The following is a 57,145-nucleotide window of genomic DNA, read 5'->3' on the forward strand; positions in this document are numbered from 1 at the left end:
GAAGCCGAGACTTCAGCTACACTGACCAAAGCAGCATAGCTAACCCCCGATGTGTCCACTTTCCGGGGGTCGGGCCCGTGCGCATCCATCTCTGCCTGTAGACCAGCGTTGATCGACACCTGTAGCAAGCCTTTGACCAGCTCGCTTGCATCATCAGCAGAAGCCGACAGCTCGCTGATCAAGCTGGCGAGCTTAAGGATTTTCCATCAGCTTCTCGCTGATCTCGTTGACCCTCGCCGGGTCATGGCTTTTCTTTGGTGACACCGTAGTCATTATCGGTGAAACTCCTTCTAGATCAGAGCCTCACACACAAACTTCCTGACCCCTCGCAGTTCACCAACGATGAATCCGCGCTGAAAACGCTGTGGTTGATGATCTGCAACATTGAAGACAAACGAGCCGCCAAAAGAGCAAAGCAAGGCGAACGAGTCTCCGCGACAGCCGGCAGACTCATGGAAGGAGCCCGAGTTTCCGGCTGGAAACAAGCCATCAACCAAATGGCCGTAGCCTACCCCGACCGCTTCGACAAATACCTATAAACCTAGCCCCACACACAAACAACTTGACACGCTCGATTGCGCTGCCACAAGCCAAGCTCAATACCAATGCGGTACACAACGCTGGTTCCTACATTAAGCCGCGTTGAAATATCTGACGGCTTCACACCCTGCTTCCATAGCGCTTCAATGCTTTCTGCAACCGAAGCAGAAGTCGACTTCTGAACACGCACAGGAAGTTGATACTCACGAGCCAGCCGATACGCAACACTCAAGCTAAGCCCCAGTTCCAACGCCGCACTACGAACACTACGACCGCCTGAAACCAAGCAACACAGCTGCTCCACCACATCCGGCGAAGGATCCCAACGACTCGACACCACAAACACCACCAATCAAGGTCAGGTGTTTCCACGATCCTTAGAATCCGGGCTTAACCCAAAAAATAAAACCCCCCTCACCAGCGTTTTTGCTGATAGAGGGGGACGTGGAAAAGCTTCCCCACCAGGACTCGAACCTAGTTAACACCCCAGCTAAACAGGACTTTTAGCTCCAATTGACGACATATTGACGACATCCGAAAACCCTTCATCCAACTTCGCAGCCACAGAATCCAACCCATCATCAAACAACTCCGCATACACCCGCAAAGTCACCGACGCATCAGCATGTCCCAACTGGCGAGACACTGCCAACACGTTCGCCCCCGCATTCACCAGCAACCCTGCAGCCACATGCCTAAGCCCATGCGGAGTCACACGCACCAACGACGGGTCCTTCACCATCGCTCGCTTCAATGCCCCGTCAAACCACGTATTATGCCCCGGTGTGCGTAACCACCCACCACGCTGGGCTGTCCACAACAACTCTTCCGAATCCAAACCAACACATCTATCAGCCAACATTCTCATCACATGCGACGCCACCGCCACCGTTCGTCGCTCGTGTGTCTTAGGCGTGCCCACCCGAATGCCGTTGCCCACCTTTGCAGCGTTGCGCACCACATGGATCCGATTCCGCTCGGGGCTCAAATCGCAAGGGCGAAGTGCGATAGCCTCACCCCACCGCAAACCCGACGTCCCCAAAAGTAAAATAAGATCTTCACGGTCGCCACACTCCGCAGCGAACAACCGCAACTGCTCTAACGTCCAATAGACCTTCACCGTCGGCACCTTTCGTGGCAGTTTCACGCCACGCGCCGGATTTTCACGAATACGCCTATCCGCTACTGCAACATCCAGCACCTGCGCCAAAACATTATGCGCGTGCCGCACCCACGACGGTGAATACTCCAACCCCGATACCCACCGCTGAACCTCGGAGGGCTTAATCGACGCCACCGCCGCTAGTCCCCACTCTGGCTTTACACATCCGCGCCACACTTGTTGATACAGTTCCCGCGTTGACGGCTTAACATGCGACAATGTGCTCAACCATGTGTTTCCAAGCTCAGTGACTGTTACGCGGCCTGAATTAGGGTTTATCCAGTCTTGTTCACGAATCGACACTGCATTTTTATCCGACCATGCTTGGGCTTCGTTCTTTGTGCGGAATCCACGCTTTGTGCGTGATTTGCCATCGGGGGAGCGGTATTGGACGCGCCAGGCTTTTCCCTTGTTGGTTTTGTAGGATTTGATAGAAGACATTGTGTTGGGGTGGGGATAGAAAAATGCTCTGGGCGTTGTAGTAACGCTCAGAGCACTGGTGGAGTTTGTTTTTAGTTAAGCGAGCTTGCCCGCGATGATGATGATTTTTTCGACAACCTTTAGTGCGTCTTGAATCTTGTCAAAGTCGATGTTCTTGATGAACTTGTCGACCTTCGCGTTGAAGTCTTCAGTCTTGCTGGAAAGTGCGTCGAGCTTGGCGTCGAATTCTTTCTTGTGCGCTTCGTGCTTTGCTTCGCGGTCTTGCTTGTTTTCTTGGTGCTTGCTGGAGAGTTCCTCGAGCTTGTTGTGGATGTCGTCCTTGTTGAGTTTGGAGGAATTGGTCTCCTGCTCTGGGGTCGTCTCTTGCTCTGGGGTGGTTTCGGTGGTGGCGATGGCGTCTGCTGGGACGGTTTCGGAGGTGATGGTGTTGTCTGCCATTGCTGGTGCGATGGCGGTGGTAGTGGTGATTGCGAGGGTGGTTAGGCCGATGGTTGCCTTACGTAGCATGGCGTCTCCTTGGGTGAATTCTTGAGGGATTTCTTTACGGGCAAAACGGTATATTAGTCCGCATTAAAGAAAAAGTCAGGTTTTTGTGTTGGAATGCACAGGGTTTGTGATGGCTTTGATTGTCCATGGTGTTAGCGGGGTGCCATTGACTGGGGTGGATGGTGTTAGTGCTCTTGCTCGACGAAGAGAAAGCTCGGGCCCCTAGTGTAGGTTTTCTAGGCGCAACTCTTACTGAGCTCTTATGTTTCTAGCGATGATGTTTGCTTTGCGGGGGGAGGGGTAACAAGGGGGTGGAGACGTCGAATCGTTACTCTTGGGAATGTCTTGGTGTGTCCCTTTGTCTGTGTAGTGTTTGCGGCTTTTTGGTTTTGCTGGTTAAAGTATTGGTGTCAGTCACGGCTTATTAGTTCTGGCTGGCAGAGGGTGCGACTCCTCCCTCTTAGCCTTTTCCATGGTGATTTCATTTATGTGGAAAGGTGTTTCGTGTGACGGTCGCTAGGCGGTATAGGCCCCTTTCATACTCCTGGTTTATACCCCTAGCGGCCTTTTCGGTGTCTGAATTGGGCCCCTAGATGTATGTGGCGTGGAAACTTTTACTTTTTGGGATGGGGGCAATTTCGGGGGTGAATGCGGCGGGTAAAAATATCCTATTGTGGCGCACATCGCTTCTTAACTAAGAAAACGCTGAAAATTCACAGATCAAACAATATTTATATGATAAGTATTATAAGAAAGCTTCTCACCGGTGGACAATGATAGGAAAGTGCCTATCCTGGGCAGTGAGGGAGAATGAAAACCATCCCCAACATTCGCTCTCTCAGAAAGGCACACAATGCTCATCCCTAAACCAGCAAAATTCGCCACACCCATCGCGGTTACATTAGCCCTCATTGCAGGGGGTATCGCAGCACCAGCACAAGCCCAAACAACATCCGCTAACCTCAGCAGCGACATCGAAACCACTAACGGCCTTTCCTCCCAGGCCTCCAGCAAAGCCAGCAGCAAAGAACCAAATGCCGTACGAGCAGAATCCATTTACATCTACACCAACGGTGTACGCATAGTCAACGGCCGTAAACCAGTACGCAGAAGCCCAGCCCTAAACCACCTCTCCCAAGACTGGGCAAACCACCTAGCCCAAGAGGGCGAACTACAACACCGCCCCAATCACTGGGAATACTACCCCTCTAGCATTCCGGCAGGCGGAGAAAACGTACTTCAAGCATGGGACGACTATTCCAACGCTCGGCTAGTTAAAATGTGGGCCGATTCGCCAGGGCACCGGAAAAACCTTCTCGACCCCGACGCAAAATCTGTAGGCATTGGAGTTGCTAAAGATAAGGACGGAAAACTTTTCGCAGTCCAAAACTTCGGACGATAAACCAAAATCAGGCTTCAGGCTTCGAAGCCGATAAAGGCGTCACCAACAACCGCGTCACATTTGCAGTAAAAGGTGACGCCTCTTTTTCTTTGTAGACATTAAGCAAAAGCTTGTACTAAACTCAGGTTCACTCGGTTTTGCTCGTTGAATCCGGGTGCCGGCAGTTCATTTTTGTGGAGTCTCCTTTGAGGGAATGAACGAAGAATGAATGATGTGGACTGCTGGTCTTTTGGAAGGTCACTAGGCTTTTTCGGGCGGCGTTTGTAGGGAACGCTGTAACCTGGTGGCCTTTCTTTTATGGCGTGAGGTGAATGCCACAGTCTCAGGCGTAGAATTATTAGATTCTTAATATTAGGGTAGGTCTTGTCAGCCAGTTGATTTGTTCTGGTTGACTTCCAGGGTTACTCATTCCCTGGTCTCCCATCGCATTTCGCCTGTGTTGTATGTGATGGGTTCTCTGGGAGAAGGCCACCAAGCTCTTATTTCATCCTTGTAGTTATGTGCCTGGTGGCCTTTTCTTCTGATTATGTGGCCTCCGTTCGTTAGGGGACCATCCTCGGGTTATTGCGCGAGGCATTCCTTGGCGGCGTTGGTGCCGTCGTACGGTCCGCCTGGGGTCTCGGGCCAGTTGAATAGCTCGGCGGTTCCAGGGTTGGCGGAAGTGATGGGGCCACTGCCGTCTTTAGGAGTGGTGAAGTCTGCGGCAAACGGTTCATCTTCACCTTCCCAGGTGATGTTCGCAGCAATGAAGTTATTGTCCTCGCCCTGGACCATGACAGCCTTGTCCACGGTGGCGTGAGCACCGTCGTCCCACTTGTCGCCACCTATGATTCGCTGCATCGTCTCATCTGGCACCGGCTGGCATTCCCAGTCTTGGCCGGCGACGTTTACAGTTTTGCTTTCTTCTTGTTGCGTATCAGCGTTGCTGCATCCTGTGAAGATGAGTGTGGAGAGTACGAGGAGGGGGAGTAGCTTTTTCATGCTGCTGTCCTTTCGTAGAGGGAATTTTTAAGGCTTTAAAACTTGATGCGTGGTTCTGCACCGGACTCAAGGGCGCGGACTCGGTTGTGCATGATGAATGCGTCTATCAGCCACCAGATTCCGAAACCTCCTGCGGTGAACAATTGGATTATGCCGATTCCGATGTTGCCGAGGTAGAAACGATGTCCGCCGAAAAGGCCTAGGAAAAGCCACAGGAACCACAGCAACGGCAGGCTGATATGAGCCGCTGGGAGGTATTGCGGCGCATAACCGCCATCGGCGTGGTAGCGGCCTTGCTGCAAATCCTGGGGGTAAGGGGAGGGCTGGGCATGCGACTCCTGCCAACCGCCGTATGGACTGGTGTGTCTTTGCTCGAGCTTTCTCTGGGCGCGGTATTCCTCAACTTCACGGCGGGTAGCTTCTGCCCGCTGCTCTACTTCCTGCTCGGTCATTCCGTGGGCTTCCACCCAGCGTGGGTCCCAGTATTCCTCAATGTAGTTGCTGAAACTCGTCCACGCTTTTCGATTTGCGGAAGTGAGCTCTACACCATCATTTTCGAGTTCGGTCTCTGCTTCCGCCATGGCGGGCATATCCAAGCGCACCGAGGCGTAGAAGTCTTTCTCCCAATCGCGGCTAGTCCATACGCGTCCGGGTACTTCGATGGTGCCGCCGGCGTCGTGGACAGCACAGGCAAGCTGCCACCAATAGTCCATGTCCTCCTCTGGCAGCCAGCCCAAAGTATTGATTGATTCGCGGACGATGATCGCTTTGTCCATGCCGTAGTAATCAGTAACTGGCAGTAGCTCAAGGTCGAGTTCAATCTCTTCCCCTGGGGCCGCTGAATTGTCTTCGGCCAGTTCACGAAGGTTGGAAAAGAATAAGCCTTCGCGGTCGACTTCTTGGGTGTAATCTTCGCCAAGAATTTTTAGGAGGGTCATTAGGCTACTTGTCTTTCGTGTAGGGTTTGCCAGGTTTTTAGGACTTTGACTGTGACGCCTAGTTCGTGGGCTAGGACGTTGGGGTGTGGTCCGTAGATTGCCTCTGTGGTGGCGTAGTCGGTGGAGTTGATGAGGAGTCGGGCGGCGAACCTGTCGGCGCGTATTTCGTGGGCGCCGTGGTGGCCGGGAGGGTCACCGTAGTGTGCGTGGCCTAGCTCGTGGGCCAAGGAACACAGTGTGGTGGCATCGTCCATGCCTAGGCGGAGGGTGATGATGTTGCATCTGGGTATCCATGCTGCTTTCGGCCCGCCACGGTGCCACCTCACCCGATACCCGCGCCGCTGCGCCACATCAATGAGGGCATCAGTGTTAATCAATCAAATCTTCACCTCGTTTCTCTCGTTCTTCTTGCTCGTTGGGTGACGAGTCGGCTGCGTACTCGTCGGGGGAGTAGTCAAACTCGCGGACAATGCCGTCATCGTCATCTGGTAGTGAAGCAGACGAGTCCGACACGGGGGCACCCGCACGACGAGCGGCCAGGTCATCGCGATAACCACGGGGGTCGGATACCTCCTTCCAGAGTCGTCCTTTCTCCTCGTGCCCAAGGGAGTCCTGTGCTAACTGGTAAATCAGCTGTTGGGGTGAGGCCGTGGCTAGAAGGGTGCCGTCACTGTCTAGGAAGTCAAAGATTTCCTGCCCTTCCAGTTTCCCTAATTCATTTAGGGCAGTTACCGGGTTGAGGTGTAGGGCGCGTGCCAGCTGAATTATCTCATCGCTGGTTAATCCTTCGTCGAGTCGAGAACGTGCAGTATTGCGGGATACCTCTAGGTGCTTTGCGATTTCCACGACGGTGATTTTGCGGTCTGCCATTGAGCTAAACCAGTCTTTTTCTTTATCCATACCAAACACAGTAGTGCACAAATATGTGTGCAGCAAATGGCCCATATGCTGGGCAATTTAAATTATGTGCACAAGACCTTGCATGACAAGTTTGTAATTCTCCCAAAAGCGCACTAAGCTCTGTGCATGTACTCGAGAGGAGGAGAAAAGTGCCCAAGGTTTTAATCAGTTTGGATGAAGTAGACCGAGTCCGACGAATCAACCACATCACCTCAAACGCCGAACTTGCAGACAAAATCGGCGTTCACCGCAACACGCTTCGCAAATACCTAAAAAGCAGGGAGTTGGACAACGAAGTTATCAACGGTCTAGTCCGACTCGGTGCAAAAGCCTCGAAGATTCTAGTCGTTGTTGACGGAGCTGAACTCGCAGCAGCGGCCTAAAAGAAAAAGGCCCGGTGCCAGAACACCGAGCCAAGACGATCACTCAATAAGGAGTTTAACACAATGGACAATCAACTGGTTCATGCCAACAATGACGGAACCCTAACTACCACTTCGGAGATTATTGCCGGCGGTGTCGGTATTCAGCATAAGAACGTTCTGGAAACGATTCGTAAGAACCAAGCAGACTTCGAGGAGTTTGGAAGGGTCGCGTTTGAAACGCGGACCCGTCAAACCGCAGGCGGAGCACAAAAGACCAACATCGCGGTTCTGAATCGTGAGCAGGCAATGTTCGCCATGACCCTGTTCCGCAATACGCCGGTGGTGGTTGACTTCAAGAAGAATCTCATTAAGGCCTTCGTAGCTATGGAAAACCAACTGGTGCAGGCTGAGCACCAGTTGAATGCTTTGATGCGTGAGTCGCAGATGCGGATGGAGTTGTGTCAGGCGGCGAAGGGTCTTATCCACCCGGACCATTTGGAGGCGAAGGCGCGGATTGTTTTGGCGCGTGGTTTGGGTGAGGTGCCGGAGTTGGACCCGGAGACTCGGCCCTTGTACACGGCGGATTTTTTGAAGTCGAAGAACCTGTCCAACAAGAAGATGAAGTCGGTGGCCCCGATGTTCGGTAAGCGCATGAAGGCACTGTACACGCTGGAAAAGGGACGCGAACCGGAAAAGTATGACCTTACCCTGCCTAACGGTCAGGTGCGCCAGGTTAACGGCTATACCGAAGCCGACCGGGAGCTGATGCAGCAGGTGTGGGATGAGTACTACGCCTAGCGCATATGTAAAAGCCACGTGTGTGGGCGGTATTGGTCGAATGCGTTTAGAGGAGTGTTGTTGATGTTTACCAGTCTATGGTCTTGGCTGCGGGGCCGTGGGGCCAGCCGGGGAAGTTCTGTTGGTCGGTTGGGGAATTATGAATTGCCTTCCACTTTCCGAGTGGCGAGTGCCGGCGCCGATGGAGGTGTTCGAATGGACGCCATCGCCATTGTTGAGCCTCTTGAGCCAGGTTCATCCGGAGTGCTTGATACCGAATCTTGTTTTTCAGAATGGCAGGATGTGGAGTCTGCCATGCGACATGTAGGTGTACTTTATCCAGGTCGCTACACGGTATTTTTAGAACCTTCGGGCCGAATTTTTCTCCAGGCTGAAGCTGAGTCTCGGGGTAGAGGTCCCAGTGTTCGCCATTGTCCCAGAGGAGGGACATCTTGACTCCGTAGAGGGGTTGGAAGCCCTGGTAGTGGAGTTGTATTTCGATTTCGTCAATGGGCTCTTTCATTCCTGAGGCGATGGTGGGGGTTCCGTAGTTGCTGAAGCCCATTGCTATTTGGTGTGCGCCGTCGTATTGGCGGGCGTGTTGGAATTGTTTGATTCCTAGTAGTAGTGCGGCAAGTCCGGTTATTGCGCTTATGGGTGCGGTTATTGCCATGAGTTTATTTTAGCCCGTCTAGCAGGCGGGGGAGTGCAAGCCTCCCCGCGGGCACGGGGACCAGCATGTCCCAAATTTTCGTCAAAGTGACTTAACCCCCAAGGGTTAGGCCTGGGCGGAAAACGTTGTATAGAGAACTGAAAAGTGGATTGTCCTGATAGAAGATACCGGGCCAAGAACCACGTGACGTGTCCGTGAAGCATTGGCCAAGCCGACAGGCAGGAACCCCGCCGTAAGCGGGAGGGAACCACCAAGGACGTAAAACACTAGGCCGTGGATGAGCTACTCCCCGGGTGCAAGTCCTGGGCGCGGCACTGGCCTCACACACCGTGAGGCGGATAGTTGATTGTGGAGGGGAGGTGTTTCGGTATGGTTGCTCCGATTATTATTTCGGCGTGTGCCTTGATTTCTGCGGGGTGCGCTATCTATGTCAACCACATCAACCGGCACTAGCGATTACTGCTTTTTGTTGCTGTTTACTGTCGCTGTCTGTCCAGCGTAGGATGTATTTTCCCTGGAAGCCAAGGAGTACTTCGATGACGTCTCCGTGGTCGAGGGCGGCGGCGGTTTCAGCGCTCATGGTGGCTGCTTGGTCGTCTCTGGTTGGGTTGATGCTGACGTTGGTGATGGTTTCGCCGGTTTCGTTGGCGATGGCGTAGTTCTTTTTGCTCTCGTGGTGGAGGGTGACGTTTCGTCGGTTGGCTGCGGCGAGTTTCTGCGTATAGGCGGAGATTGTTGCTTGTGCTTCGGCGATTTTTCGTTGTTCTTCTGCGGCTTGTTCGGCGCTGCGGGCGGCTCGGTCGGAGCTTTCTGCGGCTTCGGCTTGTGCAGTCTTTGCTGATTTGCGTGATTTTGATGCGTCTATTGCTTGCCAGAGTGCGATGCCGGCGGAGACTGCGGCGATGAGTGTGGAGATTATTTCGAGCGCGTTCATGCTTTCACATTTTATCTGGCCTCTTCAGGTGGCCTGAAGGGGCGTGCTAGCGCAGAGTAGTAACTATTCACATTTTTCTTGTACCTACTACAGGGGCTAAAGAAATTTGTGCTTACAAAAGACCACTGGGGTGCAACTCCCCGGCTGCGCACTAGGGGTTGTCAACGGCGGATTGGACACTGACCGCTTCAAGGGCAGTATCCCAGGATTTGGCGGTTTCAGCACTTGCCGCTGCTGCGCTCTGCTGCACCTGCATCCCCGTTTATTTTTCGGAAGTTTTCATGGTGAAGGCCCCTGCGTGAACTGAGAAGTGCAGGGGCCTTACCCGTGATTCAACCTCTTTTTTCAGAAAGGGCGTTATGGATTGTATCAGTAAATGGTTTACCGCGAAGGAGTCTGCTGAGTATATGGGTATGCATCTGGAGACGGTGTATCGATTTTTGCAGCGTAAGGAATTGCGTTCGGTGAAGACTGGGCGCACGTACCGCGTCAAGCCTGAGTGGTGCGATGCTTTTTTGATGGGGGAGAACCAATGGGCTTTATAAAACGCATGTTCCAACGAACTAATCGAACTTTTGTAATGATTTGGAGGTAGATGATGCGTCAGATTACGGCTTCTGAGGCGAAGGCTTATATGAGGGATGTTGAGGCTCGGTTGAAGACGATTTACAACCTTGCTCATCTTCCTGAGAAGACTCGTCGTCAAATTCTCACGCTTGCTAGTGGTGCCAATAGTGTGACCGGCCAGATTTCTGCTTATGAGAGGAGGTTTTGTCATGTGCGTAAGTAATCGCTCGGAGCGCCGCGAGCCGACGTATAAGGAGTTGGCGTATTGGCAGGATGTTGCCGCTAAGCGGGTGCGCCTGTGTTGGGCTACTGGCGTGTTTGGCGGCATGGTTGGATTTGTTTTCCATTGGGTTATTTCGGTGCCGCCAGTATGGATGTAGGAATTACGTTAGAACAGGCATACCAGAAGTTTCACCCTGTCCTCTATAAGGGGGAGTGGGTGGTGAACCTTGGGGATGCGCCGCGTAGGTATCAGACGTTGAGGGCAGCGAGGGAGTATATCAAGCGCTGCTATGAGCAGCGGGACCGCCGCCTTTACGCGAACTGCCTACTTGAGGGTGAGGACATTCCTGGTATGGGGGTTGGGTTCCGGTTCTGTGAGCGCCATGCGAGGAATGCGAAGAAAATTCTGCGTGAGTCGAATAAGGGCACCACGAGTTTTAAGAGGAAGAACTAAATTGAGGACATTCAAACCAGAGAATAATGATGAATGGTTCGAGTTCCGCCGCCAGCACCTCACCTCAACGGAGCTAAGGGACCTGCATTTAAGCAGGACTGCTAGACAGTGGCAGGAACTGCGCGAGCAGAAAGAAACAGGGAAGCGGTGGGGCGGTAATGACTACACGGTTTGGGGCACTGCCCGCGAACCCGTGCTGGCGCCGCTTGTGGCGGAGGTTGATTCGCGTCTTGTGTACAACGCGGACCCGCAAACCATCATCATCAACAAAGATGATGAGCGCCTGTGTGGCACCCCAGACCTTTTCAGTGAGGACGGGGAGGTCATTGGTGAGATTAAAACCGCTAAACACCAATTCACTGGTGGGTATTGGCATGATTGGTGCCCCGACGGGTACTACCTGCAGGTGCAGGCAAACATGTGGCATGCGGGCGCCGAGGCGTGCGTGCTGCTGGTGGAGTACTACCAGGAGCAGGACGGGGAGTTCACCCCGGACGGGTACGAGTATCAGGTAATCCACTATGACCCCAAGGTGGTGGAGGACATGCAACGCACCGCCGCGCAATGGTTCGCCTGGCTGGAAGGCACCACCCCGGATTGGATGGGTGAGGTCACCAGCCTAGAAGACGCCGACGAGGTAGAAGACCTCGTAGCGCAACTAGCAGACGCGGAAGAAAAATCCGCCAGCTGGTCTGACCTAGCCAAGACCTACAAGAAAGACCTTTTGAAACTACTCGGTGATTCCTACGCGGGTACGCACGCCGGCTACAAGGTGAGTGTTTCCACCACCAAGGATTCTAAGACTTTCGACAGTAAGGCGTTTAAGACCGTCCACCCAGACCTCTACGCCGAGTTCAACACCAAAACCCGCCGAGGCTCCACACGCCTCCGCCTAACAAAGGTCGTGAACTAATGAGCATCTACACCACAGAACCAAGCAAGGGAGCAAAGAACCGCGCCCTAAACAGAGCACAATGCGAAGCCTTCGACTGGATGCGCGACCACGGAGACACGTTCCCAGAAATGCGTGACCTCTACCAGCAAATCCACGACCAAGCAGACAAGGAGCGCCAGAAACTATGACTCCTATTCCGAGTGATATGCCGCGGCGACGACTCGAAGTCGCGCGCACCGTGACAGAAGCAAACTATGCGGCGCTGACTGCTTTTGCCGACCAGGCGCATTACCTCATGGAGTGCTTCACCGCCCGCGGCCATGATGAGGAAACCGCCCTCGCACTCACAGAAATCACCCTCGACCGATTCGACGATGAAAGGAACATCTAAATGAGTAATGAAATCGCTAAGTTCAACGAGCAGGAAATGACACTCATTGAGCAGCTAGGGTACAAGCAAATTCCAGCCAATCACCTGAAAATGTTCTTCGCCCGCGCCGAAGCGTTGGGCCTGAACCCTCAAGACCCGTCGCAAATCGCGCTCATTGAGCGCAAGACGAAGAACGGTAAGACCTACACCCTCCAAGTCGGTATCGGCGGAGCACGTCGAACAGCTCGACGTATCGCTAAGCAGGAGGGCGGCACCTACCGCGAAGGCGACTGGCTGTATAAGGGAATCGACCATTCCACAGGGCAGGAGACAGAATGGCGCGACACGTGGAACGTGGCCCGCATGGGGTATCCGGAGTTCGCCAAGGTCATTGTGTACCGAGACGGTGAACCATTCCCGCATGTCGTTACTTGGGATGAGTCCAAGCAAACTTGGGGCCGAGAAGGAAACCTAACGCCAATGTGGGATGCGAAGCCAACCTTCATGCTGGGAAAGAACGCAGCCGCTGGCGCCTTCCGAAAGGCGTTCCCCGATGAACTAGGGGATGTGTACTTCGATTCCGAGAGCTTTGTGGATACGTCGGAACCCATTCGGCAAAAGGCTACTCGTCAGGATGTGGCGCAGCAGGCCCTGTCGGCACCGGCGCCGAAGAAGAAGCAAGAACCGGAACCGGAAGATGACCAGTTCGTGCGGGATGTAAAAGCCGCCCTCGCAGAGCTGACTAGTGCTGAGGCAGTCACCGACTTCATGAACGAAATCCGCGAAGAAAGTGATGTGCCCCAAAAAGTAATCAACCTTGGCCGCGACCGCTGGAACGAACTGCAGGAGAACAAATAAATGATTGACCTCATTACACTCACCGGCGGACTCCCACGCGACGCAGAACTACGATTCACCCCGCAGGGCGCCGCGGTGGCTAACTTCACCCTCGCTAGCTCAGACAATAGGTTTGACCAGGAGCAGAACCAGTGGGTAAAGACTCGCAACATGTACCTAGATGTAACCATCTGGAACGAGCAAGGCAATAAGCAGAATCCCACCCCGTGGGCTGAGATGGCCGCTGATTTGAAAAAGGGTGACCAGGTAGCCGTCACAGGCAAGCTCGTAACCCGCTCGTGGGAAACCAAGGACGGTGAAAAGCGCAGCAAGATAGAGTTCAACGCGATGCGCTACTACACGCTCCCCGCCGCGCCGCAGCAGCAGCCCAGCCAGGCGCAGCAGTCGTGGGATAACGCCGCGCAGAATGGACAAACCGCTGCTAGCGGGGCGTGGTCGACCCCGCCGGCACAATCGGGACAGCAGAATCAGGAGCCACCATTTTAAATGGGGAATGTAAAGATTCAAGCCGCCGAACTTCCCGAATACAAGGGCAAAAGGGTGGTTCTTTTCCCCTCTACCTTTGACCCAGAGAAGATTGCCGACCGCATCACCTACGCCGCCGAATACGACGGCACAGTTCACGGGGTCACCAGAGACGGACGCTTCACTCTCAAAGCAACCTCCACCGTCCTCGTCGACCCCACCACATAACCCCGTTTTGTTCAGGACCTCAATAGTCCACAGGCGGGGTCTATTTCTAACCCCAACGGACTTTATCCATGACTGACCCTGACCACCGTGCCCGCCAGGACATGCGCGCCTACTTGGAATCCCAAGACGTGTACTGCGCTAGGCCGGACTTCCTCGATGCATTAATCCAGTTATTCCAATCCATAGAAAAGGAGGTACAAGACGATGACTTGGTTCAAGGTTGACGATGGCTTCTACGACCATCCGAAGTTTCTTGACGTGCCTAACGCTGCTATCGGTTTGTGGACTAAATCGGGCGCATGGTGCGGCAAACATCTAACCGACGGAGTCATCCCGGCAAGCCAAGTCAAACGATTTAAAGGCACGAAATCTCAAATAAATGCGCTCGTTTCTGCGGGCATTTGGGTTGAAGGTAGGTCCGAAAACGGTGCGAAAGTGTTCCGCTTTCACGACTGGAATGGGTGGCAACCCAGTCGCGAACAGAAGCTAAAAGAGCGCGAAGAAGCCGCCGAAAGGCAACGCAAATCGCGCTACCGAAAACGCCAAGAGCAGGGAGAACGCGAAAATGTCACGCGTGACTCACATGTGACAGGTCAACGTGACATCGCTGTGAGTCACAGAACGGTGTCACACCGCCCCGACCCGACCCGACCCGGCCCGACCACAGAACCTAAAGGTTCTGTAGTAGAGACCACCACCGCAAAAGCGGATGGTGGCCCCAGCCCAGACACAACCACCAAACCCAAAAAGAATCACCCCCTCCCCAGAGGCTGGGAACCAAAACCGGAGACCGTCAACAAAATCCGCACAGAACGACCAGACCTCGACCTCGCCACCGAACACGAGAACTTCTGCGACTACTGGCACTCCATCACTGGAGCCAAGGCACGGAAAGCCGACTGGGACGCAACATGGCGAGTCTGGATGCGCCGACAAAAACAAAACACCACCGGCCAGCCTCAAAAATCCAAATCCCAGCGCTACATCGAACTAGGCGAACGCATGGCACGCGAACTCGAAGCCCAAGAAGCACAAAAACCACAACCCACCGGAACGAAACAACTCGAACCGCCCTTCTAGGAGACACCCATGCCACAAGCCGAAAACATGCGACTCGCATCCCAAATCATCGCCTACGGCTCCGCAGCAGCCCCCAACAAATTCCCCAAAGACGACCCCATCGTCCTCAACGTCTGGGCAGACGTCCTAGAAACCATCAACGTCCCCGAAGACGTATGGCCCGAAGCCATCCGTTACTGGGCGGCCACCACCCAAACCGACACCATGGCCGGCCCCTGGGACATCATCCACGCGGCAAAGCAGGTCATCAAGCAGTGGGAACGCGACGAATCAAAGAAATACATCCTCGAAGCCCACAGGTGGAAACACCGCGTAGCCCGCGCCAAACGCAACTACGGCGACCAGTTCACCCTCGACAAAGTCATCCCACCGCCACACTGGTCCGGCATTGATGAAACCCAAGACCCCGAAGGCCACGACGTGGTGGAAATAGCCCGCGCAGGGTGGCGTAAAGCGCAAGAACAGGCTCCGGAAGTGGAGATGCAGCCGGGGGAGTTCTTTGCTCGTTTGAAGCGCAGCATCAACAAAAACCGCCTACCCGCACCAGGCGAAAACACACAACCACCCCAAAACACCCCCTAGAAGCCCCACAGCGCGGCAAGCAGGACACCCGCGGGCAATCAGTCCAGAAACTCAAACCAACGCTTTAGAAAGGACACAAATGGCACGAAACAGAAACAGCGCCAAACAAGCAGGCGCCAGATTCGAACGCCAAATCGCCGACTACCTACGAGACAACCTCGACGACCGCATAGACAGAAAAGTCAAAACCGGGGCAGCCGACAAAGGCGACATTGCCAACGTCCGCGACTCACACAACCGCCGAATCGTCATCGAAACAAAGGATTATGGCGGCAAACTCAACCTCCCCCAATGGACCAAAGAAGCCCACACCGAAGCCGAAAATGATGACGCTCACGTAGGGCTGGTAATCGCCAAGCGAAGAGGAACAACCGACCCCGGAAAACAATGGGTCGCCATGGACTTAAACGACCTAATCCGACTACTCACCCCACCCCAAGGAGACACCCAATGATTTACCCCTGGCCCTTTGATGACACCAATGAACCCAACCCAGACGAACTGGAAGAACAAGAAGACGACTCCTGGAAAGACCGCGCCTACGACCTCTGGGCAGACAAATAAACACCAACAAGGAGAAAGCAATGACCAACCCTTTCGACTGCATCGCTAACGACACCGCCCGCTATTTCACTCACCAGGGCATCAACTGCATGACACAGATGGGGCCGTTCACTATCAACGGCTACATCGAACTGCCAGAAAACCACCCGTGGCTTGATTTTCCCGACATGATCGAGGTGCACCCGGACATCGAAGTGCACGGCGGAATCACCTACCACGAGGGCCGCGTAATCGGCTTCGACACCAATCATCTCGGAGACGGTCACCACCCCGAAGCTCCACTTGCCAATATGGGAGCGCCTGTCTTTCGCGGGGGAAACCTCCACACCTGGACATGGGCAGAAGTCGAAGAAGAAACCCGCAAACTAGCAGACCAAGCAAAGGACACACACCATGACTAACCCAACACGAGCACAAATACTCAACGCGTACGAAGCGCTAGAGGAACTAAAGAACGTAGCGCTGAGCGCAGCCGACTTCACCAGCGACACAGTGCTTTACACGCGATGGAAGAAACAGATCCTTGCAGCCCTCCCACCCAAGCCACACCCCACCATGGCCGAAGTCGAATGGGACGACGACAAGCACTACCTCGCAGAAGCAGAACACCCTGCCTGGGGAAAGGCAGTCATGCTTTCTCCAAATGGCGGCTACATTAGGTGCATACGGCCCTCAAATGCAGGGGTCACCATCACGGGACTACTTAGGAAACTCCTCACCCCGACTGGTAAGCGCTACACACTCACAGAGGTGCAGGAATGAGCATTAATCACGACCACCTTCACCGCATCGTCACGGAAATGGAGCAGGGCGTAGCCGCCACAACCAAATACACCTGGCTAGACCTCGCACAAGAAATCCTACGGATGCGTGGGGAGCTAACGAGCCTCCAAGAAGAAGCACGCTCCGCCGCAAAAATCCACACACCCGGCCCAAACGTACAGCGGGTATTCAACGCCCTAGACACCACCATCCACCAAATCCTAGGAGACCACGATGAGTAACCAACACCAGGTCGCTCGATTAATTCACGAATGGCAGCAGCGACACAAAAACCGATTTGACCTCGATCCGGAGTGGTATGCGCAAAGCATAGCAATCGAACTGGACAACGAAGGACTACTAGCACCAGACCTGCCCCAACTGTTCTTTGAGGACGGCCACTGCCCCCAATGGGAAATCCCCATCAACGACCAGGGCGGCGGTGTAGCCACAGTTCGCTGTCTAATCGGCGAGGTGTTCATCGAACGACACGGCCACGGGTTCATCACCAGCCCCGCCGAAGCCAAACAACTCGCAGCAGCCCTACTCGCAGCCGCAAACCACCAGGAGGAAGCATGACCCCAGAAGAAGCCCGCATGTGACTCGGAGACGGGCACAAACCCCAACCCCCGAAGTCTCCACCCAAGGAGCCAACCAACAAAAAGGCCCCAGCGAACCATTCCCCATCTGGACCCTCTCAGACGACGCACACTTCACCGAACTACTCAACGAATACTGCACAGACGCCGCCAGATACATCCCCCCTCACCGGCGACATCTACACCCACGGATTCCAACGCAACGGCACACGCATGTGCCACTGGATAGCCTGGAACGCCGGCCCCATAAGCCAACTCGACGTAGCCCCCCTCATGCTCGACGAACTCAAACACCAAATACGAGAACTCGACCACAAACTACGCCGCACACGACCACCAGAACCAATAGGAGAGCCGCAAGAAGTGTGGCTCACCGCAAAAACTCTCACCTACAAGTTGAGACAACAGGGGTACCAGATCACACCCGAACTACTTAGGAAATGGGCAGAAAGAGAAAAAATTCGAAAAGGACAATCAACCAAAGGCACTAACCGGTATTTGCTAAATGACGTGCAGAGATTGCTTTACAAAAAGGCGGGAACGAAGCAATATCGAGAAACGCAACCATGACCCGCTGGTGCTCAATGTCCGTGCCGCATACTATATTCAGACATACTTGAAGCAGAGGAGGTCCTAAAATATGTCACTTACAATCAGGCGTCATACACCGGAAGATTTATACCGCCGCCACGACGAGCTTTCGAAACAGCTTACTAGTGCATATTCCTCAGTTGAAGGCGCTCCGATCAGCCTCCGGGATCTTCGTGACTTGGCTTCAATGGGTTGCCTTTCGACGGAAGAACGTGAGCTTTATGACGAACTTCGTCGCGTAGAAATGATGCTCGACATTGACGAGTAGCTCAGTCACGCAACGGGAATTCAGCGACAAATCAGCACAAGATTTCGCTTCCGAGGTGCTTGCAATATTGATGGCAGCACTGCCGCTGCGGGAATCACAACTCAAGAAACGTCTTGACGTAAATGACCAGTCTGGTGTTTACGTCATTTCGTTTCAGGCACCGCTGCATTACGGTCGGGGGACCTCAAGCATTGAAGAATGCGAATGTATCAGTCCCTGTGATCTGTATGCCCTAGCTGTTACTTATAAGCTGCAAAGTGACCGAAGTGGACAGTACCTGACCGTTAGACACAGTGATTACTCAATCCGTGTCCATACACAATCTGCAATCAAATTTGAATACGAGCGAGACAAGGAGCGGGTTCCAGCTGCCCATATTCATTTTTCGGGCATTGGAGGTCTTCTTAGCCCAGCCCTAATGAAAAATGGAAGGACTAGTAAAACCGATAAAAGGAAAGATGGAGACATAAGTCCGCTCCATGTACCGGTAGGAGGCCATCGATTCCGGCCATCTCTCGAAGAATTTCTGTATTTCGTAATTCAGGAATGCGGGTTTCGAGGAAAAAACGGTTGGGAGGTAGCGCTGAAACATTCTCGAGAAAAGTGGTTTGACATCCAACTCCAGGCATCTGTTCGAGATAACCCCGCCGTCGCGATGGATGCTTTAAAACGCTTAGGATTCAAAGTGACCCCACCAGAAACTGGGTGCCCTCCTTCACGGCGGCATGACAGCTGGTAACTGTCACGCACTGCGCTATAATCGACGCGACGACAACTTATACCCTCAACACACGTCGGAGTATTTGTTGACTTAAGGATTAAGAGCTCCTGCCTCGTGGTGCGTTACGAGCAGGTGACCGAGACAGACTCATAGCTCGCTTCAACTTCTTCAGGGCCTGGTGGGCTAAGCAGATCTTCAAATCTAAAATGCGATGAATGAGCAAGGCATGATTCTAGCCCAAAAATAAAAGGCCTTGGAAGACACCAAGGCCAACAAACAAACGCACAAAACGCTTAGTATCAGTATCTAACCCGAACCCATTATGCTGCTCCGCATACTGAGCAATATTTCCAGGGAAGATAGCGGTATAAAAAGCCGCCAACGCAACACCAAATAAAAACAACCCTCAAATGAGCATGAAAACCCTAACCATCCCCCTCAACACGCCCCACCTAGACGCACTCCGCGACGAAATCAACAACGGCGCACTAATCCTGCTAAGTACTCTCGCAATAACAGCACTACTAGCAGCAATCACACGACAGGTTTACTTTTTCACTCGGTATCGAGACCCAGCAGTGCGCCGCCTAGCAAAACACAAAGCAACAGTTGAATTCAAAGCAAACGTGAAAATTAAAGAAATCAGCCCACAAGGCTGGATGAAAATAGCACCAGGCGACAGAGAATGGTGGAAGCTACTAACCCGAACCAAACAACTCGACAACATCCTCAAAATCCCAACCAGAATCAAAATCGCAGACCAACGCGTACAAATATCAAAGAAACTCCCAAACTCAGCAGCAATCCCCGGAAAAATCACCTACGACCAAAACAAAGACATCCTCACAATTGGACGCAACACCCAAACAGGAGAGAAAACCCACCTACAACTCAGAAAAGCCTCCAACATCCTGGTCGCCGGCCTACCAGGAAACGGAAAAACCGCCCTCCTCAAAGGCATCATGAACGCCGTAAGACCAGACGCACATGTAACCTACTTCCACGGCGCAATTGAAACCGAACAAGCTATCACCGATGCCTTAGAGGCACTCGAAAACTTAAAACAACAACGCCTAAAAGACGGCATCGACTACTGGAACGGAAAAACCAAACACCGACGACTAGAAATCTTCATCCTCGACGAAAGCCAACAATACTTTAAAGCAAAAAACACAAAAAACACGGCAACCCCACCCCCAGATGCAAAAGCCACAAAAACCGCAAACATCATGAAAAACTGCCACCAAGCAGGAATCATTGTCACAATTGCCACCGCCGACATCACACCAACCGCCATACCCGCCCCGATACGAAACCAAACCAACACCAAAATATGCACCAACGTGCACACCATAGACCAAGCCCAACTCATACTCGGACGAAAACCAACAAAAACCGACCCCAAAACCATAAAACTTCCTCCCGGAAGAATGATAATCAGTGATAGCAACCAAAACTGGGAACAATTCGACATCTACAATTCAGAAAAACCTTTAGAATAGACAACCACGGAAGATAACGAGGCAACTCACTCAAACCTCTAAACCACCCCTAGAGATGACGATAAACCACTCGAATTCGAAGATTCTATTCTCTGTTCAAACAACTGGACGCTAAAGCGGCCTCCAGGAGTACTTCATACGTATTCCCAATCGAAATCAAGTTCGTTATAGCGACTGTAAAGTCGGCGAGAAGACGTCAACACACTGGGAACAGGCCACTCTCGAGACCCGTACGTACCCTAAACGCCTTGGTCGCCCGTGGGTTGGGGAGTTGTGGGGGCGGGGGTTGCCCCTGGGTGGGGGTATGGGTAAACCCCCGAGATGTGTTCTCGGGGGTTGTTTGGCTTGTGTTTTAGAAGCCGGTGATGTTGCGGTTGAACTCGTTGAGTGCGTCTGGGATGAGGTATGGCAGCTTGCGGAAGAATAGGCTTGCCTGTTCGAGGGCGTCCCAGCCGTTGGAGATGGCTGCGTGTGCTGCTTCTTGTGCGTTGGTTACGAGGTCTGCAATCATTTGTTTTCCTTTCGTGTGTGGAAATGGTTGCGTACTGGTTTTGTACGCGGATTCTACCGTAGTTGATGTGTGGGGTGGTGCAAGGTTAGTGGGGGTGGTTGTGGGGTTTGGTTAGTTGGTGAGTCCTGGGTGTGGTTGTTGTGGGAGGTGGAGGAGCTTTTTCTTTTTTGCCTTTCCGGTGCGGGTTTCTTGGGTGGTTTTGTTGGTGTGGCATTGGTGGCAAAGTACGCGGAGGTTTTCTAGGTTGTGTGTTCCGCCTTGGCTTATTGGGGTGATGTGGTCTACTTCGTGTCCTGGTTTGCCGCATTGTTGGCAGGTGTGGTTGTCGCGGTTGCGGACATATTGGCGTAAGTGGTGTGGGGTTCCTGGGTGGTGTGGGTTTTTGTTGCTCATGGTGGTTTAGAGGTCGGGTTTGATTGCTGTTGGTGCTGGGTGGTGGGGGATTTCTTCTGGGTGTGCTTGTCGCCATTCGGTGATGTGGCTGAGTGCGGAGTTGTACTTGTGGCTGAGTGTGTTGACGCGGCCGCGGAGCGTGTCCACTTGGTCTTGGAGGTTGTTGACTCGGTCGGTGAGTTGATGGGTTTCTTGCTGGATAGTGTCGACGAACGCTTTCCATTCGGGGTAGCGGGTTTGTTCGTGGGTTTGTCGTTCTTTTGAATGTGCGTTGATGGTGGCGGTTATCCAGGAGGCTATGCCGGTGATGGTGCTGGTAGTGCCTGTGGCGATGATGGTTGTTAGTGGTGTCATGGTATGCCTCCTTTGCGTGTTGTTGGGTTATTGGGGCGGTTGTTGTGGGTTGGGTGCGGGGTGTCCTGGCGTTGCTCCTTGTGGAGTGGTGGGCGTAAGACGTGGTGGCGCAGGGGTGTGCGGGGTTGGTTGCGTCTCCTGTGGTGGTTGGGCTGGGATGGGTCGATAGTCAGAGTGTTCGCCGGTGGTGATTGCTGCGAGGGCGCTGGCAATGGTGGCGGTGATACCACTGGTGTTTTGTAGCCAGGTATCAACTTGGTCGGGGCTGGCAATACCGAATGCGGTGACGGTTAGGGCGATGAGGCCGGTGACGGTGTAGATGGTTTGTCGGAGGTACCAGGGGGAGTGGGTGATGCCGCGGTCGAGTTGGAATTGTTGTGGGTGGATGATGTTTTGTGCGTGCTTTGGCATAGTTGTTTCTCCTTTCTGGTGTGTGCGGGGTTTCTGGTGTGTATGGGGGTTATTGGTTGAGTAGGTGTTTGAGGTCGTCGTGGGTGCCGCGGTAGGCGTTGATGTCTACGACGCCGGGGTAGGCGGCTGCGTGTCCGTTGGAGCCGTATTGGAGGATGTCGGGGGTGTGGTCGCCGAGTGGGTAGTTCCAGCGTGGGCTGTCGTCGCCTGGGTAGAGTTGTGCGGCGGTGCCGTGACTGTTTTGCGTTCCGTAGTTGGAGACCCAGAGGGCGCCGAGGCCGTCCATGGAGGGTTCGCCGCCTATCATTTTCTCCCAGTACCAGGCGCCGGAGTAGATGCCGGGGACGGTGTAGCCGCGGCATTCGAGTTCGTGTTTTGCTGCCCAGACGTCGTTTCCGGAGAGGAGGGCGTTGCCTGAAGGGTCGATGGATTCGACGTCTATCCAGATGGGGAGGTCTTTGCGGCCTTGTAATTGTTGGTCGATGGTGTCGACTTGTTGGGTGATGGTGGTGCCTTCGGAGGGGGCGCGGAGGTACCAGTATCCGCTGGTAATGAGCCCTGCGGTTTCTGCGTCCTTCAGGTGGGAGTGAAAGATGGGGTCTTTGTAAGTTCCGTCGCAGATGCGGATGATGGCGAAGTCGTAGCCCTCTTGTTGTGCGGTGTGTAGGTTGAGTCCGTTGTTGTGTTCAGACACGTCGAGTCCGTACAGTGGCATGATTATTTTCCCCCTTGTTTTGTGGTTTTAGTTGTTGAGCCAGCTGTGTAGGGCTGGTGTGAGCGCTTCGATGGTGTTTCGGCCGGTGGTGTAGTCATCTGGGCCGAAGAAGAGCGCGTGTAGTTGGTTGGTGGCGTTGAGTATGGGTTGGTTGACGACCCATGCGCCTGGTGGTGTGTCGCGGTTTAGGCATACTCCCATGTTTTATCCCCCGTTGTGTGTGGAACTGGTGTTCCTATGTGGTGATTTTACCCTATGAGGGTTTTGAGTCGTTTCGTTGTGGCGGAGATGTGTTTTTGATTTTCGTTGAGTTGTTGGAGGGCGGATTGGCGGGGTTGTGCTTCGCCGACAGCTAGTTCGGTTTTGGGTGGTGTGCCGGGTGTGTGGCTGATGGTGGCTTCATCAATCCAGGTGGAGAGGTTCATGTTTCGCCATTGGATGCCGATTTGGTCGCCGACGTTTACTTCGTAGCCAAGCTGGTAGGGGCAATTATCGGTGAGCTTGAATGAGGCTGAGAGGTTGCCCTTGCCTTTGGCGAGTGCTTCGTAGGCTTGTTGTTGTCCTTCGATGGTGAATCCTTCTCCGGAGGCGACGAGTTCGCGGCGTCGGTAGGGGCCGAGGTGTCGTGCTCTGCGGGTGGCTTGGTGGTGAGTGAAGGCGAGTAGTTTGTCTTCGGTGAGTTTGCCGGTGGCTTTTTCGAGTTTGTTTTGTAGGTCGTCGAGTTGTTTGTCGTTTCCGGGCCAGGCGTTTTTGGCGCCAGCGATGGCTCCGCCGACGAAAGTGGCGGTTGCTCGTTTCAACAGTTGGTTGATGGCGTTGGGGGATTTTCCACCGACGGTGACGTCTGCGTACTTGGAGCGTGTGATGGTGACGTCGCTGGTGGCGTAGTCGATGTGGGTGGGACGGAGCATAACCCAGGGTTTGTAGCCGTCTGGGTTGGTGCGGTCGCCGAGGCCGACAGTGGAGACGTTGTCTTCGGGGTCCCAGCGGCGGCTGATGTTTTTAACGCCTTCTCTGATGTGTCCGGCGACGGAGGAATCATTGGTGAGGGGGACGATGTCGATGATGAAGGTGGGCTTCCACAGTCGGGTGTGGGTGGGGAATGGTTGCTTGTCCCATGGCATCCAGAGTGTAATGGTCAGGCGGAGTCCTGCGGCGTCGAGTGTTTCCTTGGTCAGGTCGGCAAGCGAGTCGAAGCGGGCGGCAAGCACAGTCCAGGGGGTGGTGGTGGATTTGTGGAGTGGATTGACCATAATCGGCCAGTCAGCGTAATCACGCCAAGCAATAGGCGACCATGGGTCAGCGTCGGGCAGTAGGTCGAATTGGTAGAGGCGGCGCAGGTTCATCAAGACGAAAGTCTTAATGACACGTAAAGAGTCGCCGGCGCGTACGTCCATGTATTTGGGTTGGATGGCTTTGATGGTCAGTGGGTTGGATTCCATGACGAGGTAGTTGGCCAGGTCGTGGATGGAGGTGCCGGTGATTTCAACGGTGGGGTCGTGTTGTTGTGCGTGGTCGATGATGGTGTCGACGAAGTAGGTGTAGCGAGTGTGGCCGTATTCGACGACGAGGAATTGTTGGATGTCGGTGAGTTTGCGCAGGGTGGAGTTGGGGTCGCCGTCGAAGGCTAGTGGTGGGATGAGCAGGTCGACGACGGGGTGGTTGGCGGGTACTTCGAGGGTGAAGGTGCCGGCGTCGTTGACTTTGTCGTTGGCTTTGAACTCGGTGTAGCCGGTGATGATGGCTTGTGGGGTGAGGTATTTGTCAGTCAAATAGACGAACGGCGTGTGGTCGTCCTGATGCCGTTGCCCAAGTGCGGCCATTTGAATTGTTTGATGTTCCTGCATTGCTGATTATTCCTCCTGTTTGTGCCCATGGTTGTAGGTATTCGTTGCGCCAGTGGATGTGGCATTTGTGGCAGTCGATGGCGGTGGCGTCGCCGGGCATGATGGGGCGTGTCCAGGCGATGCCGCGGAGTGTGGCCCAGGCGTTGTGGTTGGGGTAGCCGTGTGTGTCGGTGACGAGTCCGCCGGTGTCGGGGTTGGTGTGGTAGATGAGGCCGGTTGTGCCGAGTGCTGGTGGGAGGATGATAGGGCCGTTTTTGTCTTCGGTGACGCGGGCGGTGAGGCCTTTCCAGTGGATGGTGGGCCAGAGGGGGAGTTGTCCGGTGTTTTCGATGGTGGTGATTCCGGTGGAGGTGTGTTCGGGGCCAAAATAGCGGCCGTCTTGGGCGGTGAGGTGTATTTCGAGGGTTGTGGTGTCTTTGGGGGCGGTTTCTTCGGGAAGTCCGATGGGGGACTCGAGGTGGACGAAGAGTTGGAGTTCGGGCTGGCGGGGTTGGTGGAAGGTGAGGATGGAGGGTTTGTAGAAGTCGATGCCGTCGAGGAAGCGGCGGATATTGGTTTCAGTGGTCAGGCTGGTGGTGTGGGTGATGCTGACTGTTAGGGTTGGGGTGATGGGCTCTGGGGTGGCCGTATCGTAGGTGTGGGTGGGGAAGTGCTGGGTGGTTGGTACTGGGTGGTCAGATAGTTTCCCGTCGGTGCCGGAGATTTTATGTAGGGTGACGCCTTCGTCGCCTTCCTGGGCGCCGGCGAGGTGCCAGGTGTGGCCTTTGTAGTCGGTTAGTTGGATGTCCACTGTGCTTTCCTCCTGCTAGACGACCATTGGGGTGGTGAAGGTGTTGATTTTGACTCCGCGTTCGAGTGCTTCGATTCGACGTTGATAATCGTCGAGGGCTTGGTTGACGCCGCGGCGGACGTCGTCGGAGGAGACTTCCATATTGTCGCCATTCATGTTGAGGTGAACCTCGACTGGTGGGAGGGCGTTTTTGCCGGGGTCGTCGGAGGTACCGGCGACAGCGACTTTGACACGGCCTTGATTGTCAAGAATGTCTGGGGCGTTGACCCCGTCAATGCCCCAGGGGGAGCCGAGGTCGTCGGTGATGTCGGCGAGTACGTCGCCGAGGAATTGTGAGCCCCATTCGATGGGGGCGCCGACGCGTTCTTCTTGACCGTTAAGCCATGCTTCGACGCCTTCTGAGAAGGTCTTAGCGGTGGCGTCCAAGTGCTTGGCGGCATAGGTAATGCCTTCAGCGAAATTGGTCATCTGTTGGGAGTTAAGTACCCACTCTGATTGGCCGGACGTGTTAACAGCAACAGAGTTATTGGGGAGTACACCACCGGAGTCGCGCAAGAATGCAGGTAGTACACCACCGTTTTTGTAGCCTCCGGCGCGGTCGTAGGCCGCGGAGAGAGAACCGTAGGTAGCCATGGCGTAGTTCATGGAGGAGCGGATGTTGGCCTCTGGGTCCCAAATGTCGTCGAAGCCGGGGTCTTTGTAGGCCTGGAATGTGGGGTCGATGGTTTGCATGAGGCCTTTGGATGGGGTGCCGGCGACGGCGTTGGAGTCCCAGTCGTTGATGGCGTGGGGGTTGCCGCCGGATTCTTGTTGCATGCGGCGTAGGACGGTGTCGACTAGGGATGTTGGTTGGCCTTTTTCTTTCAACAGGCGGGTGACAAGCCCGCGATACTTGTTGACGTCGCCGCCGACGCTTAAATGCTCCTTGACCTTTTTGGCCACGGCTTTGACTTTGTCTTTGAGCCAGTTCCATGCGTTTTCGGCGCCTTTGGTGAGGTAGGCGGGTGCGACGGATTTGGCTAGGTCGGTGCCGCTGCTGATGCCGAGATTTTCTTTAACAGCGTTGATTTTGTCGTCGAAGAGTTTCTTTGCTGCGTTGGCGAAGTCACCACCGAGCTCGATGGCTTTGTTGATGACGTCGTCAGTGACGTTCCATGCTTTGCCTGCTGTGGATTTGATGGTGCCGAGGACGCCGCCGTCGGCGAAGGAGCCGGAAAGTCCGGTGCCTTTTCCTGCTCGTGCTGTAGCGTTCATACGTGCGACAGCTGCTGGGCCGCCGACTGCTCTGGTCCATTCGGGCCGCATGATGGCCTCACCACCGGATAGGTTGAGCGTTCCGCCGGTAGGCGAGAAGAAGGTGTGTATGTCGCGGCCTGGGGTGTAACCGGGCATGACGCCACCGGTGGCGAAGCTGACCTCGGGAAGCTTGTCTACACCAGTTACCTTGGATACAGCGTTCCATGCGGGGCGAATGCCGTTGTTGTAGGCGACGTTGGCAATTTTGCCGGCAATTGACTTAATAGTTTCCCAGACACTGTTCCATGCGGATTTGATTCCATCAGCGGCTTTTTCAAACCATTGCTTTACTTGGTCGACCCCTTGCTTCATGCGGTCAAAAGCAGGACGAACGTGTGCATCGACAATGCCTTTGATGAAGTCTGACATGTGTTGCCAGGCAGGAAGAAGGACGTTGTCAATAATGGCCTTGATACCGTTGACAACCATGTTCCACACGGCTTTAATCCCGTTAAATACTGGCTGAATAGCGTTATTCCAGATAGCAGACAGGAATTGGCTCATCGCGTCCCACGCTGGGATAAGTACCGTATCGATGAGGGCCTTGATGCTATTTACAACAGCTTCCCAGAGCTGCTTTATCAGGTTGAGGATTGGTTGGATAGCTGCTTCCCACAAGGTTTGTAGGGCTTGTGCGACAGCGTCCCATGCGGGTTTGAGTATGTTTTCCCACAGGGCTTGAATGCCGGTTACGAGTAGCTCCCAGCCCAACTTAATGACGTTAAATCCAGCCATGAGAAGTGCTTTGAGAATATTGAATTGAATAACAATAGGCGTGATAAGCGCGGTGACGATGTAAGGAGCTACCTGTTGAATCACACCCCACGCTTTCGAAAACCACTCACCAATAGACGAAAAGACAGGCTGAATCCACTCCCAGAAGCCGCGGAGCGCGTCACCAATTTTCGACAGGATTTGATGTCCGACCTCGGTCTTTGTCAAAAAGAGTGTAATACCTGCAACGACGGCGGCAATAGCCGTGACAATAAGGCCGATTGGGTTCGTGTCAAAAATAGCCGCCAACAGTGCAGGCAAAGTACGTAGCCCAGTGAAGATGATGCGCCCGACCTTAAAGATTCCGCCCAAAGCCTTACGGAACCCCATAAACCCCTTAATCGCAGGGCCCAACTTTGGCCCGAATGATGCGATAATGTCGCCGCCTGCCTTAAACGCCTTAAACCCACGAGTGATCGGCGCAATGACTTTAGCCCACGTCATAAACCCACCAGCAGCCGCAGCAGCCAATCCTGGGTGCTTGGCCATCTGGTCGGTGAGCATCTCAACGGCCGGGACAACCACGGTAGAAATCAGCGGCGCGAGAGCATTTAACAGGTCGACAATAGCAGGCAGACTACCGACAGCAATAGAGCCCATGGCTGTGACAATGGAAGGCAGAATAGGCGCGATGGCGCTGAGAAGCTGGGCTACTGAACTGCCTAGTTGTTCAACTGCAGGCCATGCTTGGACTGCTAAATTCCCCATCGACGTGAACGAATTCATCACCGAATTAAAATCAATGTTCGAAATCGCGTCGAACATTTTCGGAATAACGTCATCCGCCAAGTGGTCAAAAATCGGGGCAATCTTGTCTGAGAGCTGCCCAGCGAAATCACCAATCTGTGGAGTAATTCTTTCGAATCCATCCGATAGTGCGTTAAAGACGGGAATCATTCCATCGTAGAAAGGCTGGATGAACGCTGCGGTCACGTGGGATGCGAACGCGGCCATGGTGTCAAAGGAGCCTTTGAATGTTTCGCGTTGCTTTTGGGCGGCGCCATCGAACATGTCGTTCATGGCGTTAGAAAAGTCCTCGAATGAGACCTTGCCCGAGCTAATCATGTCGGTGACTTCTTCTTTAGTCACGCCCATCTGGTCGGCGAGTTTTTGCTGCAGGCCGATTCCTCGGTCCATCAACTGGGCCATAACTTCACCATCAACGTGGCCACGGGCAGCAACCTTGGACCAGATTGACCCCATCTCGCCCATGGACACGCCTGAGTGGGCGGCAGAGTCGGCAACTCGACTTAGCGTGTCCTGGAGGTCCTGGCCCGGCTTAATTCCCGAGCTGAGCATGACGGAGGCAACCTGGGCGGTATCACCCATGAGGAAGGAGGTGCCCTCAATGGACTTATTGACATTGCCCATAATCTGGTCGATGTCTTTGCCCTTGTAACCCAAACCCTCAAGGGCCTTTTCTGCCTTGTCAGTCGAAGCAAGACGGTTAAAACCATCACTAAAGGCTTTGCCAGCACTCACACCAGCAGCCGCAGTAGTAGCAACCGCACCAGCCTTCATGGTCTTCTTCAACCCGCCGGTGATTTTACTTCCCAGCTTTTCACCCCACGAGCCAGAAGGGCTGACGACCGCTTTATCAATCTGCTTGCGTACCTGGGAGAAATCTCCCATTTTCGGCACGATACTGACCCAGCCGGTACCAACGTCGAAGTTTGCACCCATGATTAACCCCCGTCAACGCCAGGCCAGTCATCGCCTAGCCATTCGTCCATTTCTTGTTTCGTAAGTCCTTCTGCCTGAATACCAGCAGTTTCGGTTTTCTTGTCGTCGACTCCGGGGCGGGGGATAGGCTTAGGCTTTTGCCCCTTACCTCCCCAGGCACTCATCGCCTGCTGGTCAGCGATTTGGGCTAAGAGCTGGTTGGTGAGGTTCCACTCCCAATCTTTTTTAAGCGAATTGCGTACCAGTGCCGACTCTGGGCCAGCGGTGGCAATCAAAGCGATGGCATCATTCCACGTGACACGGTCTGTGCCGTCGTTTATCCACCGCCAGCGTATACCGGCTTCGATGAGTTCCCTTTCGACTGCCATAGCGAATCGGGTGTCGGAGTCTACAGCGTCGATGAGGGAGACGATTTCGCCAAAGCTAGCTTTTGTCTCCGCCTTCGCTCCAGTCCTGCATGAACGTGTTGAACTCGTCCATGTGCATGTTATCGATGACATCGAGTGTGCCGTCATCAGACTTGTCGGCGGCGCGCTCGAGAATCATCCAGGAGAAGTCTTCATCATCAAGGCCGTCTCGCTTGGCGCGGCGGCGGTCGCCGACGGTGATGATGGAGTCAATCGGCGGCAGAGTGATGTCGTCGCCGTTAGAGGTGGTGTAGTTAAACCAGTCGTTGGTCGGCTTAGTGTTTTTCTTGGCGTTCTTCTTTGCAGCCATAAGAAACAATTCCCCCGAATCGAATATGTGTGTTGTGTGCTGTCAGTGCCGTTTCTGCGTGTCATGGCAGAAAGGAGTGCACTTTATGCTCCTAATGATAGCAGCACTGACGTTTCATTATTTAGGGTAGTGCGGCCGTGAGACCCCACGCCATGTCAATTAAACCTGGTAGCACTGCTAGGAACACGATTGAAACGACAATGGCGATAGCAACAACTGGGATTAAGAAATATAGATAGGCCAGCACGATACTGATAGCAATACCGGATACGGCGACAAACCCTGTAACCGTCCCGGCAATATTGAGCACGATAACTACCGCAACCAGCCCCAGCGAAATAACTGCGAGTGCGGCTAGGTGCGCAACTACCCATAAGCGGACGAGCCTTCCCAGCGGTGAGTGACGTGTGAGCAGGTTGAAAATATCTAGCGGGATACCCACCAGCGGGAACGCAATCGTATTGACTACGCGTAAGTAAATCGGTACCAGGCTCAACGTGACAATGAGGCCGGCTACAGCAATAAAAGTGACAGTCACAATACCGGCAATCACCACTCCTGCCACACGGTTGAACAGTGTAAGCGCCAATGAGCCCAAAACAACGCCCAGGAGGCCCACAACCACGGCAAACACCGCAATAGACGAGATAAGGTCAACGGCCCGAATCGCATGGGCGATGGTTGCGACCGTCACAATCAACAGGGCAGCAGACAAAATCAATACAGCCCATACGATAATGGGTATTGCTGCGACGACCGCGGCCAAACGGGCGCGGCTGAAGAGCCACCTGCCAACACGCAGCGGCGTACCGGCAACAACGAATGCAACCGCAGCGGCAAGAACAAGACCAGCCACCACCGTAAGTAGTCCAGCCAAAGGCGTTAAAAGAACCCTCGGGTGAGTGGCAAGCATCCCCACAAACGTAGCCGCAGACAAGAACAAAATAATCGCGCCCGCCACACCAGGAACAATCGTCAACGCCGCCGCTGCAAACGTGACCGCAACTGTCAACAAAGATACCTTAGCCAGAATCCTCCACGGCTGCGCCAACTTTCGCGCGGCCAGCAGCATTGGTACACCCACAAACATGGTCACGAAGGCAGAAATCATCAACCCTAAACCAAGCCGCTCCAACTTTTGGACCTTCATCCACGGAAAGGCACCAGCAATAACCCCAGCGTCCAAAAGTAAGTGGCGTACCCCGCGGGCAGTAGCAAGTGCGACCACAATGGCAGAAACAACGGTAGCAATACTACTGAGGGCGAACTTTGGCCACTTCTTAAGACGTTGCCCAACCCAAGTGAGAACAACAAGCGCAGCGATGACAAAACGATGATTCACGCCCAGTACAATTGCAACAGGGGTAAGCAAGCGAGCAGCAATGATAGGAAGCTTCCAGCCCATCCATCGCGCCGCAGCAATAACGCTCGACCCGAGAATACCCACCATAAGCGGGAGAATAGGGCGGAAAATACGCCCAATAATTCCCCGCGTACGAGCGACGATATGCGCTAGCGCGACCCCCAACGTAGTGACGGTATCGATGCCAAATGCATCTAAGAAAGTCCACGGGAGGCCTATAGGAGTCAGCAGGTGGCGAAGCGTACGTGTAGGTTTACCCACCACATAGCCCACAAGCATGATTGCCAACTGTGCGATGCCTAAATTTCCTGCGCCGCCGGCGACAAGCCAAATGGTATTCGTTGCCGGATTAGCTGGTCCACCCGCAGCCGCCCACGCAGCCCACGCCGCTGCTGATGCCAAACCAAAGGATGCCAAAAGCCCCCAGGCAACAGTTTGTACGCTGATGCTGTAAAGATTCCACTTCAGCAAGAAAACATTCATCGACAGTGGAATCACAATGCGATACAGCAGCCCCCTGTAAGGCAGAAACAACACAGGAAGCGTCAACAATGCCACCAGCAGTATTACTGCAGAAACTATGCCAATCGCAGTGGTGCCCACAGCACGCAGTGGATACAAGAACCGCGTAGGGGCTGCAAACAGTGGTATAAACCCGACAGAAATAACCGCGCGAACAGTTTCCACACCACGCAGCACCAGCCGTAAAGCCCACGGTCCAATTCCCGCAAAAATACCAGTGGCCATAAACACAGCACCGATAAGCACGACACCTGCAGTCACCACACGTAACAGCAATTGGCCGGCACCACGCAGGCCAGTCACTACCAAGGACAGCTGATGGCCGACAAACAACGCCACAGTAACACCCACCGTGGCGAAAGCAGCAGCTACAGCAGCGCCAGCAGCAATCACCGGCGGCGCCAAAATCGGCAGAAGCAAAATCGTGGCAACCGCCGTTGCCACAAACGACAAAGCAACAATAGCCCCCAACGCCAACAACACCGGAGCGACCGCCTTCTTCAAAAGCGGAAACGCCACCACATTCGACGCTACCCACGCCACAGACGATAAATAGAAAATAATCGAAGCCGGAATAGCAATCAGCGCCGTCACAAACGCAGCCACACCAGCCCCAGCCACCGGCAACAAAGCCCCCACGGTAGCAAACAACAAAAACAGCACCGACAAAACAAAACGCACTAACGGACGAACAACCAGCACCGCCGTCTGAAGCTGCTTACCTGCAAGCCGTGCCGTCACCAGCGACCGGAATACCAATACCTGCATAATCGGCAATGACACCGCAACCGCAGTGACCACCGGCGGAATAGAGTGCACACGGAACCGCAACAAACGCAAAACCGCCAACACAATGCCCACACCAATAACAGGCAAGAACACCCCACCAACAACCACCGTGCGAACCAAATTCAACAACAGTGACCGGCCTGACAGAGTAAAGCTGCGAAGCATCAAAAAGATAATGAGCCCCGCAACAGTAGAAGCAAACAACGCCACAATGACGAACGTCGTCACAGCAATAGCAACCGCAACAACCGCTTTCTCCACACCGGTCAAACGCAAAGGCTGCGTAACCCGCAGTAAAATACGAGCCTTCGTCACCACCACCAGAACGACTGCAGCTAATGCTGCGAGATGAGCTAAAGCCCATCCTGCAGCCACAAACAACACAACGGACTTCAACGTAACCGGCACTGCGCCAGCAATAACAACAAGTGGGAAATCCAAAATGATGAACTTCGCACCATTGACCACAGACCAAAAAATAAACAACGCCGCCAACGGATGCCCAGTCAACAAGGCAATCACAATCAAATCCGCCGCCCACGGCAAAAGCACACCACCTAAGCCGAAGCCGAAAAACTCCAAAACCACGACCAGCATGCCCAACAACAAACCCAGCGTTGCCAAACCAACCGGAACTGCAAAAAACGGTTGACTAAACACGGCCAACACCACAGTCAGCGCAAACCCCGCCAACAAAGCCATCACCGGCACAGCAAGCATCACGCCCACCAGAATCAAATCCTGCGTCGACAACTCAGCGATAGCCTTATTCACACCATCTAAAAACGCATCCCACGCGCCTGTCAGCTGTGGAATCACCTGCCCCAAATTCAAAGCATTCAGCGCAGCAATCGAACCCTGACCAATATCATTAGCTACCGCGCTAGCCAGCAGACCAACATCGTTAGCCAAAGCAGCAGGATTATTCCAGTCCGTTAAAAACCGGTTTGCAATATCACCATACTGGGCCGGGTCCAGGGCACCCACAAACGCATTCCATGCCTTCACAAGATTCGACGGGTTAAAAACATCCCAATTATCCCGAACAATATTGATGACCGATTCCCACAAACGCTGCGCCGCACGATAAAGGTCACTGCCCGCACGAGCAATATCCGACAGAATTTCTCCTGATGTCATTCGCTTGATGAAATCACCAGAAATCTCATCCCAGCGGCGCATCGCATCACGAATAAACTCATTAACGTCGGTGATGTTCTGCCGGTTCAAAAATCCGCGCAGAGCGTCACCAACCATCTTTCCAACATCGCCAGACATCTGTCCTAATCGCCCAGCCCACGCACGAATAGGCCCAGCCCACTGTGCGAAACCAGCAGACTCCACCAGATCGGCCAAAGCATCACCCAACGCGGGGAAATTCACCGACGCAATCGCATTATCAATCAGATGGTCAACATCCCCACGCATAATGGCATCAAGCCAATCCTGCCAATTCGCCCCAGCCGTCGACAGGAAATCACCAATAGCCTGCTGCACATCACCGTTGGCCAGGCCGGTAATCAGACCGCCGACACCAATACTCGACCACAGTGTGGCAATCTTCTTCAACGCATGCGCAATAGACTTACTCCGCCTGCGAACCCACGACATCGCATGGTCAAACGCAGCACGAAAGTTATCTAAGTTAGCGCCACTAATAAGGTCCCGCGGAGCCCAATCCACAATAATGCGCAGCAACTCCGAATCAGTCATATCCGCAACCGTGTGTTCGACACGATTAATCAGCTGGTCCACCGCATCCAACAACGACCGCTCAGAAATACGAGAAATAATATCCAAAGCAGTAGATACATTCACCCGAATCGCGCCAAGATTCGTCAACCTGCCATCGCCAGTAATATAGTCCACCCACTCGCGAACCTTGCCAGCAAACGCAAAATCCGGGCCTACGTTTCCACGTGAAGAAGGCTCCTGCGGGCCCCTATCCATCAGGCGATACAAGCACACACCATTAGAATCCGGTGTGCACGACAACGTCACCACACTGCCTGCCAACTCGGCCCGGTTAAACGCCTGCGAATCAATCGACGTGACCACCGCACGCGGAACAAACAAACGCACACGCTGCCCATCAGCCGCCAACAAATCAAAATTCAACGACCGATAGGGAAGCGCCCCATCAAGGCGTTCCTCAACCCTCACACGCGAAGAGTCAAACAACTCTTTGACGCCACCATCGGGATGAGTCAACCGCATCACCGCCGAGTTACCCAACTCCATAAACGACACCGACAGGCTCACCCCATCCGGCGAGGAGACAGTACTCATCGACAGCCCAGACCACGACTTCGATTCCTCAGAATCTACCGACGTATCCACCGACACCCCATCAGCAGACACGTAACCAGCAGGAACCATACCTGCCCCCGGCAAACGACGCAGCGGCTCACTCGCCGACAATGGCACCGCAAAAGGACTCGACACTGCCTGCCCAATCCACGCACCACCACCGGCCGACACGTCCGGCACACCGTGAACAAGATTCCCCCGATTACGCATAAAACCCCCAAAATAGCGTCACAATACATACACCAGTATAAAACACAGTATCGACCACCCCGAGCCCCTATCACCGTGGCCCATGCATCAAGCACTTATAATTTCCACATGGCCCCCATCACACCCGACCGCGCTACTATTCGACACAACCTCACCGAATTCAAACTTCGGTGGCTTGCCCACATTGAGCAGTGGAAGGCGGAAAACCGGCCTGCGACTGAGTCGAGTCACGACCAACAGTTCTGGGGCGACCTACTCGACTGTTTCGGTGTCAACGCCCGCGACCTGTACCTGTACCAACGCAGTGCAAAACGCGCCTCGACGGGGCGCACCGGCAAAATTGACATGTTCATGCCCGGCAAAGTCATAGGTGAGGCTAAGTCCCTCGGCGTGCCACTCGATGACGCCCATGCCCAGGCCCTCGATTACCTGTTGGGCGGTACTATCGCGAACTCGCACATGCCGGCCTATGTTGTCTGTTCCAATTTCGAGACCCTGCGGGTTACCCGTCTTAACCGCACCTATGTCGGCGATAGCGCCGACTGGGATATTACGTTTCCCTTAGAGGAGATTGACGAGCACGTCGACCAGCTTGCTTTCCTCGCCGACTACGAAACCACCGCCTACCGGGAAGAAGAAAAGGCGTCCCTGGAAGCCTCTCGGCTAATGGTGGAACTTTTCCGCGCGATGAACGGCGACGACGTGGACGAAGCCGTCGGTGATGAGGCTCCTACCACGCCAGAGGAAGAAGACGAGCGCGTCATGCGCACCTCTATCTACCTCACCCGTATCCTCTTCCTTCTCTTCGGTGACGACGCGGGGCTTTGGGATACTCCGCATTTGTTTGCGGATTTTGTGCGCAATGAAACCACCCCAGAATCCCTCGGCCCCCAGCTCAATGAGCTATTTAGCGTGCTTAATACCGCCCCGGAAAAGCGGCCTAAGCGTTTACCGTCTACGTTGGCGAAGTTCCCTTATGTCAATGGTGCGTTGTTTGCCGAGCCGTTGTCCTCGGAGTACTTCGACTACCAGATGCGTAAAGCTCTGCTTGCTGCCTGTGACTTTGATTGGTCGACTATCGACGTTTCCGTCTTTGGTTCTTTGTTCCAGTTGGTTAAGTCGAAGGAAGCTCGCCGCAGCGACGGCGAGCACTACACCTCTAAAGCCAACATTATGAAGACCATCGGCCCGCTTTTCCTAGACGAGCTTCGAGCGGAAGCAGACAAGCTGGTGTCTTCTCCGTCGACGTCGGTGGCCGCGTTGGAGCGCTTCCGCGACTCCCTGTCTGAGCTGGTATTCGCTGATATGGCTTGTGGTTCTGGAAACTTCCTGCTTCTGGCGTATCGGGAGTTGCGGCGGATTGAAACGGACATCATTGTCGCTATCCGCCAGCGCCGCGGTGAAACGGGCATGTCGTTGAATATTGAGTGGGAGCAGAAACTATCCATCGGCCAGTTCTACGGAATTGAGCTGAATTGGTGGCCTGCAAAGATTGCCGAGACCGCAATGTTTTTGGTTGACCATCAGGCGAATAAGGAGCTTGCCAACGCTGTGGGTAGGCCTCCTGAGCGGTTGCCGATTAAGATTACCGCGCACATTGTGCACGGCAATGCCCTGCAGCTTGATTGGGCAGACATACTCCCGGCTTCTGCCGCCAAGACGTATATCTTCGGTAACCCGCCGTTTTTGGGGCATGCGACGAGAACTGCTGAACAAGGTCAAGAACTCCGAGATTTGTGGGGCACTAAGGACATTTCACGCTTGGACTACGTCACCGGCTGGCATGCAAAGTGCTTGGATTTCTTTGAGTCCCGAGAGGGTCGTTTTGCGTTTGTCACCACCAATTCAATTACTCAAGGAGATCAAGTTCCACGGCTGTTTGGGCCTATCTTCAAAGCAGGGTGGCGTATTCGTTTCGCTCACCGCACGTTTGCGTGGGCCTCTGAGGCACCCGGTAAAGCTGCTGTTCACTGCGTCATTGTTGGCTTCGATAAGGAGAGTCAACCACGTCCACGTCTGTGGGATTATCCCGATGTAAAGGGCGAGCCAGTCTCAGTGGAAGTAGGCCAGTCCATTAATGCCTATTTAGTAGACGGCCCTAATGTTCTTGTCGATAAATCCCGGCATCCTATTTCGTCGGAAATATCGCCCGCGACTTTTGGAAATATGGCGCGAGATGGCGGCAACCTTTTAGTTGAGGTAGACGAATACGACGAGGTTATGAGTGACCCCGTATCGGCAAAGTATGTTCGCCCTTTCCGGGGTAGTCGAGAGCTAATGAACGGCCTAGATCGGTGGTGTCTATGGCTTGTAGATGTAGCACCGTCAGACATTGCCCAGAGTCCGGTTCTGAAAAAGCGTCTAGAAGCGGTTAAGTCCTTTCGAGCCGGCAGTAAAGCGGCAAGTACACGGAAAATGGCTGAAACTCCGCACTTATTCGGCCAGCGGTCGCAACCGGATACTGATTACCTTTGCTTGCCGAAGGTAGTAAGCGAACGCCGCTCGTATTTCACCGTACAAAGGTATCCATCAAGCGTAATTGCTTCTGACCTAGTATTTCATGCTCAAGATCCAGACGGCCTGATGTTTGCGTTAGCGTCGTCGTCGATGTTCATCACATGGCAGAAGACCATCGGAGGCAGACTAGAGTCTCGAATCCGCTTTGCGAATACCCTGACGTGGAATACTTTTCCTGTGCCCAAGTTGGATGAGAAGACGCGGCAGCGGATTATTAAGGCGGGCAATAAGGTGCTCGATGCTCGCGCGCTGCACCCAGAGCGCTCATTAGCTGAGCACTACAACCCACTCGCAATGGCACCGGAACTCATCAAGGCACACGACGGGCTCGACCGAGAAGTGGATAAGGCCTTTGGCGCTCCTCGCAAGCTCACTACCTTCCGTCAGCGCCAGGAGCTACTGTTTGTTAGCTATGCCGAGTTAACCAAGAAGAAAGGGGACGAAGGATAAACCCTCGCCCCTCGTCTCCATGGATTTCCCTACACGGTCAGCGCACCTACAGCTAGGTACGCGACCACCATCAACGCTACCGCGTCGCCGATAAGAACGCCCGGCTTCAACGCCAGCGGAGTCAGCACAGTCTTCAGAACGCGCCAGTTAGCAAACAAACCAGCAGCCAAAGTCTCAACACCGCGTAGACCTAAGCCGCGCACCGGCAAATGACCCAGCTGAGGCAGTCGCGACAGCAAAAATACATTGAACAGGATACGGCCAATGTTCAGCCCATTGAGAATCTTCAACAGGTTATTGCCGCGAACCGCAACGCGAATCGGGGTAGACAGGACAAGGGAGTCCACCGCGGCACGAACAGCCTTCACCACGGCCTTAGTGTTAAACGCTGTCAGCGAGTTAATAAGCACCTCGTTAAAGACGTGCAGCAGTGCTTGACGTACCTCATGGTGGTTAAACATCTGCAGCGCAACAACAATAAATGGAAGCTTCTTTGCTGCCTTAAACTGCGCGATAACCGGGGCCGCCAGAAGACCCTTGCCTGCGGTAAACAAGCCCTTGACCAGAGCAGCCTTCACCGCCACGCCCAAATCAACAATGCTCTTAACCGCCTCAGCGCCCTGGGCGACAACGGAACCAGCAGCCAAAGCCACAGCCAGCAAAGGAGACAATCCCTCAGCAGCCTTCACAGCCTTGCGCACAGCCTCATCAGCGCCCAAGGAAGCCAACTCGCCAATGAGCTTGCCGCCACGCTCAGTGACAGCGTCAAAGTGCTTCGCCAGCTCATCAAGCTCATCCTGTCGCAGCTCAGCCAAAGCCTCCAACACATGGCCAGGCAAAGCACCACCAGGCAGCTTCTTAACCACCTGTGCAATCGGTGCCGAAGCATTCAGCGTATCCAACGCCTCAGCAAAATCACGGGCAACAGAACGAATCTCAGAAAGGTCAGAGACCTTCTCCAGACCAAGATCCTTCAGCTGGCCCTCAAGCCCATCAACGAGCTCATCAGCCGCGGACTTAAAGTCGGCAACCTTCTTCAGCGGGTCCGGCTCATGAATAGCGGTATCAATATTCGCCTTGAGGGTATCCAGGACTTCCTGGCCGCTTTCAGCTTCACCCACCAGGGTAGAAATAGCCTTTTCAACTTCACTGCGAGTATCGTCACCCAGGTTCAGCAGTGCGCTAGAAGCCTGGGTGAGTGCGTCTGCCATTTCGTGTGGAATAACGCCGGCCGACTCGAGGCGGTCCACGAGGTGGGTGGGGTTGAATTCGCCGTAGTTATCGCGGTCAATGTACTTGTATTCCATTACTTTTCCTCCTTGGTGTCCTCGTTGAATGCGCGCAGAATGTTGATGAGGGCAGCACCGATTGGCTGGGCGGAGGAACCAATGCCGGTGACCAAGTCCGTGAGCTTCTTGCGGTCAGCCTCGGGAAGAGCGTCAAACTTGCCTACTAGTTCTGGGAAGCCATCGCCCGGGGTGATTCCGTCGAACAGCTTCTTAGCGTAAGAAGAACCAACGAAATCATCCACAGCGGAACCGACCTTGCCGGCGTGTTCTGCGAGTTCTTTCACATGTTCTGCGGCCTTGTCGGGGAGAGCTTCAGCATCGCCGAACTGTTCGGCCACGAGGTCATGCAGGCGAGTCTGTGCGTCTTCGATGCCCTTGATAGCTGAAGGAACGCCAGTGCCTGGGAAGACCAATGGTCCGCCGAGAATCTGCTTGAGGTCATCGGCAAGAGTCTTGGCGTCCTTGACAGTGCGCCCCAGCATGGAGACCTGCTGCGGAATGGATTCAGAAATCTTGTCGATGATGGTATTGAAATTAGAGAACATGCCGGTGAGAGAATCAGCAGTGTCCTTTTCCACGCCGCCTTCCTGCTGCAGGTCGCGGATGGAGTTAGTGATCTGAGAAAGCAGGCTGTCGTTGTTGGCCATGAAATATTCCCCCAAAATGTAGTGTTTAAAATTACCCGAATAGGTGAGTGTTTAGATGATGCCGCCGGTTAGGTCATCAATGGTTTGACGTCCGCCGGAGCCGGTGAGCAGGTCTACAACTGCTTGGGCCCAACGCTTGTGACGATTCAGCGGAGTAAACGGTAGTGCTTCCACGTCCTTAATCAGCGTGGCGGCGTCTTTGCCTTCCAACAGGTCGGAAATCAGCTGCAGCAAATCGTCCACACCGTTAAGCGGCGCCAGGTGCGTAGTGAGCTTTTCGATGAAATCAAGGTTCAATCCGCCCTTACCGTCAATGAGCGAATAGAAAAGACCCGCAACCAAATCCGGCGAGATTGGCAGACCATCGAGGGCATTACGGACAATGTCTTCAATTTCTGCCAGGGATACAACCGGTAGCCCATCATCTGGGAAGCGGTCATCGTCATCCTTCTTGACGTTGCGGCGGTCGATGTAGGTGTAGAGGTTGTTTCCGTTTTCATCTGGGAAGCACTCAATCGTGGCGTCGAAGCCTACGACCTCACCTCGCGAGAACACCTGGTCGTCGAGCTCGGTGACGCGACCATTCGGGATGAACAAGCGTCCCTTCAGGTCTTCGCCGCCGTGAATGTCAAAGATGAATGAGCGGTACGGAGTTTCCGTAGCGTTGTCAATCATCTGGACTGCTCGTCCATCGTGACGGGAACGGAAGTTGCCTTCGCCCATTACGGCGGTAGCAACGTGAGAATTGACAATCTCGTGGAACTTGCACTTGATTTGCACCGAGTGGTTGGACTGCAACACGGCCATGGTGTCACCATTCCAGTCCACGACCTTTTCGGTATCACGGTCGACAGTCTTGGTTAGTCCGTCCTCGCTGATGTAGCCAGCTGGGCTGAACTTGTTGACAGTTGGTAGTGCAGCCACCCTGACAGACGCAGAGTGTGGTGTCTGTAGCGGGTTGATGCCCGCCATGCCAATCCATGCGGCGCCGCCGCTTTTGACCTCGGGCGCGCCGACAACAATGTTTTGTCGCATACGTGACATGCGAATTCCCCCAAATTTTTTACCCCGAGTAACCACCCCAAGCAGGGCAGTTACCACATACTATACATGAAAAATACTTAACTTAGCGCTGTCCACAATGTGCCCGCGCCCTGCCAACGAATAGCAGAAGGCCTATCCGGGTCAGGGAAAATATATGGGTCGGTATCAGTATCCCAATCCAAAATATCCCCCTCAGCACGGTAAGAGACCTCCATACCCTCCAGACAGGCGGACAGTAAGTCCACGCAGTACTCATCGTCGGTGCCGTAGACCTGCAGCATGATGCGAGTGCGGTCCGTAACCGGTGTCTCTCGGTCAGGAGCAGCAGCATCAACCCGAACCATAGGACCAACAAACCCATCCGGAACCTTGGTAGCTACATGCACTCCGTCGAACTCGGAGCCTTTAAGCCACCGCTTTAAGCATGAGACAACAATCGCAGATGGATGCCGCATTACTTAATCTCCCTTCTTCGGTGACTTCGAGGCGACCGGGTAGGCGCCTACAGCCTTTTGCAAAGCATTATGCTTCCTCTCGTGCCCGTAGGCCTCCCAGTCATACGGAGTCGGCACGATAAGCGCACGCCACCTACGATGACCAGGTTCCGCTTCCTTGACGACGTAGTGCTCGCCGACCTTCGACCGGAACTCCTCGGCTTTGTTATCAACCAGTTGCTTAGTTTCCGATGATTCCTTGAGCACGCGGTTAAAAAACTGGTGATTCATCTTGAACTTAAAGTTGTCAGCCACGCTCTACCCCCTCAAAAATACGCAGCTTATACTCCGCCAATCCCGGGTCCCACCACGGCCCATGCGTGAAATCATGACCGCCATCGGCAACCACGAAATCCACACCACCGAGTTGAACTAAATCACCGGCATGCACATCACCTGGAAGCGCAAACAACGCACCGGCCCAATCCACGCGCCGAATATCCTTATCATCCGGACCAGATTCCGGGGAATCGCTAATAGACCAACCAGCAGCCCGAATATTCTTTGGCTTACCCCACCTAGTTGCTGGATTACCGAAAGAATCTTCCCCCGAATCCTCACGACGGCGAACCTGCACAGTGTAGGGGAGTGGGTACCCCGACTTAGTAGAGCGAGACCGTGAACGCGCCACGACGACCACCCCTAACCGAGCGCAGCATACGCTTATCCTCAGCCGTTAAGAAAACGCCGCCAGCATTCGAATTCGACCCGAAACTCTGACTCGTAGAAAACGGACCCGCAGTAAACGACTGAGACTCAGCACCCACAGGAGCAGACGACAAGCCACGAGAGACAGCGCGGGCAGCCACACGAGCACACACCACACGAACCGCCGCCGGAACTGACTCATCAAAATGCTTACCCAAATAAGCATCAATAGCAACCATGGCTTCATCAACCATCGCCGAAATAAGACGTTTATCGTCTTTATCCGCCTCAATGGTTAAACGGTCAGTAACGTCGTCAATCGTGCAATATGTGTCCACGTGAACCCCCAAACTGGACTACTTAGCGCTACGGCCAGCCTTCTTCGCCGGACCAGGCTTAACCACGTGAGCAACCATGGCCATATTCGGATTCGTCAGAATCGGCTGAACAGCACAATTAGCACGAACCCAATACGCCATCGGGTCGTTCTCACGCCAAGCACCCACCGCAATCTGACCAGCGCCAGATAGGTTGTACTCCGGAGAATTCATCTCCACCGTCTGGCCCCACACGGTATAGCCCAGCAGACCAGACTGAGTCTCCGGCGGCAGGAAGTACAGCGTATTCTCATCGAGAATTCGGCGCGCAGCCTTACCATCACGCACAGAACGAGAATACGACGTAATGCCCGGAAGGCCTTGGTCCTGCAGCACAGCGTTAATAGCGCCGGAGGAGACTCGAGCCAGCTCGCCCGTGGTGTTGGCCGCATCGCGGAACTGCTTATTCGTCTGCAGCTTCTGGATAACCTTCGGCGAGGCAATAATGGTGCCCGGCTTGGTACCGTTGGCATCCTCATAGGCCATAGCCCACGAGATGATGTCTTCCAGGGCGCCGGAGTCCTGGTCATCCCAGTGCTTCTTCGGGGTGACCTCGAATTCCTCATCGCGGCCAATGCCGGCGTCGACGATGGCGCCATTTTCGATATAGCGCACACGGCCAGTAGTGAGAACGTCACCGCGGGCGACCTCGACGCGGTTAGCAACTGCGCGGACAACCGTCTCGGTGGCCTTGGTCATGTCATCTTCCTGGAAGCGGGAATCTCCCTGGTGGAAGCTACGCAGCTGGTCCATCTCGTTGATGCGGACCTTCTGACCAATCAGAGGCATCTGCATCATGGCCTTCTGGCCGCCGCCCATGGAGCCAATCGGCGTCTCAGCGTCTGCAGAGCGCACCTCAGCCAGGCGTCCGGTGTCCTGCTCGGTCATCCAGCTGAAGAACATATCGTTTATCAGCTGGTCTGGGAAGTAAGCAGACAGGGAACCACCGGCGGCCTGCAGGTCGTTCAGGTAGTGGTTTGCGTAGATAGTCAGGTCCTCAGGCGAGAGGACCTCGTTCCAAATTTGCGTAGAACCCATGATTAATCCTCCCGTACGTCGCCGATGGCATCGAAGTTGGTGGAGCCATCCTCATTCCACAAGGAACCGTGCGGTTCGTGCACGAATGTGAACTCTGCATGGTCGCAATCTGCGATGTTCACGCGGTTGTTGGAATCCGGAAGGCGGTCAATGCGAACACGGCCGTGCCAGACAATCGGCACAACCTCGCCTGGATTATTGTCCTGGTCCGTCAGCAGAAACCCGTCCACGGACTGCGTCTTTGACGTCACTGGCACCCAGTAGTCGCCTTCGCGGTGCAAGGCGGTGCCAGAGGGCAGGACGGACGTGCGAATATGGGTAGTCTTCTCGCCCAGCGTGCCGGTTTCGGCGTTATCTACTGCGTGGCGAGAGCCCAGCCACGACAGGTCGCTGGGAGAGTAACGGTCAAATTCTGGCCGAAAGTGCATAATATCCCCCGATGATGTGATGAATGCGGACTACGCCCCCTGGCGCTTTTTACGCCTTTGCCACAGCTCCTCACCCCGAGAAATGCCCTGATTAGGTGATTCCCAGGTAAGCCGCGACGATGTAGGGGCGGCGGGGGAGTGCTTACCGATGAGGTCTTTAAGCGTGGATTCAAAATCGTCATCGTCAGCGTCGAGCTTATCGACAGCTGCGCAGAAGCTTTTCGAATCGAATAGTTGCTCTACGTCGCCGCCGAGTGCCGCGATGTGGATAATCAAATCACGATTGTGCTGAGCATCTTCAACTTGGCTATGGGCCGTAGAGAGCTCGGATTGTAGGTCTTTAATCGTGGATTCGAGTTTCTCTTTATCCGCGGTAAGCTGCTCAACTTGTGCTAACGATTTTTCCGCCCGGGTTTCCCACGTGCGAGAGTGGGACCGCATGTCCTCGTACTTTTTACGGTAGTCGGGTGGTGCGGTTTCGGATTCAGCCTTTGCGGCGTTGGTGGCAGCATCCACGCTGGTGGTGTCCTTTTCGGACTTGTCAGTGCGTGCGTCCTCGTGCGGCACAGTCTCCCCCTAAATGTTCAGTTTGTGGACTACGGCCTCATTCATCCCTTCCGGATACAAACCGTAACCACCCAAAATAATAGCACACGTGTTCATTTGCTCAGGTCGCCCACCTGGCGCATAGCCTTCAGCACAGCATCCGGATTCGTGCTGTCAACTTCTTCCAAGGCCTTTTTATAAATCTTTTGCGCTCTAATCGTCGATTCTGGAAGCTCAACATGGCCGCGTTTACGGCATATCACAAGGCACCGGCAATGGTCATGAAAGTGAGCACCGGAATACCCACCACCAGCAGTAGACCGGGACGTGTAATCAAAACCGCGAGAGGCCAAAAGGGTGCAAAACGCACATGCCCCAGGATGCGCAACGCGAGCCCACGAACCCCCGCCTTTCCACGCCGTATGCTCAGTGTTTTTACGCTGCCTGGAATACAATTCATCAGCGACGATAAACCCCATCGAATTCAACGTGCGATTATAACCTTGCTCCTCAAAAAACAGCGGTGCGAAATCATGTGCCATCCGGGCTTCAACCTGCTGGGAATCCACTCGCTGAGGTTTCCATTCCACCGGCCGCATTCCCATGTAGTCTTCCTGTTCTTCTAGCCACGCCATTGTGGCGTCGGAGACGGCGGTGCCGTAGGAGTCGATGGTTTCGCGCGCCATTTGCCGGAGGAGTTCTTTTTGTCGGTAAGGGTCCGCCGTCAAGTCCGGTATCACGAGGGCGCGTGAGTTAAGGTCGGTAATGGCCTGGCGGGCGATGGAGTCGACGACGGGTGTGATTGAGGACCAAGGCCGTTGTGGGTCTACCGCGTTCATCTAGCGTTCCTGCCTGGCGTCGTCGCTGGCGTTTTCACGCGGTGACGGTGCCACCTTTTCGGAGTTTTGACGTGGCGATTCGGTATTTTCTTGGTCTTGAGGTGTCGAGGCCTGTAGCACCTTTGCCAGTTGTGATAGGCGTTTACTGCGGTTTTCCTGCTCGATTTGGAGTCGGTCGGCGGCTGAAAAATGCAGGTTCTTCAGCAGTACTTCGGAATCAGGTGCGAGTACTCCGGAAGTCAGTAGCTTTAGAGCCCAATCAGCATCAGCGGCCTTGGACGCAGTAGCCGGGTCACGCCAATCCACTTCGAGCCCGTCGACGAGGTCCTCAATGTCGACGTCCTGGTCGAGGTCAGACACCTGCACCAGCACGCGGGCCAGCTCCAGCAAATCCGGATTCATTAACTCCGTCTTAATTTCAGATGCGCGAATCAGTTGCTCTTTCCACACGCGAATCGAGTCACCCGAGGGCGGATTTTCCGTCATGAAACCAAAATACTGTGCAGGAATCTTCGACTCAGAAGCAATCAACTGAGAATAGGCACGTACCTGCTCGATAAATGGAGTAGGAGGAGACGACGCGAATTGTCCGACGCTGGGCTGCTTGGGGTCGTCCTCATCGCCATTGATGACAAGCATCTTGCCGATAGAGGTACGCCAGCCCATTTCAACGCGGTCGAACTCCGTCATGCCTTCCGGGTCGTATCCGAAGTCCTCGGGTGAGGCACCGGTAGCCCAGCGTTGAGGAGAAGCATAAAACTCGGAATTGTACTCCATGTTTTCCAAAGTACGGGCGGCAGCGTCGGTAAGATACCGCACGGCTGGGGTAATTTCTGACTGTCCAGACCAATGCGAAGTGCGCAGGCGATTGCGCAGTCTGAACATCGGGAACCCGCCTCCAGGAACGTCGAATCGCTCCACTGAGCGCACCGTTCCCATGTCGGTTGAGTCTTTGGAAATAACGATGACTTCGCCCTGCAGGTAGAGCACTTCGCGGTACACGCCGTCGGAATTAACCCCAGAGCGGCGGTACCCGGCCACTGGCCCGTTTGTGGCGTCATCCCACAGCAGTGAGCCAGATAAGGGCGATACTGACCGCAGGCGGAATACGCCGTGTGGGTCGGGCTCTACAGCTAGTAGACCCAGACCGAAAATCAACATGTCCAAGATAGCTTCAGAGACTCGAAGCGGAACATTGAACCGACGTGTGACTAGCCGCATCTCTTCGCCATAGTCAGGCGAGATGAACCCATCCATGCGTAGCAAGTCACCGTAGGTATCCACTACGGTTGCCGGCCATCCGGAAACAACCCCAATATCCGACAATGTACGAGGCACAGCCACGCCAATGCGCTGCACACGATGTGTCCCATCATAGTAGGACGCCAGCTGCTTATTACCCTGCCGGTGTCCTGTGACTTCGGTATTTAAGACTCCTAGAATGTCTTCTTCATTTTGCGTTAGCCCCCGAATCATAAAACGAATGACCCCCTCTTCTTCTTCGGCTTTGACACCCCTCGAGACACAGCATCCAAGTAGCACTTATAGGCCATGACTGCTGCATACGCTGCGTCAATTTTATCAGCAGACTCCGGTGACGACTTATAAAGCAAATATCCAGTACGTGTTTCCCTGCGCTTCGCGTTCAACAAGTGTGCGCGCAAATACGGTCCACCGTCGTAGGTAATGTCGCGGTTGACTACCGCCTGCCTAAACTCGCTTAGTGATTGGTACACCGCGGCACTTTTACCCCGCGGCCACGCCATCAACGGATGCGACGAGGTGGCCTTAACCTTTAGCTTCGGGGCGAATTCTGCTTCCCACGCTGAAACATGCTCAGTCCATCCGGATGGGTCGCAGTACATGCCGACGACGCGATAACGAGAGAAACAATCACGCACTACTGCATCTACCTGGCGCGTATCTGGCTCCCAGTCCGGGTCTCGTGGGTTCTTCGACTGCCATACTGCAACTTCGAACAGATGACCATCTGTTACGCGCATGCCAATTAGCGCGGTCGCATCCGCATTACCACGCACACGACCTCTTGAGCCGTCAAAGCCCAACACAATCTTGTCGCCTGGCTGTACAGCCTTATCCCTATCCTCAATGGCATCTACCTCGAGGTGGGAGAGGAAAGAATCGGACGAAGAGACAATCTGGTTCAAATAAAACTGGCGCGCATCTGCAGGGTCCGTTGAGGGGTCCCAAATCTCGGTAATGATGCGCTCAATATCAACCCAGCCGCCATTGTCTCTAGCGGAATCGCCATAAGCATGAACCAGCCCGCGGTAAAGGGAATCATGGTCAGCTAAGTCCGTATCCTCAGGGGCTTCTCGGTGGTCTACCAGAATCGTTTCTCGCTTAAGCCGCCCCTGCTGCTGCAGCTCGAGAGCTTTAAACGTTTCCTCAGCAACCGAGCCACTGCCGGGCCTATAGGCGTTAGGAGTCTCGATAGAATGACCACCTAGCTTGCCTGTGTTGCGACGCAGCACTGCAGCTAGCTTCACACCACCGTTACTCTGAGTCCACGCTTCGGTCTGGTCGGCGGAAAACCATACAGGCCTGCCGCCTTCTTTTGACAATGCGCCCGCGGTAATGAATTCAATTCGGCCTTTAGGAAGAGCGACAAACGTCTCCATAGGGTCAATGTCATAATTTCGCATAGCTGGGCCGTCTCGCAGCATCTCTAGCAGTGGTCCATAGGCATTCTTGGACTGGTCCTCGTTGACCGCGGCAAACTGTACTTTCGGTGTGGTGAATTCAGACCACGGAACTCCCACAGGCTGCCCTGATGCATCCCACCCGCCGAAGCACACTGGTCCTAGTGCTTCTAGGGCGCCAATAGCGCCCATAATTGGCGACTTACCCCAGCCTTTGGGGCGGGAGAGAATCCCGCGTGTATAGACACGTTGTCCAGTTTCAGGGTCGAGCTTGTAGTAGCGCAGAATAAAGCGAGCTTGTTCAGGCGTGAGCACCAGGGGCTGGTATTCGGCGCAGTCTGGCTGGGCGAGGTTTTCTTCAATCCACGCTAAACATTCCCAACCAAGTGAGGGGAATTCTCCAGGTTCTCGGGGTTTAAAAGGCATGGGTTTAGTCCACCGCCTTCAGGCTACGGTAGCGGCCGCGTACGTCTGCTGCAGCGCGGGAAGCGCGGCGCTTATCTTCAGCTTCGTCTGCGGTGGCCATGGTAATGCGGTGGCGGGCAAGACTGTCAGGCGTAATGCCGTATTGGGCGAGTTGCAGGCGGCGTTCTGGGCCGAGTTTGGTGTCGCCGCGGTTGTAGGCATCGTCGAGAATCATGGTGCGTGCTAAATCGAGCCACTGAGTTTCTTGGAGGCCTTGAGTCTTCAATGGTGGAAATTCGGACAAGGTGTCCCAGAAGCGGAGTGTTTGGTTTGTCCAGGGCTCGTCTGTGGCGGGGTTGGTAGGGCCGTAGATGTCGGTGAGTTTGGGCTGCGGTACGAAAGTGACAACGATTTCTCGTTGTTCGATGTTTTGTTGGTTTCTTCTCGCACGTGATTTTGGATTCTTCGGTGCGGGACCGCGTCCTGCCATTACTATCCCCCAAACCTTTCGGCTATTGTTAGCTATCTAGTTCTATTATAGTGTGCTATACTTCTTGGTGGCAGCTGCCGTTCGGGGGAGATGGCTCCGGGTCGATTTTCGGCTCGGAGCTATTTTTATGTGTATGGGAAGTTGCTGGTGTAAGTGGTTTTTGGCGGCGTGTTTTGGGGTGAAAACGTGACGACATTTTGACGACATAAGCCACTGGAAACGGCTGGAAACGACTGGAAACGACTGGAAGCCAAAAACTAAGAAACCCCCTCTCACCAGCATTTTTGCTGGTAGAGGGGGACGGGAAAAAGCTTCCCCACCAGGACTCGAACCTAGAATGGCGGTACCAAAAACCGCAGTGTTGCCGATTACACCATGGGGAACCACAGCGATCGCTGTAGCTATAGCGTACCTGATGCCCCCGGGTAAATAACAAATTACTAGGTAAGGGTGGGGCAAAGGATAGGGTAGAAGGCATGGTTCGACAGAGAATGACCGGACGCGAGCGCCGCGAGCAATTGATTTCCATTGGACGCGCCGCTTTTGCGGAATTGGGGTTTGAAGGCACCAGCGTTGAAGAGATTGCGTCGCGCGCCGGAGTATCGAAGCCGGTGGTCTACGAGCATTTTGGGGGCAAAGAAGGCCTGTATGCGGTGGTCGTGGATCGGGAGATGCTGGCGCTAGAGAAAGTCATCAAGGATTCTTTAGAAGAGGGCAGCTGGCGCGAGCGCATTGAGCAGGCCGTGATGGCACTGCTGAATTACGTCGAGGAAGAAACCGATGGTTTCATCATTCTGGTACGCGATTCGAAGCCGGGCGAGGAGCGCAGTTTTTCTACGCTGCTCAATGCAGCGGTGGGGCAGGTGGCCTATATCTTGGGTGAGGCCTTTGAGCACCGCGGTATTAATCCGGAGCTGGCCAATATTTACGGGCAGGCCCTCGTGGGCATGGTCTCTACTACGGCGCAGTGGTGGTTGGATGAGCGCAGCCCGGAGAAACCGGATAAGGAAGTCGTCGCTACGCATATAGTCAATCTATGCTGGAATGGTTTGTCCGGTATGGAAATTAAGCCCAAATTAGGAGGCAGGAAGTAAATGGCGACGCCAATGCTGGCAGGTCTGCTTAAGGTCGCGGCCACGGACCCGAAGCTCAAGGGGCTTGTGGCCAATGTGGGCCAGGACCTGCACATTACGGGTATCGATCAGGCGCGCCCTTGGGCTCTTGGAACTTTGGCCCACCACGCGCCGGTGCTGGCGGTCACGGCCACCAGCCGCGAGGCCGAGGATCTCACCGCGGAGCTTACCGCGATGATGGGCGATAAGGTCGCGATGTTTCCCTCGTGGGAGACGCTGCCGCACGAGCGCCTGAGCCCAGGCGTGGATATCATCGGCAAGCGCGCGCAGGTGCTGCACAACATTGATGACCTGCGCATTATTGTCACGGCCGCGCGCGGGCTGTCCCAGCCCATCCTGCAGGACATCGAGGGCCGTGCCCCGGTGCATCTGGAAGAAGACCACGAATATAACTTCGATGATGTGGTGCGCAGCCTGGAATTTCGGGCGTATAAGCACGTGGACATGGTGGCCAAGCGCGGTGAGTTTGCCACCCGCGGTGGCATTATCGATGTCTTTCCCACCACTTTGGATTACCCAGTGCGCGTGGAATTTTGGGGCGATGAGGTCACCGATATCCGCCAGTTCTCTGTTGCTGACCAGCGCACCATCCCGGAAATCGAGGTCGGCCGCGTCGATATCTTTACCGCCCGCGAGCTGCCGATTACGGATGCGGTAGCGCAGCGCGCGGCCACATTGGCGGCGACGCACACCGGCAACCCAGCGCTGGTGGAGCTGCTCACCAAAGTCAGCGAGCATATTCCGGCAGAGGGCATGGAAGCAGTATTGCCCGTGCTTTCCGATGCCCCACTGATCACCCTTTCCGAGTTCCTCCCCGCCGCCACGCACGTGGTGATGGTGGCACCGGAAAAGATCAGGCGCCGTGTGGAAGACCTGGAAAAGACCGACGCGGAATTCCTCGCTGCCGGCTGGGAGGCTGCTGCCATGGGTGCGGATGGACCCTTGTCCACGGAAGGGCTCGATACTGAGGGATCGAGCTACCGCTCCTTTGAGTCTTTGGAGGTCTCCATTCGCGAGGCCGGTCAGCCGCTGTGGACATTTTCCCCACCGGGCATGTTGGCCGGGCCAGAGGAGGAAACCCTGCCGCTCGAGTTTGAGCCTGGGCCCACCCCGCGCGGTGATATCAAAGAGATCGATGCCATGATGGCCCAGCTGCTGGCGCATACAAACGCTGGCGGGCGTGCGGCATTTATCGCGCCTGCCCAGGGTGCTATCAAGCGCATGGTGGAGCGTTTTGCCGAGCAGGGCATTCGCACCAAGGTGGCCACCCCCGGCTGGGAACCCAGCGCGGGCGAGGTCACCCTGTATCAGGCCCTCAGCCATGCGGGCTTGGTCTTTCCCAAGGTGCGCAAGCTCAAAGACGCCGAGGCACTGCCGCTCGTCGTGGTGACGGAAACGGACCTGACCGGTAACCGCGTCGGCGATATTGCGGACGCCAAGCGGCGGCCGGCCAAGCGCCGCAATAAGGTGGACCCGCTGGCGCTCAAGCAGGGCGATTTTGTGGTGCATGAAACGCACGGCATCGGCAAGTTTTTGAAGATGGCCGAGCGCACCATCCAATCCGGCGATGAGAACAGCCGGCGCGAATATATCGTGCTGGAATATGCGCCCTCCAAGCGCGGGCAGCCGGCGGACCAACTGTGGGTGCCGATGGATTCGCTGGATCTGCTCAGCAAATACACCGGCGGCGAATCGCCCCACCTATCCAAGATGGGCGGCTCGGACTGGAAGAACACCAAAAAGAAGGCGCGCGCCGCCGTGCGCGAGATCGCCGGCGAATTGGTGGATCTCTATGCCAAGCGCCAGGCCGCACCGGGACACCAGTTCGCGCCCGATAATCCCTGGCAGGCGGAGATGGAGGACAATTTCCCCTTCGTCGAAACCGAGGACCAGATGCTGGCCATCGACGCAGTGAAAGAGGATATGGAATCCACGGTGCCGATGGACCGCGTGGTCGTCGGTGACGTGGGCTATGGCAAGACCGAGGTCGCCATTCGCGCCGCCTTCAAGGCCGTGCAAGATGGTACCCAGGTCGCCGTCCTAGTACCCACCACACTGCTGGCGCAGCAGCACTACGATACCTTTAGCGAGCGCATGGCCGGGTTCCCCGTCAAGATGGCGGTCCTATCGCGCTTTACCTCAAAGAAGGAAGCCACGGAGATCTTTAAGGGGCTTGCCGATGGCTCGATTGACATCGTCGTTGGCACGCACCGCCTGCTGCAAACCGGCGTGCACTGGAAGAACTTGGGTCTCATCGTGGTCGATGAGGAGCAGCGCTTCGGCGTGGAGCACAAGGAACACATCAAGGCGCTGAAAGCCAGCGTCGACGTGCTAACCATGTCCGCGACGCCGATTCCCCGCACGCTGGAGATGTCCATGGCCGGCATCCGTGAAATGTCGACCATCCTCACCCCGCCAGAGGATCGCCACCCGGTGCTGACCTATGTCGGCGCCTACGAGGATAAGCAGGTCGCGGCCGCCATTCGGCGCGAGCTTTTGCGCGATGGTCAGACCTTCTTTATCCACAATAAGGTTTCCGATATTGAAAAGAAGGCGCGCGAACTGCGCGACTTGGTGCCAGAAGCACGCATCGTCGTTGCCCACGGCCAGATGAATGAGGACCTGCTAGAAAAGACCGTCCAGGGATTCTGGGACCGCGAGTATGACGTTTTGGTGTGTACCACCATCGTGGAAACCGGACTGGATATCGCCAATGCGAATACGCTCATTGTGGAAAATGCCCACCACATGGGCTTGTCGCAGCTACACCAGCTGCGCGGGCGCGTGGGCCGCTCCCGCGAGCGCGGTTACGCCTACTTCCTGTACCCCAAGGGCGCCACGCTGACTGAGACCTCCTATGACCGCCTGGCTACCATCGCCCAGAATAATGATCTGGGCGCAGGCATGGCCGTGGCCATGAAAGACCTAGAGATGCGCGGTGCTGGCAACGTGTTGGGCGCCCAGCAATCCGGTCACATTGCAGGCGTGGGCTTCGATCTCTACGTGCGCTTAGTCGGCGAGGCCGTCGAGGCCTTCAAGTCCCTGGCCCGCGGCGAGGCACCCGCGGTGACGGACGAGGGTCCGAAGGAAATCCGCATCGATCTCCCCGTGGATGCCCACATTCCAGAGTCCTATATCGATTCCGAGCGCCTGCGCCTTGAGGTCTACCGGAAGCTTGCGGCCTCGCAGGACAACAAGGATCTCGCGGCGGCGCGGGAGGAAATGGAAGACCGCTTCGGCCCGTTGCCCAAGGAGGTCGAGCGCTTGCTCGCCGTGGCGCGCCTGCGCCACCAGGCACGCCGCGCCGGGGTGGCAGACATTACGGTGCAGGGCACTCGCGTGAAATTCCACCCGGTCGAGCTGCCGGATTCCAAGCAGGTGCGCCTGAAGCGTCTGTACCCGGGCTCGAGCTTTCGCGCTGCGGCCAAGGCCATCAATGTGCCTTTCCCCAAAGCTGGGCGCAATGTCACCTCGCCCAAGCTGCGCGATGAAGAGCTCATCCAGTGGGCGGCGGACTTCTTGAGCGCGCTTTTCGATGTCCAACCCATCAACGTCTCCGGCGAGAAAGCCGGCGCCGGATCGGTCATCAGCGTAGGCGAGTAGCCGATGGGCGAGTAGCCCCTCGGCGTGTAGCCCGTCGGGGTAACTCCCGTTCGCCGCTTAAGAGAAGTCCAAGCCGATATCCAGCACGCGCACCGAGTGGGTGAGGGCGCCGACGGCGATATAGTCCACGCCCGAGGTGCCGTACTCGCCGGCGTTTTCAAGCTGCAACCCGCCGGAGGCTTCTAGCGCCGTGGTTGGGCTGAGTGCTTGGCGGCGGTGGACGGCGGTGTGGACATCGGCAAGCGCGAAGTTATCCAGCAGCACCATATCCGGGTGCAGCGGGAGGACCTCCTCGAGCTGGTCCAAGGTATCAACCTCGACCTCGCAGGGGATGTCCGGGGCATGCTCGCGCACGCGGCGCAGGGCCGTGGCCACGCTGCCGCCCACGGCGAGCACGTGATTGTCCTTAATCATGGCGGCATCGCCCAAGCCCATCCGGTGGTTCGCCCCGCCGCCGGCGCGGACGGCGTATTTCTGCAGCGCGCGCAGGCCAGGCAGGGTCTTGCGGGTATCGCGCACCTGGGCCTGTTTAACGCTGCCCGGCGTCCCCGTGTCTTCGGCTGCTGCTGCGATGGCATCGACCCAACGCCGGGTCTGCGTCGCGATGGCGCTTACGTGCGAGACCATATTGAGCATGGTGCGTTCAGCTGCCAGCACGAGGAGGGTAGGTGCCTGCACCGTGGCGATGACGTGGCCTGGGGTAACGCGGTCGCCGTCGGTGGAGTGGAGGGTGATGGTGGGGGCATCGGCAAGCGTGGGGCCTGTAACCACGCCCCAGTGGCTTAAGCGCTGGGCGGTAGCGTCAAGAACCTGCTCGATAAGGCCCAAGCCTGCGATGGTGCCGGCCTCGCGCGCGGTGAACTCCGCCGTGCAACGGGCCTCACCCGGCACCGTGGCAAGCGAGGTGTAATCCGGCCCGTAAGCGAAATCCTCATCCAAGGCCGTGGAAATGAGCGCGGAGCAATCCGGCAGGCGCAGGTCTTCCATTTACTCGCCCCCGCCGGGGTTGCCAATCGAAATCATGGCCTCGAGGGACTTGCGCGCTGCATTCGCGATGTCTTCTGGAACCGTAACTTCATCGGTTTCTTCCATCAGGCAGCGCTCTAGGGCCTCTGGGGTGATCATCTTCATGTATTTGCACTCGGCGTGGTCATTGACGGCCTGGAAATCGATGTCTGGGGCGGCCTGGCGCAGCTGGTGCAGCATGCCGGTCTCCGTGGCAACGAGCACCTTATTCTGCGGCTGCTTCTGGGACTGGGTGATCATCTGCCCGGTAGAGAGCATGTGCACGCGCTCTTGCGGCACTAAACCTTCGTTGGCCAGGTACAACGCGGAATTGGAGCAGCCGCACTCCGGGTGGATATACAGGTCCGCGTCCGGGTTATCTTGGGTCTGCTGGGTCAGCTGCTGGGCGCTAATGCCGGCATGCACGTGGCACTCACCGGCCCAGATGTGGATATTTTCCCGGCCGGTCTCGCGCTTGACGTAGGCGCCCAAGAACTGGTCTGGGCAAAAGAGGATCTCTTTATCCGCCGGTAGCGAGTTGACCACGTCGACGGCATTGGAGGACGTACAGCAGACATCGGTCAGCGCCTTGACCTCTGCGGTGGTATTGACGTAGCTGACCACCAGCGCATCGGGGTGCTCGGACTTCCACTGGCGCAGCTCATCAGCGGTGATGGAATCTGCCAGGGAACACCCAGCGCGCTCATCGGGGATGAGGACCTTCTTATTCGGAGAAAGAATCTTCGCGGATTCCGCCATGAAGTGCACGCCGCAAAAGACGATGATATCTGCATCAGTTTCCGCCGCCTTGCGGGACAGCGCCAGGGAATCGCCAGTGTGGTGGGCAACGTCTTGGATCTCCGGGATCTGGTAATTATGCGCCAGGATCACCGCATTGCGCTGTTCCGCCAACTCTTTGATCCGCTCCGCCCAGGCCTTTCCTGCCGCGGGGTCCGAACCAGCAGGAGTGGCAGAGGGCATGGCGCTAACATTGGTTTGAGTCACAAGTGCTCCAAAGGTGATAGTCACAGAAATTAGTGGGGTGTTATAACCGTACTAAACTGTCTGTGTTCAAGACCACTTGCGATGCCAGGTGGGTGCACCGACCCAGCCCTTTTGGTGGGGTCGGGGGGGACTAGAGCTCCAGCGATCCTTGGGCGAGGCCGACCGCGGCGATGGTGGCGGCCACCAGTACCACGATGACGATTGACCACTCAAATCCATTAAAAAGCTTCTCGCGGCGCGATAGGCGGGTGAGCACGTACGGGATAAGCCCTGGCACTACGGCAAGGGCGCCAAAGAGAATATAAACCGGGTCGGCGGCATAAATTAGCCACAGAGAGTACACAAAGGCCACTAGCGCGATGCCAAAGTGGCGCCGGTTTTCGCGTCTGGGAATATCCGGCCCGGATAGATCGAACCGCGTTCCGGCGTGCGGGTGGGTCACGCCTTTGCCCCGTATCGCTAGCAGCAATAGGTACAGCGAGGAGAAGATATAGGGCAGGAGGTACATGATGGTGGCGAGCTGCACCATCGCGGCATAAGAAGCTTCATTGACGTAAAAGACGACGATGAAGATCTGGATGGCAGTTGTAGAAATCAGCTGGGCTACCCACGGGGCGCCGGCCACATTGATGGTGCCGATGCGGCGGGGGATAAGGCCATCGATGGCCATCATGACGATGGGCTCAGCACACAGCATTTGCCAGGAAACGTAGGCGCCGAGGACCGAAAGGCACAGGCCGATGGAAATCAGCGCCCCGCCCCACGGGCCGACGACCTCCGTGAGCACCGAGGCCATGGAATTATCCGGCAGCGCGGCTAGCTCTTCTTTCGTCATCACACCAAAGCTCAAGGTGGAGACGGAAACCAAGAGTGCAAGCACGGAGAAGAAACCAATGACGGTGGCGCGGCCAACATCGGTGCGCTTAGTGGCCTGCTTGGAATAGACGGAGGCGCCTTCTACGCCGATAAAGACCCAGACGGTAAAGAGCATGATGCCCTGGACCTGCTCAAAGACGCTGGCATTGGAATTTCGGCCCCAGAAATCCAAGGTGAATTTATCCCAGCTAAAGCCGATGAACGCGACTAAGACGATGAAGGCCAAGATGGGGACGATCTTGGCAATCGTGGTCACCAGGTTCATGAATGCGGCTTGCTGTACCCCGCGGGCCAAAACGGCAAAGATGCCCCACGAAAGTAGGGAGACGGCGATGGCAGAGGGCCATTGGTGGTCGGCATCGAAAAGCGGCAGGTAATGCCCAATCGTATTGAAAAATAAGGTGGCATAGCCCACCTGCGCCATCACCGAGCCCAGCCAATAGCCCCAGCCTGAGGTAAAGCCGATGAAATCGCCCAAGCCGGCGCGTACGTAGGAATAGACGCCGGAATCCAAGTGGGGCTTGCGGTACGCCAAAATCTGGAAGACAAAGGCAACCGACAGCATGCCGATTCCCGCTACCAACCAACCGATGAGCATGGCACCTGGGCCTGCCACGGAGGAAATATTTTGGGGTA

General features: G+C 55.2%; 61 protein-coding genes and 2 pseudogenes (1 of these 63 cut by a window edge). 25 read left to right on the forward strand and 38 right to left on the reverse strand.

The genetic code is table 11. The features are described from left to right. Positions 1-77: 77 nt before the first annotated feature. Positions 78-273, reverse strand: a pseudogene (locus QP891_RS11950) (IS256 family transposase); the annotation flags it as partial. Between the two features lie 56 nt (positions 274-329). On the opposite strand from QP891_RS11950, the pseudogene QP891_RS02315 reads away from it, so the two are divergent. After that, positions 330-539 (forward strand): annotated as a pseudogene (locus QP891_RS02315) (IS256 family transposase); the annotation flags it as partial. 491 nt (positions 540-1,030) lie between these two features. On the opposite strand, the gene QP891_RS02320 reads toward QP891_RS02315, so the two are convergent. Further along, a complete protein-coding gene (locus QP891_RS02320) occupies positions 1,031-2,143 on the reverse strand; it encodes a site-specific integrase (protein WP_284816866.1) in 1,113 nt (370 codons plus the stop codon). A gap of 75 nt (positions 2,144-2,218) precedes the next feature. Next, the gene (locus QP891_RS02325) at positions 2,219-2,650 is read right to left on the reverse strand and encodes a hypothetical protein (RefSeq protein WP_284816868.1); all 432 of its coding nucleotides are present in this window, start codon (positions 2,648-2,650) and stop codon (positions 2,219-2,221) included. 832 nt (positions 2,651-3,482) lie between these two features. Between QP891_RS02325 and QP891_RS02330 the strand changes: the two genes are divergently transcribed. Then, positions 3,483-4,031: a CAP domain-containing protein gene (locus QP891_RS02330; protein WP_284816871.1), complete on the forward strand. Its 549-nt coding sequence runs from the start codon at positions 3,483-3,485 to the stop codon at positions 4,029-4,031. 561 nt (positions 4,032-4,592) lie between these two features. On the opposite strand, the gene QP891_RS02335 is transcribed toward QP891_RS02330, so the two are convergent. The 4 genes from QP891_RS02335 to QP891_RS02350 are packed head-to-tail and all read right to left on the reverse strand — an operon-like array spanning position 4,593 to position 6,850. After that, positions 4,593-5,012: a hypothetical protein gene (locus QP891_RS02335; RefSeq protein WP_284792209.1), complete on the reverse strand. Its 420-nt coding sequence runs from the start codon at positions 5,010-5,012 to the stop codon at positions 4,593-4,595. Between the two features lie 35 nt (positions 5,013-5,047). Beyond that, positions 5,048-5,950, reverse strand: a complete 903-nt coding sequence (locus tag QP891_RS02340; protein WP_284816872.1) for a TM2 domain-containing protein — start codon at positions 5,948-5,950, stop codon at positions 5,048-5,050. Further along, a complete protein-coding gene (locus QP891_RS02345; RefSeq protein ID WP_269966455.1) occupies positions 5,950-6,327 on the reverse strand; it encodes an ImmA/IrrE family metallo-endopeptidase in 378 nt (125 codons plus the stop codon). Before QP891_RS02345 ends, QP891_RS02340 begins: the two co-directional genes overlap by 1 nt. Then, positions 6,320-6,850, reverse strand: a complete 531-nt coding sequence (locus QP891_RS02350; RefSeq protein ID WP_284816875.1) for a hypothetical protein — start codon at positions 6,848-6,850, stop codon at positions 6,320-6,322. Before QP891_RS02350 ends, QP891_RS02345 begins: the two co-directional genes overlap by 8 nt. Positions 6,851-6,999: 149 nt before the next feature. Here QP891_RS02350 and QP891_RS02355 point away from each other — a divergent pair, with 149 nt between their 5' ends. Both QP891_RS02355 and QP891_RS02360 read left to right on the forward strand, forming a co-directional pair. Next, entirely contained in the window at positions 7,000-7,233 is a 234-nt protein-coding gene (locus tag QP891_RS02355; protein ID WP_023021034.1) for a helix-turn-helix domain-containing protein, read from the forward strand. 63 nt (positions 7,234-7,296) lie between these two features. After that, the gene (locus QP891_RS02360) at positions 7,297-8,013 is read left to right on the forward strand and encodes a Rha family transcriptional regulator (protein WP_284816877.1); all 717 of its coding nucleotides are present in this window, start codon (positions 7,297-7,299) and stop codon (positions 8,011-8,013) included. Positions 8,014-8,080: 67 nt separating this feature from the next. Here QP891_RS02360 and QP891_RS02365 read toward each other — a convergent pair whose 3' ends face one another. Both QP891_RS02365 and QP891_RS02370 read right to left on the reverse strand, forming a co-directional pair. Further along, complete coding sequence (locus QP891_RS02365; RefSeq protein WP_284816879.1) at positions 8,081-8,665, reverse strand: hypothetical protein; 585 nt, start codon at positions 8,663-8,665, stop codon at positions 8,081-8,083. Between the two features lie 439 nt (positions 8,666-9,104). Beyond that, the gene (locus QP891_RS02370; RefSeq protein WP_284816881.1) at positions 9,105-9,599 is read right to left on the reverse strand and encodes a hypothetical protein; all 495 of its coding nucleotides are present in this window, start codon (positions 9,597-9,599) and stop codon (positions 9,105-9,107) included. 359 nt (positions 9,600-9,958) lie between these two features. On the opposite strand from QP891_RS02370, the gene QP891_RS11840 reads away from it, so the two are divergent. From QP891_RS11840 to QP891_RS02455, 18 genes are all read left to right on the forward strand, one after another. Next, positions 9,959-10,144, forward strand: coding sequence for an excisionase family DNA-binding protein (locus QP891_RS11840; protein ID WP_023021038.1), 186 nt, complete (start codon positions 9,959-9,961; stop codon positions 10,142-10,144). Positions 10,145-10,375: 231 nt separating this feature from the next. After that, positions 10,376-10,546: a hypothetical protein gene (locus QP891_RS02375; protein WP_023021040.1), complete on the forward strand. Its 171-nt coding sequence runs from the start codon at positions 10,376-10,378 to the stop codon at positions 10,544-10,546. A 297-nt stretch (positions 10,547-10,843) separates the two neighbouring features. Continuing rightward, positions 10,844-11,755, forward strand: coding sequence for a YqaJ viral recombinase family protein (locus tag QP891_RS02380; RefSeq protein ID WP_023021042.1), 912 nt, complete (start codon positions 10,844-10,846; stop codon positions 11,753-11,755). After that, complete coding sequence (locus QP891_RS02385) at positions 11,755-11,925, forward strand: hypothetical protein (protein ID WP_023021043.1); 171 nt, start codon at positions 11,755-11,757, stop codon at positions 11,923-11,925. The genes QP891_RS02380 and QP891_RS02385 overlap by 1 nt, the downstream gene beginning before the upstream one ends. Beyond that, positions 11,922-12,128, forward strand: a complete 207-nt coding sequence (locus tag QP891_RS02390) for a hypothetical protein (RefSeq protein WP_023021044.1) — start codon at positions 11,922-11,924, stop codon at positions 12,126-12,128. The genes QP891_RS02385 and QP891_RS02390 overlap by 4 nt, the downstream gene beginning before the upstream one ends. Continuing rightward, a complete protein-coding gene (locus tag QP891_RS02395; RefSeq protein WP_023021045.1) occupies positions 12,129-12,965 on the forward strand; it encodes a recombinase RecT in 837 nt (278 codons plus the stop codon). After that, complete coding sequence (locus QP891_RS02400; RefSeq protein ID WP_023021046.1) at positions 12,966-13,451, forward strand: single-stranded DNA-binding protein; 486 nt, start codon at positions 12,966-12,968, stop codon at positions 13,449-13,451. Continuing rightward, complete coding sequence (locus QP891_RS02405; protein ID WP_023021047.1) at positions 13,452-13,658, forward strand: hypothetical protein; 207 nt, start codon at positions 13,452-13,454, stop codon at positions 13,656-13,658. Between the two features lie 68 nt (positions 13,659-13,726). Continuing rightward, positions 13,727-13,882 carry a hypothetical protein gene (locus tag QP891_RS02410; protein WP_023021048.1) on the forward strand — a complete coding sequence of 52 codons (156 nt, stop codon included), beginning with the start codon at positions 13,727-13,729 and terminating at the stop codon, positions 13,880-13,882. Continuing rightward, positions 13,863-14,738 carry a hypothetical protein gene (locus QP891_RS02415; protein ID WP_023021049.1) on the forward strand — a complete coding sequence of 292 codons (876 nt, stop codon included), beginning with the start codon at positions 13,863-13,865 and terminating at the stop codon, positions 14,736-14,738. Before QP891_RS02410 ends, QP891_RS02415 begins: the two co-directional genes overlap by 20 nt. Before the next feature lie 9 nt (positions 14,739-14,747). Next, a complete protein-coding gene (locus tag QP891_RS02420; protein ID WP_284816886.1) occupies positions 14,748-15,320 on the forward strand; it encodes a hypothetical protein in 573 nt (190 codons plus the stop codon). 79 nt (positions 15,321-15,399) lie between these two features. Continuing rightward, the gene (locus tag QP891_RS02425; protein ID WP_284816888.1) at positions 15,400-15,774 is read left to right on the forward strand and encodes a putative PDDEXK endonuclease; all 375 of its coding nucleotides are present in this window, start codon (positions 15,400-15,402) and stop codon (positions 15,772-15,774) included. Positions 15,775-15,904: 130 nt separating this feature from the next. Then, entirely contained in the window at positions 15,905-16,285 is a 381-nt protein-coding gene (locus QP891_RS02430) for a hypothetical protein (RefSeq protein WP_284816890.1), read from the forward strand. Next, on the forward strand, positions 16,278-16,646 hold the full coding sequence (locus QP891_RS02435; protein ID WP_284816892.1) for a hypothetical protein: 369 nt from the start codon (positions 16,278-16,280) through the stop codon (positions 16,644-16,646). Before QP891_RS02430 ends, QP891_RS02435 begins: the two co-directional genes overlap by 8 nt. Beyond that, positions 16,643-16,888 (forward strand): hypothetical protein, encoded by a 246-nt coding sequence (locus tag QP891_RS02440; protein WP_284816894.1) that lies wholly within the window; start codon positions 16,643-16,645, stop codon positions 16,886-16,888. Before QP891_RS02435 ends, QP891_RS02440 begins: the two co-directional genes overlap by 4 nt. Then, positions 16,881-17,225 (forward strand): hypothetical protein, encoded by a 345-nt coding sequence (locus QP891_RS02445; RefSeq protein WP_284816896.1) that lies wholly within the window; start codon positions 16,881-16,883, stop codon positions 17,223-17,225. Before QP891_RS02440 ends, QP891_RS02445 begins: the two co-directional genes overlap by 8 nt. Positions 17,226-17,885: 660 nt before the next feature. Next, the gene (locus QP891_RS02450; RefSeq protein WP_284816898.1) at positions 17,886-18,104 is read left to right on the forward strand and encodes a hypothetical protein; all 219 of its coding nucleotides are present in this window, start codon (positions 17,886-17,888) and stop codon (positions 18,102-18,104) included. A 1,131-nt stretch (positions 18,105-19,235) separates the two neighbouring features. Then, positions 19,236-20,327 carry a P-loop NTPase family protein gene (locus QP891_RS02455; RefSeq protein ID WP_284816900.1) on the forward strand — a complete coding sequence of 364 codons (1,092 nt, stop codon included), beginning with the start codon at positions 19,236-19,238 and terminating at the stop codon, positions 20,325-20,327. A gap of 352 nt (positions 20,328-20,679) precedes the next feature. Here QP891_RS02455 and QP891_RS02460 read toward each other — a convergent pair whose 3' ends face one another. The 12 genes from QP891_RS02460 to QP891_RS02510 all read right to left on the reverse strand — a co-directional run bounded on the left by QP891_RS02460 (position 20,680) and on the right by QP891_RS02510 (position 34,982). Continuing rightward, the gene (locus tag QP891_RS02460; RefSeq protein ID WP_284816902.1) at positions 20,680-20,838 is read right to left on the reverse strand and encodes a hypothetical protein; all 159 of its coding nucleotides are present in this window, start codon (positions 20,836-20,838) and stop codon (positions 20,680-20,682) included. A gap of 111 nt (positions 20,839-20,949) precedes the next feature. After that, entirely contained in the window at positions 20,950-21,231 is a 282-nt protein-coding gene (locus tag QP891_RS11845) for an HNH endonuclease (RefSeq protein ID WP_350338572.1), read from the reverse strand. 6 nt (positions 21,232-21,237) lie between these two features. Then, entirely contained in the window at positions 21,238-21,585 is a 348-nt protein-coding gene (locus tag QP891_RS02465) for an MbeD/MobD family mobilization/exclusion family protein (RefSeq protein WP_284816904.1), read from the reverse strand. A gap of 27 nt (positions 21,586-21,612) precedes the next feature. Beyond that, on the reverse strand, positions 21,613-21,996 hold the full coding sequence (locus tag QP891_RS02470) for a hypothetical protein (RefSeq protein WP_284816906.1): 384 nt from the start codon (positions 21,994-21,996) through the stop codon (positions 21,613-21,615). Between the two features lie 49 nt (positions 21,997-22,045). Next, positions 22,046-22,711, reverse strand: a complete 666-nt coding sequence (locus tag QP891_RS02475) for a glycoside hydrolase family 25 protein (RefSeq protein ID WP_284816908.1) — start codon at positions 22,709-22,711, stop codon at positions 22,046-22,048. A gap of 27 nt (positions 22,712-22,738) precedes the next feature. Next, positions 22,739-22,912, reverse strand: a complete 174-nt coding sequence (locus tag QP891_RS02480) for a hypothetical protein (RefSeq protein WP_259825016.1) — start codon at positions 22,910-22,912, stop codon at positions 22,739-22,741. 47 nt (positions 22,913-22,959) lie between these two features. Then, positions 22,960-24,483 (reverse strand): Gp37-like protein, encoded by a 1,524-nt coding sequence (locus tag QP891_RS02485; protein WP_284816911.1) that lies wholly within the window; start codon positions 24,481-24,483, stop codon positions 22,960-22,962. Then, positions 24,476-25,348 (reverse strand): hypothetical protein, encoded by an 873-nt coding sequence (locus QP891_RS02490; protein WP_284816913.1) that lies wholly within the window; start codon positions 25,346-25,348, stop codon positions 24,476-24,478. Before QP891_RS02490 ends, QP891_RS02485 begins: the two co-directional genes overlap by 8 nt. A 15-nt stretch (positions 25,349-25,363) precedes the next feature. Further along, on the reverse strand, positions 25,364-29,101 hold the full coding sequence (locus QP891_RS02495) for a tape measure protein (RefSeq protein ID WP_284816915.1): 3,738 nt from the start codon (positions 29,099-29,101) through the stop codon (positions 25,364-25,366). 2 nt (positions 29,102-29,103) lie between these two features. Next, a complete protein-coding gene (locus QP891_RS02500; RefSeq protein WP_023021074.1) occupies positions 29,104-29,469 on the reverse strand; it encodes a hypothetical protein in 366 nt (121 codons plus the stop codon). A 55-nt stretch (positions 29,470-29,524) separates the two neighbouring features. Further along, positions 29,525-29,818, reverse strand: a complete 294-nt coding sequence (locus QP891_RS02505; protein WP_023021075.1) for a hypothetical protein — start codon at positions 29,816-29,818, stop codon at positions 29,525-29,527. 121 nt (positions 29,819-29,939) lie between these two features. Beyond that, positions 29,940-34,982 carry a hypothetical protein gene (locus QP891_RS02510; protein WP_284816916.1) on the reverse strand — a complete coding sequence of 1,681 codons (5,043 nt, stop codon included), beginning with the start codon at positions 34,980-34,982 and terminating at the stop codon, positions 29,940-29,942. Positions 34,983-35,120: 138 nt separating this feature from the next. On the opposite strand from QP891_RS02510, the gene QP891_RS02515 reads away from it, so the two are divergent. After that, complete coding sequence (locus tag QP891_RS02515; RefSeq protein ID WP_284816918.1) at positions 35,121-37,979, forward strand: DNA methyltransferase; 2,859 nt, start codon at positions 35,121-35,123, stop codon at positions 37,977-37,979. Positions 37,980-38,008: 29 nt separating this feature from the next. On the opposite strand, the gene QP891_RS02520 is transcribed toward QP891_RS02515, so the two are convergent. The 14 genes from QP891_RS02520 to QP891_RS02585 form a co-directional block, all read right to left on the reverse strand. Beyond that, positions 38,009-39,286: a hypothetical protein gene (locus QP891_RS02520; RefSeq protein ID WP_284816919.1), complete on the reverse strand. Its 1,278-nt coding sequence runs from the start codon at positions 39,284-39,286 to the stop codon at positions 38,009-38,011. Beyond that, on the reverse strand, positions 39,286-39,915 hold the full coding sequence (locus tag QP891_RS02525; protein WP_284816921.1) for a hypothetical protein: 630 nt from the start codon (positions 39,913-39,915) through the stop codon (positions 39,286-39,288). Before QP891_RS02525 ends, QP891_RS02520 begins: the two co-directional genes overlap by 1 nt. Before the next feature lie 51 nt (positions 39,916-39,966). Further along, entirely contained in the window at positions 39,967-40,959 is a 993-nt protein-coding gene (locus QP891_RS02530; protein ID WP_284816923.1) for a phage tail tube protein, read from the reverse strand. Between the two features lie 77 nt (positions 40,960-41,036). Further along, positions 41,037-41,414, reverse strand: a complete 378-nt coding sequence (locus QP891_RS02535; RefSeq protein ID WP_284816925.1) for a hypothetical protein — start codon at positions 41,412-41,414, stop codon at positions 41,037-41,039. Between the two features lie 3 nt (positions 41,415-41,417). Beyond that, on the reverse strand, positions 41,418-41,708 hold the full coding sequence (locus QP891_RS02540) for a hypothetical protein (protein WP_284816927.1): 291 nt from the start codon (positions 41,706-41,708) through the stop codon (positions 41,418-41,420). Further along, positions 41,701-42,030 carry a hypothetical protein gene (locus tag QP891_RS02545; protein WP_284816929.1) on the reverse strand — a complete coding sequence of 110 codons (330 nt, stop codon included), beginning with the start codon at positions 42,028-42,030 and terminating at the stop codon, positions 41,701-41,703. Before QP891_RS02545 ends, QP891_RS02540 begins: the two co-directional genes overlap by 8 nt. A 25-nt stretch (positions 42,031-42,055) precedes the next feature. Beyond that, positions 42,056-42,439, reverse strand: a complete 384-nt coding sequence (locus QP891_RS02550; protein ID WP_284816930.1) for a Gp19/Gp15/Gp42 family protein — start codon at positions 42,437-42,439, stop codon at positions 42,056-42,058. 18 nt (positions 42,440-42,457) lie between these two features. Then, entirely contained in the window at positions 42,458-43,516 is a 1,059-nt protein-coding gene (locus tag QP891_RS02555; RefSeq protein WP_284816932.1) for a major capsid protein, read from the reverse strand. Positions 43,517-43,518: 2 nt separating this feature from the next. Next, positions 43,519-43,944: a hypothetical protein gene (locus QP891_RS02560; RefSeq protein ID WP_259825042.1), complete on the reverse strand. Its 426-nt coding sequence runs from the start codon at positions 43,942-43,944 to the stop codon at positions 43,519-43,521. A 30-nt stretch (positions 43,945-43,974) separates the two neighbouring features. Next, positions 43,975-44,511 (reverse strand): hypothetical protein, encoded by a 537-nt coding sequence (locus tag QP891_RS02565; RefSeq protein ID WP_284792273.1) that lies wholly within the window; start codon positions 44,509-44,511, stop codon positions 43,975-43,977. Between the two features lie 92 nt (positions 44,512-44,603). Further along, positions 44,604-45,329 carry a VG15 protein gene (locus tag QP891_RS02570; protein ID WP_284816934.1) on the reverse strand — a complete coding sequence of 242 codons (726 nt, stop codon included), beginning with the start codon at positions 45,327-45,329 and terminating at the stop codon, positions 44,604-44,606. After that, positions 45,330-46,805 carry a phage portal protein gene (locus QP891_RS02575; RefSeq protein ID WP_349018352.1) on the reverse strand — a complete coding sequence of 492 codons (1,476 nt, stop codon included), beginning with the start codon at positions 46,803-46,805 and terminating at the stop codon, positions 45,330-45,332. Beyond that, on the reverse strand, positions 46,802-48,418 hold the full coding sequence (locus QP891_RS02580) for a terminase large subunit domain-containing protein (protein WP_284816937.1): 1,617 nt from the start codon (positions 48,416-48,418) through the stop codon (positions 46,802-46,804). Before QP891_RS02580 ends, QP891_RS02575 begins: the two co-directional genes overlap by 4 nt. A 4-nt stretch (positions 48,419-48,422) precedes the next feature. Next, positions 48,423-48,887, reverse strand: coding sequence for a phage terminase small subunit (locus QP891_RS02585; RefSeq protein WP_023021091.1), 465 nt, complete (start codon positions 48,885-48,887; stop codon positions 48,423-48,425). Between the two features lie 476 nt (positions 48,888-49,363). Here QP891_RS02585 and QP891_RS02590 point away from each other — a divergent pair, with 476 nt between their 5' ends. Together QP891_RS02590 and mfd are read left to right on the forward strand one after the other, a co-directional pair. Next, a complete protein-coding gene (locus QP891_RS02590) occupies positions 49,364-49,981 on the forward strand; it encodes a TetR/AcrR family transcriptional regulator (RefSeq protein WP_284769966.1) in 618 nt (205 codons plus the stop codon). Beyond that, a complete protein-coding gene (gene mfd / locus QP891_RS02595) occupies positions 49,982-53,623 on the forward strand; it encodes a transcription-repair coupling factor (protein ID WP_284769965.1) in 3,642 nt (1,213 codons plus the stop codon). A gap of 57 nt (positions 53,624-53,680) precedes the next feature. Here mfd and nadC read toward each other — a convergent pair whose 3' ends face one another. The 3 genes from nadC to QP891_RS02610 form a co-directional block, all read right to left on the reverse strand. Continuing rightward, positions 53,681-54,610, reverse strand: a complete 930-nt coding sequence (gene nadC, locus QP891_RS02600) for a carboxylating nicotinate-nucleotide diphosphorylase (protein ID WP_284769964.1) — start codon at positions 54,608-54,610, stop codon at positions 53,681-53,683. Further along, positions 54,611-55,633 (reverse strand): quinolinate synthase NadA, encoded by a 1,023-nt coding sequence (nadA, locus tag QP891_RS02605; protein ID WP_410757505.1) that lies wholly within the window; start codon positions 55,631-55,633, stop codon positions 54,611-54,613. A gap of 130 nt (positions 55,634-55,763) precedes the next feature. Next, positions 55,764-57,145, reverse strand: partial view of an amino acid permease gene (locus QP891_RS02610; RefSeq protein ID WP_284769963.1) — the 3' portion only. Its footprint extends 94 nt past the window's final position; 1,382 of the gene's 1,476 nt are visible here — the last part of the coding sequence; its start codon lies off the right edge, out of view — the gene reads right to left on this strand; the stop codon is at positions 55,764-55,766.

The sequence above is a fragment of the Corynebacterium sp. MSK310 genome (assembly GCF_030227355.1).
Lineage (GTDB): Bacteria > Actinomycetota > Actinomycetes > Mycobacteriales > Mycobacteriaceae > Corynebacterium > Corynebacterium rhinophilum.

Coding starts and splice junctions, on each gene's coding strand:
- QP891_RS02415 (WP_023021049.1), top strand. CDS start 13,863: ATGACTTGGTTCAAGGTTGACGATGGCTTCTACGACCATCCGAAGTTT.
- QP891_RS02475 (WP_284816908.1), bottom strand. CDS start 22,711: ATGCCACTGTACGGACTCGACGTGTCTGAACACAACAACGGACTCAAC.
- QP891_RS02505 (WP_023021075.1), bottom strand. CDS start 29,818: ATGGCTGCAAAGAAGAACGCCAAGAAAAACACTAAGCCGACCAACGAC.
- QP891_RS02500 (WP_023021074.1), bottom strand. CDS start 29,469: ATGGCAGTCGAAAGGGAACTCATCGAAGCCGGTATACGCTGGCGGTGG.
- QP891_RS02590 (WP_284769966.1), top strand. CDS start 49,364: ATGGTTCGACAGAGAATGACCGGACGCGAGCGCCGCGAGCAATTGATT.
- QP891_RS02465 (WP_284816904.1), bottom strand. CDS start 21,585: ATGACACCACTAACAACCATCATCGCCACAGGCACTACCAGCACCATC.
- QP891_RS02395 (WP_023021045.1), top strand. CDS start 12,129: ATGAGTAATGAAATCGCTAAGTTCAACGAGCAGGAAATGACACTCATT.
- QP891_RS02440 (WP_284816894.1), top strand. CDS start 16,643: ATGAGCATTAATCACGACCACCTTCACCGCATCGTCACGGAAATGGAG.
- QP891_RS02575 (WP_349018352.1), bottom strand. CDS start 46,805: ATGATTCGGGGGCTAACGCAAAATGAAGAAGACATTCTAGGAGTCTTA.
- QP891_RS02585 (WP_023021091.1), bottom strand. CDS start 48,887: ATGGCAGGACGCGGTCCCGCACCGAAGAATCCAAAATCACGTGCGAGA.
- QP891_RS02435 (WP_284816892.1), top strand. CDS start 16,278: ATGACTAACCCAACACGAGCACAAATACTCAACGCGTACGAAGCGCTA.
- QP891_RS02555 (WP_284816932.1), bottom strand. CDS start 43,516: ATGGGTTCTACGCAAATTTGGAACGAGGTCCTCTCGCCTGAGGACCTG.
- QP891_RS02370 (WP_284816881.1), bottom strand. CDS start 9,599: ATGAACGCGCTCGAAATAATCTCCACACTCATCGCCGCAGTCTCCGCC.
- QP891_RS02390 (WP_023021044.1), top strand. CDS start 11,922: ATGACTCCTATTCCGAGTGATATGCCGCGGCGACGACTCGAAGTCGCG.
- QP891_RS02495 (WP_284816915.1), bottom strand. CDS start 29,101: ATGGGTGCAAACTTCGACGTTGGTACCGGCTGGGTCAGTATCGTGCCG.
- QP891_RS02375 (WP_023021040.1), top strand. CDS start 10,376: ATGTGCGTAAGTAATCGCTCGGAGCGCCGCGAGCCGACGTATAAGGAG.
- QP891_RS02445 (WP_284816896.1), top strand. CDS start 16,881: ATGAGTAACCAACACCAGGTCGCTCGATTAATTCACGAATGGCAGCAG.
- QP891_RS02450 (WP_284816898.1), top strand. CDS start 17,886: ATGTCACTTACAATCAGGCGTCATACACCGGAAGATTTATACCGCCGC.
- QP891_RS02410 (WP_023021048.1), top strand. CDS start 13,727: ATGACTGACCCTGACCACCGTGCCCGCCAGGACATGCGCGCCTACTTG.
- QP891_RS02330 (WP_284816871.1), top strand. CDS start 3,483: ATGCTCATCCCTAAACCAGCAAAATTCGCCACACCCATCGCGGTTACA.
- QP891_RS11845 (WP_350338572.1), bottom strand. CDS start 21,231: ATGAGCAACAAAAACCCACACCACCCAGGAACCCCACACCACTTACGC.
- QP891_RS02535 (WP_284816925.1), bottom strand. CDS start 41,414: ATGCGGCATCCATCTGCGATTGTTGTCTCATGCTTAAAGCGGTGGCTT.
- QP891_RS02515 (WP_284816918.1), top strand. CDS start 35,121: ATGGCCCCCATCACACCCGACCGCGCTACTATTCGACACAACCTCACC.
- QP891_RS02520 (WP_284816919.1), bottom strand. CDS start 39,286: ATGGAATACAAGTACATTGACCGCGATAACTACGGCGAATTCAACCCC.
- QP891_RS02400 (WP_023021046.1), top strand. CDS start 12,966: ATGATTGACCTCATTACACTCACCGGCGGACTCCCACGCGACGCAGAA.
- QP891_RS02455 (WP_284816900.1), top strand. CDS start 19,236: ATGAGCATGAAAACCCTAACCATCCCCCTCAACACGCCCCACCTAGAC.
- QP891_RS02350 (WP_284816875.1), bottom strand. CDS start 6,850: ATGGATAAAGAAAAAGACTGGTTTAGCTCAATGGCAGACCGCAAAATC.
- QP891_RS02530 (WP_284816923.1), bottom strand. CDS start 40,959: ATGTCACGTATGCGACAAAACATTGTTGTCGGCGCGCCCGAGGTCAAA.
- QP891_RS02385 (WP_023021043.1), top strand. CDS start 11,755: ATGAGCATCTACACCACAGAACCAAGCAAGGGAGCAAAGAACCGCGCC.
- QP891_RS02360 (WP_284816877.1), top strand. CDS start 7,297: ATGGACAATCAACTGGTTCATGCCAACAATGACGGAACCCTAACTACC.
- QP891_RS02405 (WP_023021047.1), top strand. CDS start 13,452: ATGGGGAATGTAAAGATTCAAGCCGCCGAACTTCCCGAATACAAGGGC.
- QP891_RS02480 (WP_259825016.1), bottom strand. CDS start 22,912: ATGGGAGTATGCCTAAACCGCGACACACCACCAGGCGCATGGGTCGTC.
- QP891_RS02430 (WP_284816890.1), top strand. CDS start 15,905: ATGACCAACCCTTTCGACTGCATCGCTAACGACACCGCCCGCTATTTC.
- QP891_RS02325 (WP_284816868.1), bottom strand. CDS start 2,650: ATGCTACGTAAGGCAACCATCGGCCTAACCACCCTCGCAATCACCACT.
- QP891_RS02320 (WP_284816866.1), bottom strand. CDS start 2,143: ATGTCTTCTATCAAATCCTACAAAACCAACAAGGGAAAAGCCTGGCGC.
- QP891_RS02365 (WP_284816879.1), bottom strand. CDS start 8,665: ATGGCAATAACCGCACCCATAAGCGCAATAACCGGACTTGCCGCACTA.
- QP891_RS02340 (WP_284816872.1), bottom strand. CDS start 5,950: ATGACCCTCCTAAAAATTCTTGGCGAAGATTACACCCAAGAAGTCGAC.
- nadC (WP_284769964.1), bottom strand. CDS start 54,610: ATGGAAGACCTGCGCCTGCCGGATTGCTCCGCGCTCATTTCCACGGCC.
- QP891_RS02460 (WP_284816902.1), bottom strand. CDS start 20,838: ATGATTGCAGACCTCGTAACCAACGCACAAGAAGCAGCACACGCAGCC.
- mfd (WP_284769965.1), top strand. CDS start 49,982: ATGGCGACGCCAATGCTGGCAGGTCTGCTTAAGGTCGCGGCCACGGAC.
- QP891_RS02470 (WP_284816906.1), bottom strand. CDS start 21,996: ATGCCAAAGCACGCACAAAACATCATCCACCCACAACAATTCCAACTC.
- QP891_RS02335 (WP_284792209.1), bottom strand. CDS start 5,012: ATGAAAAAGCTACTCCCCCTCCTCGTACTCTCCACACTCATCTTCACA.
- QP891_RS02425 (WP_284816888.1), top strand. CDS start 15,400: ATGGCACGAAACAGAAACAGCGCCAAACAAGCAGGCGCCAGATTCGAA.
- QP891_RS02570 (WP_284816934.1), bottom strand. CDS start 45,329: ATGAACGCGGTAGACCCACAACGGCCTTGGTCCTCAATCACACCCGTC.
- QP891_RS02580 (WP_284816937.1), bottom strand. CDS start 48,418: ATGCCTTTTAAACCCCGAGAACCTGGAGAATTCCCCTCACTTGGTTGG.
- QP891_RS02420 (WP_284816886.1), top strand. CDS start 14,748: ATGCCACAAGCCGAAAACATGCGACTCGCATCCCAAATCATCGCCTAC.
- QP891_RS02560 (WP_259825042.1), bottom strand. CDS start 43,944: ATGCACTTTCGGCCAGAATTTGACCGTTACTCTCCCAGCGACCTGTCG.
- QP891_RS02525 (WP_284816921.1), bottom strand. CDS start 39,915: ATGGCCAACAACGACAGCCTGCTTTCTCAGATCACTAACTCCATCCGC.
- QP891_RS11840 (WP_023021038.1), top strand. CDS start 9,959: ATGGATTGTATCAGTAAATGGTTTACCGCGAAGGAGTCTGCTGAGTAT.